Annotated in this window: 49 protein-coding genes, 1 tRNA gene and 1 pseudogene (2 of these 51 cut by a window edge); 25 read left to right on the top strand and 26 right to left on the bottom strand. The window is 70.4% G+C overall.

The window, feature by feature from the left end; genetic code table 11:
- The 3 genes and pseudogenes from AC07FA_RS07725 to AC07FA_RS07715 form a co-directional block, all read left to right on the top strand.
- Positions 1-68 (top strand): annotated as a pseudogene (locus AC07FA_RS07725) (SDR family NAD(P)-dependent oxidoreductase) (its annotated part extends 256 nt beyond the left edge of the window); the annotation flags it as partial.
- Between the two features lie 122 nt (positions 69-190).
- Entirely contained in the window at positions 191-283 is a 93-nt protein-coding gene (locus AC07FA_RS07720) for an SDR family oxidoreductase (protein ID WP_479073824.1), read from the top strand.
- A 30-nt stretch (positions 284-313) separates the two neighbouring features.
- Complete coding sequence (locus AC07FA_RS07715; protein ID WP_479073822.1) at positions 314-751, top strand: NUDIX hydrolase; 438 nt, start codon at positions 314-316, stop codon at positions 749-751.
- Between the two features lie 288 nt (positions 752-1,039).
- Here AC07FA_RS07715 and AC07FA_RS07710 read toward each other — a convergent pair whose 3' ends face one another.
- Together AC07FA_RS07710 and AC07FA_RS07705 are read right to left on the bottom strand one after the other, a co-directional pair.
- On the bottom strand, positions 1,040-1,525 hold the full coding sequence (locus tag AC07FA_RS07710; protein WP_479073820.1) for a hypothetical protein: 486 nt from the start codon (positions 1,523-1,525) through the stop codon (positions 1,040-1,042).
- Positions 1,438-1,923 carry a DUF309 domain-containing protein gene (locus tag AC07FA_RS07705; protein WP_479073819.1) on the bottom strand — a complete coding sequence of 162 codons (486 nt, stop codon included), beginning with the start codon at positions 1,921-1,923 and terminating at the stop codon, positions 1,438-1,440. The genes AC07FA_RS07710 and AC07FA_RS07705 overlap by 88 nt, the downstream gene beginning before the upstream one ends.
- A gap of 109 nt (positions 1,924-2,032) precedes the next feature.
- Between AC07FA_RS07705 and AC07FA_RS07700 the strand changes: the two genes are divergently transcribed.
- Positions 2,033-4,684, top strand: coding sequence for an ATP-binding protein (locus AC07FA_RS07700; RefSeq protein ID WP_479073818.1), 2,652 nt, complete (start codon positions 2,033-2,035; stop codon positions 4,682-4,684).
- A 50-nt stretch (positions 4,685-4,734) separates the two neighbouring features.
- Positions 4,735-4,808, top strand: a tRNA-Pro gene (locus AC07FA_RS07695).
- A gap of 574 nt (positions 4,809-5,382) precedes the next feature.
- Here AC07FA_RS07695 and AC07FA_RS07690 read toward each other — a convergent pair.
- A complete protein-coding gene (locus AC07FA_RS07690; protein ID WP_479073816.1) occupies positions 5,383-8,934 on the bottom strand; it encodes an NACHT domain-containing protein in 3,552 nt (1,183 codons plus the stop codon).
- Between the two features lie 293 nt (positions 8,935-9,227).
- On the opposite strand from AC07FA_RS07690, the gene AC07FA_RS07685 reads away from it, so the two are divergent.
- Positions 9,228-9,392, top strand: coding sequence for a hypothetical protein (locus tag AC07FA_RS07685; protein WP_479073814.1), 165 nt, complete (start codon positions 9,228-9,230; stop codon positions 9,390-9,392).
- A gap of 136 nt (positions 9,393-9,528) precedes the next feature.
- Here the strand turns inward: AC07FA_RS07685 and AC07FA_RS07680 are convergent, their stop codons facing one another.
- From AC07FA_RS07680 to AC07FA_RS07620, 13 genes are all read right to left on the bottom strand, one after another.
- Positions 9,529-9,930, bottom strand: coding sequence for an SHOCT domain-containing protein (locus AC07FA_RS07680; protein WP_479073813.1), 402 nt, complete (start codon positions 9,928-9,930; stop codon positions 9,529-9,531).
- An 89-nt stretch (positions 9,931-10,019) separates the two neighbouring features.
- On the bottom strand, positions 10,020-10,538 hold the full coding sequence (locus tag AC07FA_RS07675; protein ID WP_479073811.1) for a nucleotide triphosphate diphosphatase NUDT15: 519 nt from the start codon (positions 10,536-10,538) through the stop codon (positions 10,020-10,022).
- 71 nt (positions 10,539-10,609) lie between these two features.
- Positions 10,610-10,903, bottom strand: coding sequence for a Dabb family protein (locus AC07FA_RS07670; RefSeq protein WP_479073810.1), 294 nt, complete (start codon positions 10,901-10,903; stop codon positions 10,610-10,612).
- Positions 10,900-12,081, bottom strand: a complete 1,182-nt coding sequence (locus AC07FA_RS07665; protein ID WP_479073808.1) for an aminotransferase class I/II-fold pyridoxal phosphate-dependent enzyme — start codon at positions 12,079-12,081, stop codon at positions 10,900-10,902. Before AC07FA_RS07665 ends, AC07FA_RS07670 begins: the two co-directional genes overlap by 4 nt.
- The gene (locus AC07FA_RS07660; protein WP_479073806.1) at positions 12,071-13,363 is read right to left on the bottom strand and encodes an MFS transporter; all 1,293 of its coding nucleotides are present in this window, start codon (positions 13,361-13,363) and stop codon (positions 12,071-12,073) included. Before AC07FA_RS07660 ends, AC07FA_RS07665 begins: the two co-directional genes overlap by 11 nt.
- Positions 13,364-13,437: 74 nt before the next feature.
- Entirely contained in the window at positions 13,438-14,187 is a 750-nt protein-coding gene (locus AC07FA_RS07655) for an SDR family NAD(P)-dependent oxidoreductase (protein ID WP_479073804.1), read from the bottom strand.
- Between the two features lie 14 nt (positions 14,188-14,201).
- Complete coding sequence (locus tag AC07FA_RS07650) at positions 14,202-14,972, bottom strand: SDR family oxidoreductase (protein ID WP_479073803.1); 771 nt, start codon at positions 14,970-14,972, stop codon at positions 14,202-14,204.
- Entirely contained in the window at positions 14,969-15,670 is a 702-nt protein-coding gene (locus tag AC07FA_RS07645) for a cupin domain-containing protein (protein WP_479073801.1), read from the bottom strand. Before AC07FA_RS07645 ends, AC07FA_RS07650 begins: the two co-directional genes overlap by 4 nt.
- On the bottom strand, positions 15,651-16,241 hold the full coding sequence (locus AC07FA_RS07640; protein WP_479073799.1) for a prephenate dehydratase domain-containing protein: 591 nt from the start codon (positions 16,239-16,241) through the stop codon (positions 15,651-15,653). Before AC07FA_RS07640 ends, AC07FA_RS07645 begins: the two co-directional genes overlap by 20 nt.
- 417 nt (positions 16,242-16,658) lie before the next feature.
- On the bottom strand, positions 16,659-17,558 hold the full coding sequence (locus AC07FA_RS07635) for a hypothetical protein (protein WP_479073797.1): 900 nt from the start codon (positions 17,556-17,558) through the stop codon (positions 16,659-16,661).
- Positions 17,555-18,568: an SPFH domain-containing protein gene (locus AC07FA_RS07630; RefSeq protein ID WP_479073796.1), complete on the bottom strand. Its 1,014-nt coding sequence runs from the start codon at positions 18,566-18,568 to the stop codon at positions 17,555-17,557. Before AC07FA_RS07630 ends, AC07FA_RS07635 begins: the two co-directional genes overlap by 4 nt.
- Before the next feature lie 58 nt (positions 18,569-18,626).
- Positions 18,627-19,424 carry an SDR family oxidoreductase gene (locus AC07FA_RS07625; RefSeq protein ID WP_479073795.1) on the bottom strand — a complete coding sequence of 266 codons (798 nt, stop codon included), beginning with the start codon at positions 19,422-19,424 and terminating at the stop codon, positions 18,627-18,629.
- A gap of 261 nt (positions 19,425-19,685) precedes the next feature.
- Positions 19,686-20,324 (bottom strand): TetR/AcrR family transcriptional regulator, encoded by a 639-nt coding sequence (locus tag AC07FA_RS07620; RefSeq protein WP_479073794.1) that lies wholly within the window; start codon positions 20,322-20,324, stop codon positions 19,686-19,688.
- A 165-nt stretch (positions 20,325-20,489) separates the two neighbouring features.
- Here AC07FA_RS07620 and AC07FA_RS07615 point away from each other — a divergent pair, with 165 nt between their 5' ends.
- Entirely contained in the window at positions 20,490-21,371 is an 882-nt protein-coding gene (locus AC07FA_RS07615; RefSeq protein WP_479073793.1) for a phosphatase PAP2 family protein, read from the top strand.
- Positions 21,368-22,324, top strand: a complete 957-nt coding sequence (locus tag AC07FA_RS07610) for a DMT family protein (RefSeq protein ID WP_479073791.1) — start codon at positions 21,368-21,370, stop codon at positions 22,322-22,324. Before AC07FA_RS07615 ends, AC07FA_RS07610 begins: the two co-directional genes overlap by 4 nt.
- 91 nt (positions 22,325-22,415) lie before the next feature.
- On the opposite strand, the gene AC07FA_RS07605 is transcribed toward AC07FA_RS07610, so the two are convergent.
- A complete protein-coding gene (locus tag AC07FA_RS07605) occupies positions 22,416-22,958 on the bottom strand; it encodes a PadR family transcriptional regulator (RefSeq protein WP_479073790.1) in 543 nt (180 codons plus the stop codon).
- A 54-nt stretch (positions 22,959-23,012) separates the two neighbouring features.
- Entirely contained in the window at positions 23,013-25,028 is a 2,016-nt protein-coding gene (locus tag AC07FA_RS07600; RefSeq protein ID WP_479073789.1) for an oxidoreductase, read from the bottom strand.
- A 196-nt stretch (positions 25,029-25,224) separates the two neighbouring features.
- Between AC07FA_RS07600 and AC07FA_RS07595 the strand changes: the two genes are divergently transcribed.
- From AC07FA_RS07595 to pcaDC, 7 genes are all read left to right on the top strand, one after another.
- The gene (locus AC07FA_RS07595) at positions 25,225-25,749 is read left to right on the top strand and encodes a DoxX family protein (RefSeq protein ID WP_479073788.1); all 525 of its coding nucleotides are present in this window, start codon (positions 25,225-25,227) and stop codon (positions 25,747-25,749) included.
- Between the two features lie 223 nt (positions 25,750-25,972).
- A complete protein-coding gene (locus AC07FA_RS07590; RefSeq protein ID WP_479073787.1) occupies positions 25,973-26,725 on the top strand; it encodes a CoA transferase subunit A in 753 nt (250 codons plus the stop codon).
- Positions 26,722-27,351: a CoA transferase subunit B gene (locus AC07FA_RS07585; protein ID WP_479073786.1), complete on the top strand. Its 630-nt coding sequence runs from the start codon at positions 26,722-26,724 to the stop codon at positions 27,349-27,351. Before AC07FA_RS07590 ends, AC07FA_RS07585 begins: the two co-directional genes overlap by 4 nt.
- Before the next feature lie 71 nt (positions 27,352-27,422).
- Positions 27,423-28,196, top strand: coding sequence for a protocatechuate 3,4-dioxygenase subunit beta (pcaH, locus tag AC07FA_RS07580; protein WP_479073785.1), 774 nt, complete (start codon positions 27,423-27,425; stop codon positions 28,194-28,196).
- A 1-nt stretch (position 28,197) separates the two neighbouring features.
- Positions 28,198-28,788, top strand: a complete 591-nt coding sequence (gene pcaG, locus AC07FA_RS07575) for a protocatechuate 3,4-dioxygenase subunit alpha (RefSeq protein ID WP_479073784.1) — start codon at positions 28,198-28,200, stop codon at positions 28,786-28,788.
- Complete coding sequence (pcaB, locus tag AC07FA_RS07570; RefSeq protein ID WP_479073783.1) at positions 28,785-30,173, top strand: 3-carboxy-cis,cis-muconate cycloisomerase; 1,389 nt, start codon at positions 28,785-28,787, stop codon at positions 30,171-30,173. Before pcaG ends, pcaB begins: the two co-directional genes overlap by 4 nt.
- A gap of 24 nt (positions 30,174-30,197) precedes the next feature.
- Positions 30,198-31,328, top strand: a complete 1,131-nt coding sequence (pcaDC, locus tag AC07FA_RS07565; RefSeq protein ID WP_479073782.1) for a bifunctional 3-oxoadipate enol-lactonase/4-carboxymuconolactone decarboxylase PcaDC — start codon at positions 30,198-30,200, stop codon at positions 31,326-31,328.
- Positions 31,329-31,337: 9 nt separating this feature from the next.
- Here the strand turns inward: pcaDC and AC07FA_RS07560 are convergent, their stop codons facing one another.
- From AC07FA_RS07560 to AC07FA_RS07545, 4 genes are all read right to left on the bottom strand, one after another.
- Positions 31,338-32,174, bottom strand: coding sequence for a class II fructose-bisphosphate aldolase (locus AC07FA_RS07560; protein ID WP_479073781.1), 837 nt, complete (start codon positions 32,172-32,174; stop codon positions 31,338-31,340).
- Between the two features lie 134 nt (positions 32,175-32,308).
- Positions 32,309-33,085 (bottom strand): ABC transporter permease, encoded by a 777-nt coding sequence (locus tag AC07FA_RS07555; protein ID WP_479073780.1) that lies wholly within the window; start codon positions 33,083-33,085, stop codon positions 32,309-32,311.
- Positions 33,082-34,632: an ABC transporter permease subunit gene (locus tag AC07FA_RS07550; protein WP_479073779.1), complete on the bottom strand. Its 1,551-nt coding sequence runs from the start codon at positions 34,630-34,632 to the stop codon at positions 33,082-33,084. Before AC07FA_RS07550 ends, AC07FA_RS07555 begins: the two co-directional genes overlap by 4 nt.
- Positions 34,629-35,582, bottom strand: coding sequence for an ATP-binding cassette domain-containing protein (locus AC07FA_RS07545; protein WP_479073778.1), 954 nt, complete (start codon positions 35,580-35,582; stop codon positions 34,629-34,631). Before AC07FA_RS07545 ends, AC07FA_RS07550 begins: the two co-directional genes overlap by 4 nt.
- 234 nt (positions 35,583-35,816) lie before the next feature.
- Between AC07FA_RS07545 and AC07FA_RS07540 the strand changes: the two genes are divergently transcribed.
- Positions 35,817-36,461, top strand: a complete 645-nt coding sequence (locus AC07FA_RS07540) for a dihydrofolate reductase family protein (protein ID WP_479073777.1) — start codon at positions 35,817-35,819, stop codon at positions 36,459-36,461.
- 26 nt (positions 36,462-36,487) lie between these two features.
- Here AC07FA_RS07540 and AC07FA_RS07535 read toward each other — a convergent pair whose 3' ends face one another.
- Positions 36,488-37,189 carry a response regulator transcription factor gene (locus AC07FA_RS07535; RefSeq protein ID WP_479073776.1) on the bottom strand — a complete coding sequence of 234 codons (702 nt, stop codon included), beginning with the start codon at positions 37,187-37,189 and terminating at the stop codon, positions 36,488-36,490.
- Positions 37,186-38,421 (bottom strand): sensor histidine kinase, encoded by a 1,236-nt coding sequence (locus tag AC07FA_RS07530; RefSeq protein ID WP_479073775.1) that lies wholly within the window; start codon positions 38,419-38,421, stop codon positions 37,186-37,188. Before AC07FA_RS07530 ends, AC07FA_RS07535 begins: the two co-directional genes overlap by 4 nt.
- A gap of 398 nt (positions 38,422-38,819) precedes the next feature.
- On the opposite strand from AC07FA_RS07530, the gene AC07FA_RS07525 reads away from it, so the two are divergent.
- The 7 genes from AC07FA_RS07525 (at position 38,820) to AC07FA_RS07495 (ending at position 52,930) form a co-directional block, all read left to right on the top strand.
- A complete protein-coding gene (locus tag AC07FA_RS07525; RefSeq protein ID WP_479073774.1) occupies positions 38,820-43,109 on the top strand; it encodes a discoidin domain-containing protein in 4,290 nt (1,429 codons plus the stop codon).
- Between the two features lie 75 nt (positions 43,110-43,184).
- A complete protein-coding gene (locus tag AC07FA_RS07520; protein ID WP_479073773.1) occupies positions 43,185-44,192 on the top strand; it encodes a LacI family DNA-binding transcriptional regulator in 1,008 nt (335 codons plus the stop codon).
- A 213-nt stretch (positions 44,193-44,405) separates the two neighbouring features.
- Positions 44,406-45,821 (top strand): extracellular solute-binding protein, encoded by a 1,416-nt coding sequence (locus tag AC07FA_RS07515; protein ID WP_479073772.1) that lies wholly within the window; start codon positions 44,406-44,408, stop codon positions 45,819-45,821.
- A gap of 71 nt (positions 45,822-45,892) precedes the next feature.
- Positions 45,893-46,852 carry a carbohydrate ABC transporter permease gene (locus tag AC07FA_RS07510; protein ID WP_479073771.1) on the top strand — a complete coding sequence of 320 codons (960 nt, stop codon included), beginning with the start codon at positions 45,893-45,895 and terminating at the stop codon, positions 46,850-46,852.
- 18 nt (positions 46,853-46,870) lie between these two features.
- On the top strand, positions 46,871-47,746 hold the full coding sequence (locus AC07FA_RS07505) for a carbohydrate ABC transporter permease (RefSeq protein ID WP_479073770.1): 876 nt from the start codon (positions 46,871-46,873) through the stop codon (positions 47,744-47,746).
- A gap of 138 nt (positions 47,747-47,884) precedes the next feature.
- Positions 47,885-49,489, top strand: a complete 1,605-nt coding sequence (locus AC07FA_RS07500) for a glycoside hydrolase family 13 protein (protein WP_479073769.1) — start codon at positions 47,885-47,887, stop codon at positions 49,487-49,489.
- 51 nt (positions 49,490-49,540) lie between these two features.
- Complete coding sequence (locus AC07FA_RS07495) at positions 49,541-52,930, top strand: CARDB domain-containing protein (RefSeq protein WP_479073768.1); 3,390 nt, start codon at positions 49,541-49,543, stop codon at positions 52,928-52,930.
- Positions 52,931-52,985: 55 nt separating this feature from the next.
- On the opposite strand, the gene AC07FA_RS07490 is transcribed toward AC07FA_RS07495, so the two are convergent.
- Positions 52,986-53,927 carry an AraC family transcriptional regulator gene (locus AC07FA_RS07490; RefSeq protein ID WP_479073767.1) on the bottom strand — a complete coding sequence of 314 codons (942 nt, stop codon included), beginning with the start codon at positions 53,925-53,927 and terminating at the stop codon, positions 52,986-52,988.
- A 100-nt stretch (positions 53,928-54,027) separates the two neighbouring features.
- Between AC07FA_RS07490 and AC07FA_RS07485 the strand changes: the two genes are divergently transcribed.
- Both AC07FA_RS07485 and AC07FA_RS07480 read left to right on the top strand, forming a co-directional pair.
- Entirely contained in the window at positions 54,028-54,942 is a 915-nt protein-coding gene (locus AC07FA_RS07485) for an MBL fold metallo-hydrolase (RefSeq protein ID WP_479073766.1), read from the top strand.
- 157 nt (positions 54,943-55,099) lie between these two features.
- A complete protein-coding gene (locus AC07FA_RS07480) occupies positions 55,100-56,611 on the top strand; it encodes a glycoside hydrolase family 43 protein (protein WP_479074252.1) in 1,512 nt (503 codons plus the stop codon).
- 20 nt (positions 56,612-56,631) lie between these two features.
- Here AC07FA_RS07480 and AC07FA_RS07475 read toward each other — a convergent pair whose 3' ends face one another.
- A protein-coding gene (locus AC07FA_RS07475; RefSeq protein ID WP_479074251.1) for an AbfB domain-containing protein crosses the window boundary here: on the bottom strand, positions 56,632-57,428 show its 3' portion. The gene runs 1,480 nt beyond the window's last position; 797 of the gene's 2,277 nt are visible here — the last part of the coding sequence; its start codon lies beyond the right edge, outside the window; its stop codon occupies positions 56,632-56,634.

Raw genomic sequence — 57,428 nt, 5'->3', positions numbered from 1 at the left:
CCAAGGCCGGACTCCTAGGCCTCACTCGGTCCCTTGCTCGTGAACTGGGCCCGTACGGGGTCCGCGTCAACACGGTCCTGCCCGGCGCCATCCAGGTCGAGGCCGAGACCGCGATCCCCGCCGCCGTCGCGCCAGCCCGGAGGACCAGATCAAGAGCCAGTGTGTTTCCCGCCGGGGGCGGCCCGAAGATGTGGCGGCGCTCGTGGCGTTCCTCGTCGGGCCCTCCGCATCGTTCATCACTGGGCAATCAGTCCACGTCGATGGCGGCTGGCTGATGCACTGAGACCGTCAACAAGCAAGGAGACAGAGCCGAATGATCGAACGAGTCCGAGCCGTCCTCGTCACCGAGCACGACACGATGCTGGTCATCCGCCGTACCAAGCCTGGAGTTCCCGTGTACTGGGTGCTTCCCGGTGGAGGTGTCGAAGCCGAAGACGAATCCCGGGAGGCTGCCCTTCACCGGGAGATCCACGAGGAGATCGCAGGGAAGGCGGACATCGTCCGCCTCCTGCACACGATGGAGTCCGACGACGAGCGTCACCTGTTCTACCTCACCCGCATTGCGACCTGGTCCTTCGACGACCGAACCGGGCCCGAGTTCAATGCCGAGGGCCGGGGCGAATACGCACTGGAGGAGGTTCCACTGACCGTGGAGGGGATCGACGGCATCGAACTCAAGCCCGAGGAGATCGCCCACGTTCTCCGAGGTGCCCTCGGTGACGGAACTCTCTCCGGTGTTACTACGGCCTGAGAGACGAAACGTGAGCATGCCACCGGGGCTAGCGCTGCGCATGCGGGCCTCGGGCGCGTCACCGTGTCATGCCCGCGTGGTCAGGTAGGCGATGAGCGCGTGGGCGTGGGCGCTGAGTCCGTCGGGATTCTCCTGGGCATGCGGAGGCGTGTACGGCGCTGTTGAGTGGGGCGGACGGCTCGGCCGGGGACGGTGGTTCGGTCGCAACGGGTTGGGTGTGCTGCGGGCGGTTCAGGCGCCAGGGACCTCGCTGTGGGCCGCAGGGCACCCACTTCAGGAGAGCAGGTCTCAAGGAATCAGCAGCCAGTCCGCCCCCACCGCGGCGGCCAGGCCCGTGCCCAGGAGCCAGGTGGCCAGGCGGGTGCGGCCGTTCCGGCTGAGTTCGATCACGATTCCGCAGAGGATGAGCGCCAGGCCGTACACGCCGACGACCAGGACGGAGGACCGGCTCGCGATGCGTAGCACCAGGACCACGGCCATGGCCGCCATGCCCACCGATGAGAGGGCGATCCGGAGGTGGCGGGCCTGACGTGGGGTCAGGCGGCCGTTCGTCCTGTCCGGTTCGGGTATCGGCGCGTCCGCGTCCGTGCCGTCGTCCTGCTCTTTGTGCTGGTCCCCGTGAGAAGTGCTCATGACGACGGATCGTAATCGTTCACCGTTTCGCCCGGGTACGGCGCGTACCCGGCCTACGGTCGTAGCCGGGGTGCCTCCGTGGCCGCGTCCACCGCCTTCGGGCCCTGCGCCTCCACCCGGTCGGCCAGCTCCTCGGCCCACGTGATCAGGGGGCCGATGCCGAGGCCGTGCGGGGGCGCGTCACGGTACGGGGACACCGCGACCGCTCCGCGGCGCAGCAGCCTCGCTCCGCCCGCCGTGTTGCCCCGGGCGGAGTGCGTCAGGCCCACCGCGAGCTGCGCCAGTCCGCGCCACAACTCGCGCTCCGCGTCCGGGCCCGACTTCCAGGCGTCCTCGAACACTTCGTGTGCGTGGAACGGCATGCCCGCGTCCAGGAGCCGCTGGGCCTCGCGCACCGTTTCGCCGGGAGTGCGCACCACGCCCTCGGGCTGCCGCTCCACCCCCGCAGCGCCGTAGGGCAGGGGGCGCCCCAGGCCGTCCCGGGGGCGCGCACTGCGCGCCCGGCCTTCGGAATCACGGTCCCTGCGAGTCTCGTCCACCCGTTGATTGTGCCTCGCACCTGCGAGGAACTCTCGGAACCCTGTCCGCGAGGCACCGCGCGCGACTAGTCTCGGCAGTCGTCATTGCCAGACTTTGGGAAGGGTAGGCATGAAGCCGTCCCGGCCGTTGTACGAGCGCGAACCGGAACTCGCCGCTGCCGCACAAGCCGTGGACGCCCTGTGTGGCGCCCAGGCTTCCGGCGGGCTGCTGGTCTTCAGCGGCGAGGCGGGGATCGGGAAGACCGCGCTGCTCGCCGAGGTCCGCTCGATGGCCGTCGGCCGCTGCACCGTCTGGTCCGCACGCGGCGGCGAGACCGTCACCTCCGTACCGTTCCATGTCGTACGTCAGTTGCTCCAGCCCGCGCTGGACCAGTTTCCCGAGGACGAGAAGCGGGCCCTGTTCGGCGACTGGTACGAGATCACCGCTCCGGCGCTCGGCCTCGCCGAACCGACCGGCCCGCAGCCCGACCCGCAGGGTGTCCGGGACGGCCTCGACTTCGTCGTGGGCCGGCTCTCCTCGCGGCTCAGCCACCGGCCGCTGCTGCTCATGGTGGACGACGCCCACTGGGCGGACGGCGAATCCCTCGCCTGGCTCGCCTCGTTCACCGCGCGCCTGGGTGAACTGCCGGTCCTCGTCGTCCAGGCCCACCGCCCGCAGGAGCTGGCCGAGCGCAACGCGGAACTGACCGCCGCCCACGGTGAATCCGCGGGGCACAACGGACTCGTCCGGGTCGCGCTGCGCGCGCTCACCCCGGACGCGACGGCCGAACTCGTCCGCGCGGGCCTCGGCGAGCACGCGGACGACCCCTTCTGCCGCGAGGTGTGGGCCGTCACCGGTGGCAACCCGTACGAGGCCGTCGAACTCGTCGCCAAGGTGCAGGACCGTGAGCTGCCGCCGGTCGAGGAATCCGCCGGGATGCTGCGCGAGCTGGGCGCCTCGGCGCGCGGCAGCGGACTCGTCGCCCGGCTCGAACGGCTGGGCACCAACGCCAACCGGTTCGCCTGGGCCGCCGCCGTCCTCGGCACCGACATCTCCCAGGAGGTCGCCGCCACCCTCGCCGGAATGAGTTCGGCGGAGGCCGCGGACTGCACCGCACGGCTGCGCGACGCCCGTATCGTCAGCGGTTTCGACCCGCTGGAGTTCGTCCATCCGCTGATCGCCACCGCCGTGTACCGCTCGATCCCGCCGGCCACCCGCACCGCCTTCCACGGCAGGGCGGCCTGGGCCATCACCCGAGCGGGCCTCGGTGCCGCAGCGGCCTCCCGCCACCTGCTCGAGGTCCACCCGGACGACGACCAGGAACTGGTCGCACAGCTCCGCGAAGCCGCAGGCCAGCACCTCGCGGTCGGCGCCCCCGAAGCGGCCAGGCGCTGCCTCGAACGGGCCCTGGAGGAACCTCCGCGCCCGCAGGAGAAGGCGGCCCTGCTGTACGAACTGGGCTGCGCCACGCTGCTCAGCTCGCCGCCCACCACGGTGCGGCATCTGCGCGCGGCCCTCGACATGCCCGGGCTGGACGACGACCTGCGCATCGACGCCACGTTCCGGCTCGCGGCAGCGCTCGCCCACAACAACCAGCTGAAGGAGGCGGCGATCTCACTCGCCGCCGAGGCGTCCCGTACCGCCCCGGGCCCCGGTCTGATGCGACTGCAGGCCGCGCACTTCCTGTGGGAGGGCATGCAGGCCGTCGAGGACGACGGACCCGCCCGCTCGCGCAGGCTCGCCCGCAACGCGGACCACCTGACCGGCCGGGACAACGCGGAACGGGCCCTGCTGATCCTGCGCGCCTTCGACGCCATGCTCCGCGGCGAGAACGCCCAACTCGTCGTCGACCTCTGCGAACGCGCCCTCGTCGACGGACATCCGGCCCGCGGCCTGGACTGGACCGACACGGAGTGGGGCTTCGAACTCCCCACCCTGGTCGGCATCACCTACGCCTTCACCGACCAGCTCGACCGGGCCGAGGAACTGTTCGGCGAGGCCGTGCGCGCTTTCGAGATCTCCGGCTGGAGCGGCGCGCACCTCGCCTTCGCCCACACACTCCTCGGGCTCGTCCACCGTCGTCGTGGACGCCTCGCCGAGGCCGAGGGCTTCCTGCGCGAAGGGCTGCGCCTCGCCGACCGTGTCGGCAGCGGGCTGCCCGTCCACTGGGACGCGGCCTGTCTGCTCATCGACACCCTGCTGGCCCGTGGCCGGATATCAGAAGCCCGGCTGGTCGCCGACCGGTACGACTTCGCCGCCCCCTACCCCAGTGCCATGGTGCTGCCCGACGGCCCGTGCGTCCGGGGCCGGCTGCTGCTGGCCGAAGGCCGTACCAAGGACGCCATCGCCGAACTCGAAGCGGCCGGCGCGGCGATGGAGGCCCGCGAGCGCTTCAACGTCGTCTGGGCTCCGTGGGCCTGTGACCTCGCCCGCGCCCTGGTCGACGAGGACCCGGTCCGGGGCGCCCGGCTCGCCGCCGCAGCCCGCGTCCACGCCGAGCGGTTCGGAACGGACACGGCGATCGGCGAGACCCTGCGCTGTGTCGCCCTCTTCGCACCGCCGGAGGAGGCCGAGCACCTGCTGAGCGAGGCCGTCCGCCATCTGGAGAGGTCCCCGACGACATCGGTGTACGAGCACGCCCTGGCCCGGTTCGACTACGGGATCGCGATCCGTTCCCCGCGGGAACTGGCGAGAGCCCAGAAGATGGCCACGGCCTGCGGAGCCGAGGGCCTCGCGACCCGCGCCCAGCAGGCGCGGGCGTCATTGCGGTCCTCGGAGTGAGGTAATGTTTCCTTTGCGCGGCCACCCGGGGCAACCGGGAGGAAACGCATCGGGACGTGGCGCAGCTTGGTAGCGCACTTGACTGGGGGTCAAGGGGTCGCAGGTTCAAATCCTGTCGTCCCGACTTGCATTTATGCAGGTCAGAGGTCGTATCGGAAGCATCCGATACGACCTCAAGATCGTTTTGAGGAGCGGTTGGGGACCAGGCCCTCTTGGATACGCCTGTGGTGCACCTTGACCCGGTCAGTGCACCGCAGGCGTATCGGCGACACGGCTCGTTGACGGCGAGGAAACGTGATCGAGCGCGACAACGCCGACGGACGGACACTCGAACGCGTCCGACTCAAGGTCGCCCTGCCTCTCTGTGGATTGCCGTGGAGCAGCACCAGCGGCATTCGCTGTCGATCGTGACGCGGATGGCCTTTCTGGCAAGCAGTCCTCCGGTCTGTAGGCCACATCCCAAGGTGTCATCTCGCGATGCAGACATCGGTGCCCTCCGCCCAACAAGATTTGGGCAGGGACTAGTCGCTCGGTGTGACCTGGACACCTCGCGTGGAGCGGAGCAAGGTCCGTTAGCTCGCTTCTAGGCTGAGCTTGCGCTCGGCGATATGGGCGAGACTGACATCGAGACAAATCAGGAAATCCGCTATCCGCGGGGCTCCGGCCGTGAGCACAGTCAGCGCCTCGATGTAGTTCCCTCAGTCCAGGCCCGCCCTGCCGCCCGCAGCGGGACCACGCCAGACTTCCTGGATCGTCTCAAATGAGCCCAACAGCGTGGCGTCCTGCACCAAGGGCCGCAGAATGTCGGCGTCGCTCGCGCGCATTCGGAGCACGTCCGTCGGCCGCAGCGTCAGCAGGAGTGGCTCGGCATGCGTGGCAAGCCACTCCCGCTGCCCTAGTTCGTGAGCCAGGCGTAGCAGCCCGATGACCAGCCCCGGGTCCCGCTTGTCTGCGGGCAGCGCCTCGAACAGCGCGCGCCCCCGCTCCAGCGCCGCGCTTCCCGGCCCCCATCCCCCCTCTGCCCAGATCCGGGTGCTCCCGGCCTCCCTGAGGATCTGCTGCAGGCGTTCCCGTGGTCCGTGGAACAGCGCCGCGTAACGGCGGACGTGGCCGACCATTGCTTTGAACTCCACTTTGTTCTGCTCCGGATCCAACCTTGCCAACCCGCGGATCACGTACTCCTCGATCACGGGCCACAGCCCACCCAACAGTGGTCCGTCGTCGGCGGCAGCCGACCGGATCACCTCTACGAGGAGGGACTGAACGATCTCCGCGGGCAGCCGGTCGGTGTCATGGATTAGGTGGCGGACGAGGAAGCGCGCGACGGGCGGGCGCTCAGGCTCGGGCAGGTGTCGCAGCACATCCAGGACGTCGGCATAATGCTCGGCGAGTGGCTGCCCCGCGTCCCCGCATAGCAGACCCATGAGTGCATGCGCCCCCGATACGGCCCGTTGCTCCTCGTCGACGCGGTATGTGGCCAGAGTGTTCGGCAAACTTCGCAAGAGGGGAGCCAGAGCGTGGAGCACGTGCTGCACGTCCGTGTCGCACAGGAGGGACAGCCGCCTGGTCAGATCGGCGGCGTCCACCCCTCGCGCGTCGTGGTAGGCGGCCGGCCCGAGCACGGTGCTGCACAGGATCAAGGGCACGTCGTCCGCGAGTTCGGTGGTACCCCGAAGGGAGAGCCGCAGGTAGCCCGTGTGGTTTCCGGCGGCCGCGGTAGCGGCCGTCTCCACGGACACGGAACGGGCGAAGGATTCCCAGGATGCCTCGCTGAACTGGGAACGCCAGAACTGTGCGCATCGCCACCACCGATTCACAGGATCCGTAACTGCCAGGAAGTCTGAGGCCCGGACTCCGTTTTCGACGACGAGAGAGAGTACGAAAAGGTTCGCCTCGTAGATGGCGTCCCTTTCGGTGCGCCTGCGATCGGCCGGGCGGTAGAGGGGGTCGGCTGGACCGTCACCGGTCTGGTTGTCTGTGTGGAACAGGGTCCGCAGGAGCCCCGCTAGGCCGCTGTGCCAGCGTGGTCCTGCTGGCCCGGCCAGTTCCCTGAGGTTGTCGAGGACCTGGGCGCGGTCGCTGAGCGGAACGAACGACAGGAGGGATCGGAGCACCGCGTCGTCGCACCCCGCCGCCACGGCCAGCTCCGCTTCTGCGCGTGTCCGTTCCAGCTCGTCGCAGACCAGTCGGGCGACCAGGTATTCACCAAACGTCGCGTGCAGGAACTCGTACGAGCGCAGGCATTCCTCCGCGACCAGCGCCTGTGCCTCATGTACGAAGAAGAACCGACCGAACAGCAGGGCGGAGCCTGCTTCGCCGAGCAGACCACCGAGATCGCGATCCGCTTCGTCCGCTGTCAGGCTCTGTTTGCGGCGGTTGAACATCCCGATGGCGATCACCCCCAGTCGCCCGAGCTCATTCTCGACCGCTTCCATTTCGGCGGAAGGCGGCAGAGGGCCGTTGTGTTTGACAACTTGGCGCCGGACGAACTCCACCAGGAGCCGCTCGTACAGATCGACGCGGCGGATGTCCCGGCCGCCCAGGCGTTGCAGAGGATTCCCGGTCGCGTCGTACAGCGCGAGCATCAGCAGGAGCAGCGAATGGCGTGCAAGTTCCCGGTACGGGCGCACCACATCCCACGTGAGCGGCTCAATGCCGTGTTCGGCGAAGTAGCGCCGGTTCGTTGCCTGCCAGACCTCCAGCCAGCAAGCGATGCGTGCGTCGTCGAAAGGCTCGAGGCGGAGGACGGTGGCGGCTGTGGGGGTCAGTACCTGGTCGGCGACCACGGTTCGGCTCGTCACGATGAAGACGGCTGGCCGGCCCAGTTCGTATTCGCGTTGCTGGAGTTGCTCGATGCTCCGCAGATACCGCCATTGCCTGCTCATGTCGAGCCTGCCCGCGCCTGCTTGGATCAGCTCGTCCAGCCCGTCCAGCAGGACGACTCGGACGGCCGCGCCGGAGGGCAGCGCGTCCGGCCAGGGCGCCCGATGCCCGGTCGTCCTGAACAGGGCCCACTCGAGTTGTTCCTGGAGGTCGAGTTCGGCGGGAACGTGCCGGAGCTCGACGTGTAGGCAGGAGAACTCCGATGGCGGCAACCGGGCCGCTATGAGCTTCATGAGCAGTGACTTTCCCGAGCCCGGGTGGCCGAGCACCAGCAGAGGCGCCTGCGTGGCCTGGTGGCTGAGGAGGTGCGCGGCAAGGAATCCCGCAATGTCCTCCCTGAGGGGGCGGCCATCCCACCAGGTGTCGGCGGACAGCCGCCAGTCGGCCGGGCGTCCGCCCACGCGGTAGGCCGGGTTTACGTAGCCGGCTGCGAGGGAGGGAATCGCTGGCCCCGACCCGTCGGCAGCGGAGATCGGCGCCCGAAGTAGTTCCCGTTGCCGGGGGGTGGCCGGATCGGCATGCGTGAACTCCCTCAGGATCAAGCCTAGTTCGATGAGGCCGACCCGGTCCGCTGTTGCCTGCTGCCCCTCCCCTTCCTCGTCGGGGTCGTAAGTCTCGGAGGTGAGACGCAATTCCGGGCAGTCCCAGGTGACCGTGGCATGCAGGGCCTCATAGCGGCGGAGAGCTAAGTGTGCAAGTTCCTCATGTGACGACCCACTGAAACCGCCGAAGGCCATGAGGTCGGCGGATGCCGCGTAGGCTGCCGCGATCTCGGCACGGAGTTCCGACGAGGATCGGACGCGGGCGGATCCGAGCGCCACCCGGCCGAGCTCTTCGAGCACTTGGGCCTGGAGGTCTACCTGTGCCGTCGCCTCAGCGTCGCGTATCGCCCCGAGCCGCCCGACCGCGTCGCAGAAGGCGCTCACGAGGAGGACGATGTCCGCCGCGCACAGCAGCGCTGTCCTCGCAGTACTGCTGCAGGCGCGGACTCGGGCCCCGAAGCCCTCGAAGAGTCCGGACAACTTGCTGGGCAGCCCGACGCCGACCAGACTGAGCGGTTGCAGGATGTCCGCGTCCATGCCCTCGAAACCGTCACGGTGGCCCAACAAGACCTCGACGGCGGATTCGAAGTCGAATGGGACGGCCTCCGGCAGCTCGATGGGCAACCGCTCCTGTGCATGCCTCGGCCGTCGGCGTCGCTGGCCCTCTGCAGTGTCCTGCAGTTCGGCGAGGCGCGCGCGCCACCACGCCGGATCCAGGATGATGCCGGGCGGGGGGTGGACGCCGGTTCGGCTGCGGCAGTGGTTCACGATCGGCAGGATCTCGTCCAGTTGTGGGGCCCTCGCGCGCTGGCCGTTTAGGAGCATGGAGACAGCTGAGTCGCTCCGGTTCAGCACCCGGGCGAGCTCCGCCTGTGATACACCGCAGCCCCGCACAGTGCGGCGGAGCGTGGCGCAGAAGTCCGCCACGGCGCCCGTCGCATCCCCCATCCAGCATCCCCCGCTTCTGCCTCCTTCGGGAAAACCGTCGCCAGCCTATGCCGTGACCTGCGCCGATGTCAGCATCTTCGGTTTTCTTCAGCGATCGATCCCACGGGAGCGCTGTGGTCGCAGACTTGGACCGGCCGCACCTGGCGGCCGTCCGAGAGGAAGGATCCTGCGTGCGCTGGCTGACCTCACACGCGATTGTGTTGCTGGCCCTGATGTTCATGGCGCTGTTCACCGGCGTGGTCCTGCCGGCCGTGTGGTCCTCGCGCCCGGCGCGCCGCCGTGCTGCGGCGGCCGTGTTGAGTGAGATCCTGATGACGGTACGGCGGCGCCGTTGAGGTGACGGGCCAAGGGGTCGCAGGTTCAAATCCTGTCGTCCCGACTCGAAAGAGTCGTAGGCAAGAGGCCGTATCGGAGGAATCCGATACGGCCTCTTGGCGTGTCAGGAGCAGGTCGGCGGCGGGCCGGGGCGGGTCAGACGAGCAGCTTCGCCTTCGCCTTCTCGTACTCCTCCGGGCTCAGATCGCCCTTGTCCTTGAGCTGGGCGAGCCTCGCCAGGTCGCTCACATGGCTGCTGCCGCCGTCGCCCTCGTTGCCGGCGGCCTGCCGCACGTACTGCTTGAAGGCGGCTTCCTGGTCCTTGGCCTGCTTCACGTCCCGCTCGCCCATGCTCCGTCCCCTGGCGATGAGGTAGACCAGGACGCCGAGATAGGGCAGGAGGATGACGACGACCAGCCAGCCGGCCTTGCCCCAGCCGCTCAGCGAGTGGTCGCGGAAGATGTCCGTGACCACCTTGAAGAGCAGGAAGAACCACATCACCCAGAGGAACAGGTACAGCATGGTGAGGAAGACGTTCAACAGCGGGTAATCGTCCACGGGCGCACTCCGATCGCACGATTTGTTCCTTATTCATACATCCGTGCCTGATGTCCCGCATCCTGAGTGGCCAGGGTGGGTGTACGCGGTCAGTGGGCCCGGGGCGTCCTGCCGATGGGCAGACAGTGAGCCGCCGGGTGTTCGATGGCGAGGTCCGGTCGCCAGGCCGCCAGCACCTGTGCCGAGGGGTCGAACAGCGGCCTCGGGATCTCGTCGAGGCCGGTCCACCGCCAGGTGCTGATCAGCTGCGGCTCGGTCACCTCGGGCACCCCGGACCTCACGGTCACCACGGCTCCCATGGAGATGCGGTTGATGCCGCCGACCACGTCGTGCAGCATCGCGAACACCGTCACCTCCGCCTCGGGGACCTCCAGACCGGTTTCCTCGCGCAGTTCCCGTACGGCCGCGGCGGCGACGGACTCGTTCGTCGGGTCGACCTTGCCTCCCGGCAGCTCCCACGTGCCGCTCCGGTGGCGGCCCAGCAGAATCCGGCCCTGCTGGTCCTGCACGACGACGCCCACGCCGAGCGCCGCCTGTGCCACCGGCGGACGGGTGTTGCGGGTGTGATGGGCGTCGTTGGTGGGGCGGTCCGTGGAATCGGTGGTCATGCTGCTCTGCTCCTCGCGCGTACGGAACGGGTGGGGCCGATGATCCGGTCGGCCATCCTCACACGGGCCGGTCAGACCTCGACGTCGACGATGACCCAGTCGCTGATCTCACGCCATCGCCGAACCGATTCCTGGTGAAACGGATGCACCACGTACCGCTCGACCGCTTCCAGGTCGTCCAGGAGGCCTTCGGCGAGAAAGTCGTAGGCGATGGCCCTGGTGGAAACGTTGCGGCCGTAGCGCCAGTCACGGAGTTCGGGTACCTCGTCGCCCACCTCGGCGGTGGAGCGTTCCGCCTCCACCGCCCGCCGGTCGCTCCAGTTGATGCCGGGCTTGAACTTGAACAGCACGACGTGGCGTATCACGGCAGATCCCCAGTGGTGTTCAGGAAATCGGACAGCCTGTCAACGGCCTCGCGGAGCCGGACCTCCGGCGCCAGCAGACTCACCCGTACGTATCCTTCGCCGTGCGCTCCGAACCAGCGGCCGGGTGCCACCGCCACCTTGGCCCGGGTCAGTAGCTCGTCTGCGAACGCGACGGACCCGTGGCCCCGGGGGATCGGCAGCCAGGCGAAGACCGAACGGGGGGTGTCGATGCGCCATCCGGTGTCCCGCACACCGGCCACGAAGACGTCCCGGCGGCGTGCGTAGATCTCCGTCAGCTCCTGGACGCAGTCCTGCGGCCCGGTCAGGGCCGCGACCGCGGCTCGTTGGATGAACAGCGGCAGCGAGACGTAGTAGTGCTCCTGGATCAGGTTGATCGCGGCGACGACGTCCCGGTTGCCGACCACGGCGCCGATCCGCCATCCGGCCATGTTGAACATCTTCGACAGGGAGATGAACTCGACGCCCACGTCCTTGGCGCCGTCCGTCTCCAGGAACGAGACCGGGACCTGCCCGTCGAACCCCAGTGCCCCGTAGGCGAAGTCGGAGGCCACGATCACCTCGTGTTCGGCCGCGAACCGGACCGTGTCCTCGTAGAACTCCGGCGGTGCCGTCACCGAGGTGGGGTTGTTGGGGTAGTTGAGGAACATGAGCTTGGCGCGGTCGCGGGCGGCCGGGTCCAGCGCGGCGTAGTCGGGCAGAAAGCCGTTCTCCCGCAGGAGTGGGAGGGCATGCATCCGGGCTCCGGAGAGGGCCACGCCCGCCCAGTAGTCCGGGAAGGCGGGGTCCGGCATCAGGCACACGTCACCCGGATTCAGCAGGCACTGGCTGATCTCCACCAGGCCGGCCTTCGCTCCGAAGAGGATCGCGACCTCGGTCCCGGGATCGAGACGGACCCGGTGGTTCGCCTCGTACCACCGGGCGATGGCGACCTTGAGTTCGAGCAGTCCCGAGAAGGACGGATACCGGTGCGTGGCGGGGTCGAGCACCTCTGTGCGCAAGGCCTCGACGATATGGGCCGGCGTCGGCAGGTCAGGATTTCCCTGACACAGGTTGACGACGTCCTCGCCCGCCCCGACGAGCTGGTCGATCCTGCCGCCGGTCGTCGCGAACGAACTCCTGGGCAGGTCGAGGAGCCGGCGCGCGAACTCAGTCCTCATGTGCCACCACCTGCGCCTCGCGAGCGGCGTCCCGGCCGTCGTCGTCGGGCAGGAGCCCCTTGCCACGACGCCTGTACGCCCATCCCGTCAGGCCGAAGGCGACCAGTGTGAAACCGGCGCAGGACCAGCCCACGGCGGAGAATCCGTACTCCGTGAACAGGGGGCCGAGCAGGGCGGCACCCATGGCCACCGCGAGGTTGGTCGCGAGGCTGTAGAAGGCAAGGATGGCTCCGCGGTGCTGCGGCGAACACTCACTCAGCAGCGTACTGAGCAGGGTGACGACCAGGCTCTGCATGGCCCCCCACAGGAACAGGCACACCACCAGCGGCGCCGTCCAGCGGGTGACGAACGGGATGACCACCAGGGCCGGCACCAGCCCTGCCAGCAAGCCGACCAGCACTCTCTCCTTGCCCAGTTCGTCAGCCCACCTGCCGGTGACGAAACTCGTCGCGAATCCCAGCCCGTAGAGCAGGATCATGAGCCCGGTCATGGAGCTTCCCGAGCCGAACCGGTACTGCAGCGCGCTGCCGAGGAAGGTGTACATGCCGTAGAAGCCGAGCATGTTCAGGAAGGTCGCCAGCACGTACACCGGCACCCTCGGCGCCAGGAAGGCCCGGGCGGCGGATCGTGCCCATCCCCGCTCCGGCGAGGCCGCGGTCCCTCCAGGCGGAACTGAAGCGTCCTGAGTGCCGGGGGGCCTGCCGCCCTTGACCCGGAGCATCACGCAGACCACGAGAGCTCCGAGGATCGCGAGCAGGCCGAACGTCCAGCGCCAGCCCACCCATTCCCCGACGAAGGACCCCATCGGCACGCCCAGGACGAGCGAGAGTGCCCAGCTCGACACGAGGATTCCCATGGCCCTGGCGCGGTGCCGGTAGGGAATCTGGTCACCGACGAAGGCGTACGCCGTCGGCACGAAGGCACCTGTCGCCAGCCCGGCCAGCGCCCTGCCCGCGAAGAACACACCCGGTGCGTCCGCGAAGGCGCACAGAACGGTCCCCAGGACGAAGATCATCATCCCGGCCGCCAGGCCGAGACGGCGCGACACCCGGTCCCCGAGGGGGGCGAAGAGCAGGGCGCCGACCGCCGTTCCGATGCCGTACACACTGACCGACAGCGCCATCACGGCCACCGACGAGTCGAACGCCTCGGCCATGTTCACGAGCAGCGGTGAGACCACCAGCTCCTCCGAGCCGACCGCGAAGATCCCCGCCATCAGCGCGAGGACGGTCAGCAGCGGGAAGCCGCTCGGCCGCTCCTCGCCGCTCAATCGGTCCGACACTCCAGCCAACCTTTCTTTCGTGCACATGAGTTGAGAAGGCCAGGGCCTGTCCTGCCATGATCCCCGGGCTGGGCCTAGATCGCCGTGTATCCGCCGTCGACCGTGAGCGCGGCGCCCGTGATGAACGAGGACTTCTCCGACGCGAGGAACAGGATCGCGTTCGCGACGTCCTCCGGTGTGCCGAGGCGTCCCAGCGGGTTCAGCTTCGCCTTCTGTTCCTTGACATCCGCGTCGTGGCCGTTGGACACATCGGTCATGGGCGTGTCGATGATGCTCGGGCAGACGCAATTGGCCCTGATGCCGTACTGGGCGTAGTCGACGGCGAGCGACTTCGTCAGCATCATCACCCCGCCCTTGGTGGAGTTGTACGCGGCGATGCCGGGCCATGCCACCAGCCCGCTGACGGAGCACACGTTCACGATCGCACCGCTCGTCGCCGCGATCATCTCGCGCAGTGCGTACTTGGAGCACAGGAACATGCTCTTCAGATTGGTGTCGACCAACCGGTCCCACTCGTGGACCGGCATTTCGTGGAGGGGGGTGGTGATTTCGATGCCGGCGTTGTTGACCAGGACATCGAGACGGCCGAACGTCTCGGTGGCCGTGGCGACGAGGTCCCCGCAGTCGTCCTCCACCGTCAGGTCGGCCGCCACGAAGACGGCGTCGTGTCCGTCGCTCCTCAGCGCGGCGACGACGTCCGTGCCGCCTTTCTCGTCGATGTCCGCGACGACCACCTTGGCGCCCTGCCGCGCGAACTCGATCGCGGTCCGCCTGCCGATCCCGGATGCGGCACCGGTGACGATGACCACCTTCTCCTCGGACATGATCCGGTCTCCTCTCACACGCATGTCAATTGACCACCGTCGACCGATATCTGCTGCCCCGTGAGATAGGAGGCCTCGTCGGACACCAGAAAGCCGATGACGGCGGCGACCTCGGCGGCGTCCCCCGGCCTGTCCATGGGGATCGTGCGTCGCAGACGGTGTTCCGCCTCCTGCCGCGATATCGCGTGGGTGCGGCTCATGTGCTGCACGGCGCGGTCGTACCGGTCGGTCCGGATGACTCCGGGATGCACACAGTTCACGGTCACGTTGTGCTGGGCGTACAGGCCCGCCAGATTCTTACTGGTATTCGAGACGGCCGCGTTCACCATCCCGGACAGGAACATGCCCGGTGCGGGTTCCTTGCCGACATTTCCGGCGATATTGATGATCCGGCCGAATGCGTTGCGGATCATCACCGGGGCAATGGATCTGATCAGGTCCAGATACGGGACGATCTTCTGGTCCATCGCGGAACGTATGTCGTCGGTCTGTACGCTCTCGAAGGAGCCCGGAGCCGGGCCCGGCGCGTTATTGATCAGTACGTCGATCCTGCCGTACCGGCTTTCGACGTCGTCCACCAATTGCCTGCGGAACGACCGTGACGTGATGTCACCCGGGAGGACATACGCGGCCGGCCCGCCGGAATCCGATTCCTCTGCGACCTTCTCCAGTTCGTCCCGGCTGCGGGCGCACAGGACCGTCACATAACCTTTCGCGCGCAGATGCAGCGCGGTTGCGCGTCCGATTCCCCGGCCGGCGCCCAGGACGACGGCTACTCGGGTCATGGGGATTTGGCCGCGGTGTTCCGCTGGGGAACCCGGTGATATCGCGGCGGAATGAAGATGTTGAGGGAGCGCGCCAGGCCGGTGTTGGGGTTCGCGGCGCCGTGCCCCTCCTGGCGCTCGCAGAAGTAGGTGCCGCCGAACCGCAGCTCGTGGCTCGATCCCTCGACCGTCATGTCGTAGCGCCCCTCCAGGCACGTCCCGATCTGCTCATGGGAGTGCTTGTGGTACGGCATCTCGCCGCCGCCGGGTATATCGGCGATCATGAGCTCGATCCAGTCGGCCAGGAAGAACGTCACATCCATCTGGACGAACTTGCGCGACTCGATCGGCTCCAGGAAGTACCCGCTCGGCGCGGGATAGCTTTCCCCCGGCTTGCTGCGCGTGATGTCGAGCAGGACGGTCTCGCTCGACGACGGATTGACGGCTGTGCGCGCGATACCGGGCGGGACGACGTAGACGTCGTGCTCGGGTTTCATCAGCTTGGTCACGTCATCGACCGTCACGGAGAGGTCGCCGCGAAGGACCATTCCCACGAGCGCCTGCTGCGGGGAGTCGTCCCGCACGGTGACCCCGGGGGAGAGGTAGGAGAGCCGTACCTCCGTGTGTTCACGTCGGTAGGACTCGATCCGGACCCCGTTGTCGTGAAGCACGACGTCAGGGGCCGGGAAGTACGGTCGCTCATGTGCTTCGGTGGTCATTGCTTCCCTTCTTCCTCGAGAAGACCGTCCACGTCATGGGGATACGCGCCAACCTGTGGACGAACTTCAGGTGGTACTGCTCGGCTGCCTGCTCGTTCGTGAGAGCGATGTCGTAGCGCCCGTCGGCGACATCACCAGCGGCCTGACTCGTGGACGTCACGGTGGCCAGCTTCATGGGCCGGTCGAAATGGTGGCGCAGCATCGGAATGGGCGCCGGGTGAGTGACGACGGTTTCCGTGTAGAGCAGCTCCTCGTGAAACGGGAAGTCGGCTCGCACGGCGAGTCCGTATTCTGGTGTGCTTCCTCGGAACACGCTCACCGGTTCCAGGTCCGGGTGCATGTAAAAGGCGTTGATGTTGGAATAGGCGTGAGGGACGAGCGTCAGATCCAGGAGATCGCTGGTGAGGGCGTCCATGCACTGCTCGAATGTGTCCTTCAGGACGATGCGGCAGGACTTGGGGCTGCCGACGCAACGCAGCATCAACCGCGCAATGTGCTCACTGCTCGTCCCGGTCGGCCCCAGGGTGCCTATCCTGACGGACTGCGCGGTATCGGTGGGAATGAGTGCCATGAGCGCTCGTCTCTCAATCCCGGGAATGCGGACTATCTCCACGCCAGGCCCTTCTCTGCGGTGACCAGTCACCCTAGGGCCCGTCTCATGCCTGAACAAGCACGGTTGTGCGAGGTCGGCAGGGCGTGGCTGATTTCATGCAAAGTGCGAGATTCTTTTCGCTCTTGTTTCGGTTTCATTGCACGAGTCGGGGGTGTGAAATTGCTCGACTTCCGTGTCGTAAAGATCCGGCTCGGTAATCGTTGCGAAACACGCCGCATGGCCGTCGCATACGGAGAGTCCGGACGATCGGGCGTCGGGGGGCCTTCCCCGGCCGTCAGGCCCCGGCCTGGCCGGGGCCGAGCCGTCATGGTTGGCGAAAACGCGTCCCTCCGTGACCTCGGCCCGCGGTGGACGGGCGGGGGCCCGACCCGCAGGTCAGACGGCGAGCCGCAACGAGGTGGCGCAGATGCCGAGCCGGACGGTCTGGCCCCAGGTCAGTTCCAGGGAGTCCGCCTCCATCCCGTCGCCGAAGACCACCAGCCGGTCCGACTCGACGGTGAGCTCCAGACCCTGGCCGCGCCCCAGTTCACCCGCCACCAGCGAGGTGCCGGTCGCGGGCGAGGGCCAGGCCTCGCGTACGAACCAGAGCAGCCGGGGATCGGAAGGGGCCGGCAGGCTCAGCCCGCTGCCGCGTTCCAGCCAGAGCGAGCGGAGCCATCCTGTCGCGCCCGTGCCGGTGCCGACCAGGACGCCCGACGAGGCCTGGGCCTCTCCGGACGGTCGGCTGCCGTCGGCGGACAGGTGGTAACGGGCGGTCTGGTGACCGGGCGGGCCGAGGTAGATCTCGTTCAGCGCGATCAGCCGCTGGGTGTCGTCCGCCACCGCCTCGACCATGGTGAGGGTGTCCGCCTGGGCGCCCGGCGCCGCCGCCGAGCGGAGCAGGGCTGCGGCGTCCCGCGCGCGGTGGCGTACGAGGACACCCGGATTGCGCCCGGGATCGGTGTCGATCCCGACCACGGGCTGACCCGACAGGTACTTGGCGGCATTGGCGACCAGCCCGTCCTGACCGACCACGACCACGACGTCCTCGGGGCCGAAGAGGAAGCGGTCGAGATCCTGGCGCTCCACCCGGGACCGGCGCCACTGGAGCGGGACGGCCGCCGCCACGTCCGTCAGCGCCTGCTGGGTGCGGTGATGGCGCAGGGCCACCTCCTCGATGGACCGGCCGCGGCCGGCGAGGAAGAAGGCCGCCTGGCCGTGCGTGCCGTGCCGGGCCAGCAACTCCTCGTACTCGGTGGTGCGGTGGACGAGCACGGCCCGCGGCGCGAGGCTCACGCCCGGGTCCCGGTCTCCGGGCGGCCGAGCTTGGCGAGCAGGCCGGTGAGGACGTCGGGGGAGAGGGTCAGGCTGTCGATGCGGGGCAGATTCTCGGCCAGCCGTGTGGCAGCCAGGGCGTGCAGGGTCCCGGGGTCGACGTCCGCGTGGACGCGCAGCCAGGCGGCCTGGGCCTCGGCGCGGGCCGCCCCGATGTCACGGGCCGCCTCCGCCTCCGCGCGGGTGAGGCGCACCTTGCGGGCGGCCTCGGCTTCCGTGCGCACCCCGTCCGCCGCCGCCTTCTCCTCGGCCTCCCGCCGTGCGTTGGTACCGCGCTGATCCACCAGCCGCTCTTCTCTGCGGGCCAGTTCGATCTGGCTGGCGAGCTCGTTCTCGGCGATGGTCCGTTCGCGCTCGACCGCGACGGCCCGGCGTTCGTAGGTGGCCCGGTCGGCCTCCTGCTGGATCTGTTCCCGGGCCGGGGTCCGCAGCGCCCGCTCGACCTCCGCCTCGGGCCGGATGGCGACGACGCGTACGGCCACGACGTCGATGCCGGTGTCGGGCAGACGTGGTTCGGCGGCGAGCCCCGCGGCGACCCGTTCCCGTACCGCGGCGACGCCGTCCACGAGCGCGGCGGCGAGCGGCGTGCGGGCCAGGGCGTCGAGCGTGTGCTGCTGGGCGGTCTCCGTGAGGAGAGTGCCGATCTGCTCCAGGGGCGCGCTGCGCCAGGCGCCGGTGTCCGGGTCGACGGAGAAGTCGAGCCGGGCCGCCGCGCCTGCCGGGTCGCTGATCCGGTACGTCACGGTCGCCTGCACGGTGACGTCCTGGAAGTCGGCTGTGCGGGCGTGGAAGGCCATGGCCAGTTCGCGGTCGTCGACGGGCACCTCGGAGAGAGCCGCGGTCAGCGAGCGGTACCAGAAGCTGAGCCCCGTGCCGTCGTGGCTGAGCTTGCCGCGCTTGTGGTGGCGGATGTGCGCGGTGGGCGCGGAGCGCAGGTGGCGCCAGCCGAAGCGCCGGGTGATGTCGGCCATGTCTGTCCCGTCCCCTCATTGTCGTCACCTAGACGATAACGAGGGGAGGGTTATATCGTCAAGAGGACGAAAAGGGGGGTCTGCCCACCCGTGCCGCCAGATACCGGGCCGGTACCTCCCCGCCGCCGTGCACCGCCAGATCGGCGCCGTTGACGTAGGCCGCCAGGGGGCTCGCCAGGTACAGGCAGGCGTGCGCGACATCGTCCGGGGCCGCCATCCGTCGCATCGGGACGACGTCCGCCACCGCCGCCCCGCCGTCCTCGCCGTACACGTCTGCCGCGCTCTCGGTGCGGATCGGGCCGGTGGTGAGGTGATTGACGCGCACCCGCGGGGCCCATTCCAGGGCCAGCGCCCGGGTCAGTCCCAGCAGCCCCGCCTTGGCGGCCGTGTAGGCGGCGGTGCCGGGCTGCGGCGTGCGGGCTGCGACGCTGCCGATGTTGATCACGCAGCCGCCTTCCGCCTGGTCCCGCATGACCCGGTTCGCGGCCTGCGCCACGTAGAACGGCGCGAGCAGGTTGAGGGCGACGATCTTCTCGACGAAGCGCGGGGATGCCGTGGCCGCGTCCGCGGCGGGTGATCCGCCCGCGTTGTTGACCAGCACGTCGAGCCGCCCGAACCGTTCGACGGCCGCGTCCACGAGCGCCGCCGCCGCCTCGGGGTCGCGGACGTCGGTCGCCCGGAACGCGCACCGTCGTCCGCCGGTGCCCGGCAGCCGGGCCGGGGTGTTCCGGCCGCACACGAGGACGTCGGCGCCCGAGGCGAGGAACGCCTCGGCGATGGCGGCGCCGATGCCCTTGGTCCCGCCGGTGACGATCACCGCTCGCCCGGTGAAGTCGATCGGGTTGCCGAAATCCATGATCCGCCTCTGCCGCTGTCGGGAAGCTGCCGGGGGCCTCGGGAAAGCTGTCGGGATGCGGGGCTGTCCGGTCGGGGTCGAATCTACCAACTGTTTGTTTGGTGCGGGAGGGGGAGCAGGGGCCGAGAGGGGTGGGGCCGGGAACGCGGTCGGCCGGTGACCCTCAAGAGGGTCACCGGCCGACCGGACGGTGCGCCGCCCCCGTCCCCACGGTGCGGCGCGGGCGGGCCGTCGCCCTCCGCTGGAGACGACGGCCCACGTTCATCGGGCCCCGGGCGGGGGCGTCTCGGCCCCGATCCCGAGTGCCGGAAGGATCGAGCTCTCCACGAAGCGGGTGAGATACGCCTCATCCGCGTACCGCCCCTCCAGCAGGGGCCGGGCCCGCATGACGCCCAGGAGCTGCGTCGCCACGAACTCGGCCGCGGGGGCGTCCGAGGCGATTTCGCCGCGCTCGCCGCCCCGCCGGACCATGTCCTCGATCGCGGCGATCTGCGGCAGGATCAATGCCTCGCGCAGGGCGCACAGCAGCTCGGGGCTCTGGAGGGCGGCGTGGCTCAGCGCGTGCGACAGCGGGGTGTCGTGCCCGGAGGCCGCCCCGATGGCCCGCGCCGCCTCGCGCAGGTCACCGGCGAGCGAGCCGGTGTCGATGGGCGGAAGCAGCATGCGCCTGGTGCCGTGCAGGGCCGCCACGACCAGCTCCGGTTTGGAGCCCCACTGCCGGTAGAGCGTCGACTTCCCGCAGCGGGTGCGGGAGGCGACTCCCTCCATGGTCAGCGCCTCGTAACCGCTCTCGCGGATCAGATCCAGCACCGCCGCGTAGAGCTCCTGTGCCCGCTCCGGTGTGATCTTCGACCGGCGGGACGTGGCTGCTGACTCCTGTGCGGGGTCGTGCGACGACATGTGCTCTCCCTCTCAGCGACGGTGCGACGAGGTCCTTCGATACGCCAGTGTACCGATACGCCGGTGTACCGATACGCGAACGTATCGGTACACTGGCGTATCGATACGGCATGGACTGGACCATGCCGCCGTAACAGCGCTTCGTCAGCAAAGGGGCACCGGGTGATGTACGCCCGCACACAGCCTGCAGAACGGGAGCCGGACACTTCTGCCCGACCGCCCCTCGTCCGCGAGCTTCTTCTCGTCGCGGGACTCTTCCTCGTCTACAAGTTCGGCCGGCAGGCCGCGAACGGCCATGTCGAGGAGGCGTTCCGCAACGCGGGTCACGTCTGGGACTTCGAGCGCGCCGTGCGGCTCCCGGGCGAAGGCGCGGTGCAGAGCCTGCTGCTGCACAGCGACACGCTGATCCACGTGGCGAACACCTATTACGCGACCGTCCACTTCCCCGCCACCCTGCTCTTCCTGGTGTGGCTGTACTGGCGTCGCCCGCGTCACTACGTCTGGTCGCGCCGCATCCTCGCCGTACTCACCGGCGCCGCGCTCGCGCTCCATCTGCTGTTCCCGCTCGCCCCGCCCCGGATGCTCCCCGCCGCCGCCCTCGTCGACACCGGCCAGGTGTACGGCCCGACGGTGTACGGGGACACGCCCGCGACCGACTCCATGGCCAACCAGTTCGCCGCGATGCCCTCGCTGCACTTCGGCTGGGCCGTGATGGTCGCCGTCGGCCTGATCGTCGCGACCCGCTCGCGGTGGCGCTGGCTGTGGCTGCTGCATCCCGCGGCCACGCTGCTCGTCATCGTGGGCACCGCGAACCACTACTGGCTGGACGCGATCGTCGTATCGGCGCTGCTCGCCGTCGCCTTCGCCGCACTCCGGCTGCCTCGTCCCGCCCCGGCCCGGATCCACCTCCCGTGGCCCTCAGCCGCCGGAGCGCCGTCCGGCGTGACCCGGCCCGCCGTGGCGGGCATGGCCGCACCCCGGGTCCCGGCGCCCGTCGCGGTGTCCAGTGGGGCGACGGAGCTCGTCCGGTCCGGAGGCGGTCGATGAACGCCACGCTCACAGCGGTCGCACTGTCCCTCGTCTCCGCCGCCGCCTACGCGCTGGCCGCCGTCGCGCAGGCCCGCCTCGCAGGGCGCACCGAATCCTCCGACGGGATGCTGCGCATGCTGGGCCGGGGTGCCTGGTGGTCGGCGGTCGGTCTGAACGCGGGGGGCGCGCTGCTGCACGTGGTCGCGCTGAAGTACGGTCCGCTGACGCTGGTCCAGCCCCTGGGGGCGCTCACGCTCGTCGCCGCGGTCCCGCTCGGCGCCCGTTCCGCGGGGCGCCGTGTCACCCGGACCGAGTGGCGCGGCACGGTCCTCACCCTGCTCGGCCTCGGCGCGCTGCTGCTCGCCGCGGGCGGCGGCGCCGCGCACCAGACGCTGACCCTGCCGGAGGCGCTCGGTGTGGGAGCGGCGACGATGGCGGTCGTCGCCGTACTGGGCCGGCCCGGCACCCGGCCGGGCCTGCGTCACGCCACGGCCGCCGGTATCACCTCGGGTGTCGCCTCGGCGCTCACCCAGACCCTCACCGTCGCCGTCACCGACCACACCACGGGGCCGCTGATCAGCTGGCGGCTGGTGACGGTCGCGCTGTTCGTCTCCGTCTTCGCGATGGGCGGTCTGCTGCTGGCGCAGATCGCGTTCCGGGGCGGCCTCGGCGCTCCGCTGGCGGTCGTCACGCTGGCCAACCCGGTGGCAGCCGCCGCCGTCGGCATGGCCCTGCTCGGGGAACGGCTCCAGGGGGGAGCGATCAGTCTGGTTCCGGCACTGCTCGGCAGCGCGGCTGCCGTACGTGGCGTGATCCTGCTCAGCCGGGCCACCGCGGAGGCGTCCGGGCCGGCCCCGGCCGCCTCACCCGCGCCCCCCACGCCGTCAAGGGTGATCATCGGCAGCCCCCGCGCACGGGACCGGCAGCCGCTCGCCGCGGAAGCGATGACGTCTTCGGTGGGCGGCGCGTAGGGCCGTGGCCGCGTAGGCGTACCGGTGCGTCCGCATGCGGGCGCGCCTACGCCGCCGGGCGGGCTCGAAAGCGAAGCCTGTCCGGCGGGCGTCAGCCCTCGGAGAGCGTCGGCTCGTCGGCGAGGGCCCTGGTCAGCCAGCCGATCCAGAACGTCTCCATGTCGATTCCGCCGCGCAGCACCAGATGCCGCAGCCGGTCCTCGTCGGCGGTCCGCTCCGGCGGGAAGTCCCGCTCCTCGATCCGCAGATACTCCTCCAGCTGGCGCCGGTGCAGCGCGAGATGGCGGCGCAGTTCGTCCCCCAGCCCCTCCGCCCCGACGACCGCCGCCGCCCGCATCCTCAGCAACAGCGGATCGCGGACCGGCCGCGGGTCCTCGGGGAGGGCGACCCAGGCCGCCAGCTCCTCGCGGCCCGCGGGCAGGACCTCGTACTCCTTCTTCTGCCCACGGGCGGGCTGAGCCGGCGACAGGGCCCGGATCTGCCCGGACTGCTCCAGTTTTCCCAGCTCGCGATAGATCTGCTGATGCGTGGACGACCAGAAGTAGCCGATCGACCGGTCGAACCTGCGCGTCAGCTCCAGCCCCGATGACGGCTTTTCGAGCAGGGCGGTGAGGATCGCGTGCGGGAGTGACATGGAGTGCATCCTAGGTTTGCGGACCCGCCCCCGGGGAGGGGCGGGCCAGGCCGGTCACAAGGCCGCGGCACGCTCCGCGCCCTGGCGGATCGCCCGCTTGGCGTCCAGCTCGGCCGCCACGTCGGCGCCGCCGATCAGGTGCACCGAGCGGCCCGCCGCGACCAGCTCCTCGTACAGTCCACGACGCGGTTCCTGCCCCGCGCACAGGACCACGGTGTCGACGGCCAGCACGTGCTGCTCGCCGTCCACGGTCAGGTGGAGGCCCTCGTCGTCGATGAGGTCGTAGGACGCGCCCGCGATCATCGTGACGCCGCGGTGGCGCAGTTCGGTGCGGTGGATCCATCCCGTGGTCTTGCCGAGACCGGCCCCGACCTTGCTCGTCTTGCGCTGGACGAGGTGCACGGTGCGCGGCGGCTTCGGCCGCTCGGGGACCCGGAGCCCGCCCCGGTCCGCGTACGAGGTGTCGACGCCCCACTGGCGGAAGAACACCTCGGCGTCCAGCGAGGCGGCGTCGCCGCCGTCGGTGAGGAACTCCGCGACGTCGAAACCGATACCGCCAGCCCCGACGACCGCGACCCGGTCGCCGACCGGCGCGCCGTCCCGCAGCACGTCCAGGTAGCTGACCACGCTGGGGTGGTCCACGCCCGGGATCGCGGGGGTGCGGGGCTCCACCCCGGTCGCGATGACGACCTCGTCGAAGTCTTCGAGCAGCTCTGCCGTGGCCCGGGTGCCGAGCCGGACCTCGATGCCCTGCTCCCTCAGACGCGTACGGAAATAGCGCAGGGTCTCGTTGAACTCCTCCTTGCCGGGGACCCGGCGCGCCACGTTGAGCTGGCCGCCGATCTCGTCGGCCATGTCGAACAGCGTCACCGCGTGCCCGCGCTCCGACGCCGTGACCGCACAGGACAGACCGGCGGGACCGGCGCCGACGACGGCGACGTTCTTACGGGTCCGGGTCGGCAGGAGCACCAGCTCGGTCTCGTGGCAGGCGCGCGGGTTGACCAGGCAGGAGGTGATCTGGAGGCTGAAGATGTGGTCCAGGCACGCCTGGTTGCAGCCGATGCAGGTGTTGATCGCGTCGGCGCGGTCCGCAGCCGCCTTGGCGACGAAGTCGGGGTCGGCGAGGAACGGCCGGGCCATCGACACCATGTCCGCCCGGCCCGAGGCCAGGATCTCCTCGGCGACCTCGGGGGTGTTGATGCGGTTGCTGGTCACCAGGGGTACGGAGACGGCGCCGCGCACCTTCTCGGTCACCCAGGTGAAGGCGCCGCGCGGAACCGACGTGGCGATGGTGGGGATGCGGGCCTCGTGCCAGCCGATCCCGGTGTTGATGATCGTGGCACCGGCCGCCTCGACCTCGCGGGCCAGCTGGACGACCTCTTCGAGCGTGGAGCCGCCGGGTACCAGGTCCAGCATCGACAGCCGGTAGATGAGAATGAAGTCGGTGCCGACGCGCTCGCGGACGCGGCGCACGATCTCCAGGGGCAGCCGAATGCGGTTCTCGTAGCTGCCGCCCCAGCGGTCGGTGCGGTGGTTGGTGGCGGCGACGATGAACTCGTTGATCAGATAGCCCTCGGAGCCCATGATCTCGACACCGTCGTACCCCGCGCGCTGCGCCAGTTCGGCGGCCCGGACGAAGTCCTCGATGGTCTCCTCGACCTCGTCGTCGGTCAGCGCGTGCGGGGTGAAGCCGCTGATCGGAGCCTTGAGCGCGCTGGGCGCCACCAGGTCCGCGTGGTGGGCGTACCGCCCGAAGTGCAGGATCTGCATCGCGATCCGGCCACCGGCCTCGTGCACGGCGTCGGTCACCTGCCGGTGCTGATCGGCTTCCGCCTCGGTCGTCATCTTCGCGCCGCCGGGGAAGGAGCACGCGCGGGCGCTCGGCGCGATGCCGCCGGTGACCATGAGGCCGACCCCGCCCCGGGCACGGGCCGCGTAGAAGGCGGCCATCCGCTCGAAGCCGCGCTCGACCTCCTCCAGACCGATGTGCATCGATCCCATGAGGACCCGGTTGGGGAGGGTGGTGAACCCGAGGTCCAGCGGGCTCAGCAGAGTGGGGTACGGGCTCATCCGGCGTCTCCTCGCGCAGTGTCGTCCAGCCAGTTGTAGACCACACGGACGGCATTGTGCAACAAGTTGCATAATGACGTACGTCGCAGTGGTGGCGGCCCCGGTGCCCGTACGGCGTATCAGGACAGCGCCCGGGCGTCCGGGCCGGACGACAGTGGATGCGTACTGGTTCGCACCCCACCTCTGGGAGACACCCATGGTTTGCCTCAGCCGGCGTGACCTCGGCCTGCTCGTCCTGCGCGTCGGCACGGGCGCGGTCCTCGCCGCCCATGGCACGCAGAAGCTGGCCGGCTGGTTCGGTGGGGGTGGTATCCAGGGCACCACGGCCGCCATGGAGGCCATGGGCTTCAAGCCGCCCCGGCACAGCGCGGTCGCCGCCGGGCTCGGCGAGACGGGCGGCGGCGTGCTGCTCGCCCTCGGCCTGGCCACTCCCGCGGCGGGCGCCGCCGCGGCCGGGGCGATGGCGGGAGCCGTCGCCGTGCACGCGCCGGCGGGCTTCTTCGCCCAGGGCGGCGGGTACGAGTACCCGGCGTTCCTCGGCTTCACGGCCGCCGCGATCGGGCTGACCGGCCCAGGCCGCTACTCCCTCGACGAGCTGACCTGGCACGTCCTCGACCGGCCGTGGGTGGTGGCCCTGGCCTTCGCGAGCAGTGCGGCGGCCGCGGCGTTCGTCGTCGGCAAGCGCGCCAAGGGGCAGGTGGCCCAGGCCGGGGAGGAGTAGGGCTCCCGGGCCTGCGGGCCCGCGAGCGGCGTCGTCGCGCGGACACGGAACCACGGCATCGTGGCCCGGCCGCGCGCCCGCCATTTCTCCGCCCGGCCGTCCCGCCCTTCGCTCTTTGCACTGATGGTATTGACCTCGGACCCTCCTGGTGCCAGGCTCTGCCCTGTCGAAAAATAGTCAGTGCACTGAGTATCTGGCGGCACGGCAAGGGAGGGGCGGACGCATGGACAAAGTGGTGTCCACGGCCGGCGAGGCAGTCGCCGATGTCCGCGACGGTGCGACGCTCGCGGTGGGTGGTTTCGGCCTCAGTGGCGTGCCGGACACGCTGATCCAGGCGGTGTACGCGAGCGGCGCCACGGGCCTGGGCATCGTGTCGAACAACTGCGGCGCGATGGACTCGGGCCTCGCGGTGCTCCTGGCCGCGGGCCGGATCGGGCGGGTGACGGGCTCGTACATCGGGGCGAACAAGGAGTTCGCCCGGCAGTATCTGGCCGGTGAGCTGGAGGTGGAGCTGATCCCGCAGGGCACGCTGGCCGAGCGGCTGCGGGCGGGCGGCGTGGGCATTCCCGCCTTCTACACGCCGGCCGGCGTCGGCACCCAGGTCGCGGACGGCGGACTGCCGTGGCGCTACGACGGCGAGGGCGGCGTCGCGCTGGCCTCCCCGCCCAAGGAGGTGCGCGAGTTCGACGGCGTCCGGCACATCCTGGAGCGCGGCATCCGCACCGACTTCGCGCTCGTACGGGCCGCCAGGGGCGACCGCCACGGCAACCTCGTCTTCAACAGGTCGGCCCGTAACTTCAACCCGCTCGCCGCCATGGCCGGCACGGTGACGATCGCCGAGGTCGAGGAACTGGTCGAACCCGGCGAACTCGACCCCGACCACATCCATCTGCCGGGCATCTTCGTGCAGCGGGTCGTCGCCCTCACCGCCGCGCAGGCCGCCGCGAAGCAGATCGAGAAGAGGACGACCCGATGAGCTGGACCCGGGAGCAGATGGCCGCCCGCGCGGCCCGCGAACTGCGCGACGGCGAGTACGTCAACCTCGGCATAGGACTGCCCACCCTGATCCCGAACCACCTGCCCGCCGACGTCGAAGTCGTCCTCGAATCGGAGAACGGCATCCTCGGCACGGGGCCCTTCCCCCACGAGGACGAGGTCGACCCCGACCTGATCAACGCCGGCAAGGAGACCGTCACCGTCCTGCCGGGCGCCTCCTTCTTCGACTCGGCGCTCTCCTTCGGGATGATCCGCGGCGGCCACATCGACGTCGCCGTGCTGGGCGCGATGCAGGTCTCGGCCCGCGGCGACCTCGCCAACTGGGCCGTCCCCGGCAAGCTCGTCACCGGGATCGGTGGCGCCATGGACCTGGTGCACGGCGCCCGCCGGGTCGTCGTCACCATGACGCACAACGCCAAGGACGGCACACCGAAGATCGTCGAGGAGTGCGACCTGCCCCTCACCGGCCGCGCCTGCGTCGACCGCATCATCACCGACCTCGGTGTCCTCGACGTCACAAAGGACGGGCTGCTCCTCGTGGAGACCGCTCCCGGGGTCAGCGCCGCCGAGATCGTGGAGCGGACGGCCGCCGAGGTCCGCCGCTGAGCCCGGGGCGTGACCGCACCGCCCGTACCGCCCTGCCCGGGCCGACCCGCAGACAAGGAGTTCACAGCCTCATGGCACTCACCCAGGCCGCCATCGACCAGGAGATGGCGCAGCGGCGCCAGGCGTACGAGACGTCCCTGACCGACGGCGCCGCCCCCGCTCACCACCCGGCCCGCGACTACGCCCCGTACCGGTCGAGCCTCCTGCGCCACCCGCGGCAGCCGCTGGTCCCGATAGAGGTCCGGCAGGACCCCGAGACCGTCGAACTGGCTTCGCCCGCGTTCGGCGAGAGCGACATCACCGAACTCGACAGCGACCTCACCCGTCAGCACCAGGGCGAGCCGCTCGGCGAACGGATCACGGTCAGCGGCCGGCTGCTCGACCGTGCCGGCAGGCCCGTGCGCGGCCAGCTGATCGAGCTCTGGCAGGCCAACTCCTCGGGGCGGTACGCCCATCAGCGCGACCAGCACCCCGCGCCCCTCGACCCGAACTTCACCGGAGTCGGCCGGACGCTGAGCGGTGACGACGGCAGCTACACCTTCACCACGATCAAGCCGGGCGCCTACCCGTGGCGCAACCACACGAACGCCTGGCGGCCCGCGCACATCCACTTCTCGCTCTTCGGATCGGCGTTCACCCAACGGCTGATCACCCAGATGTACTTCCCGAACGACCCGCTCTTCGCCTACGACCCCATCCTCCAGTCCGTCACCGACGCCGCCGCCCGCGACCGGCTCGTCGCCACCTACGACCACGAGCTGTCCCGGCCGGAGTGGTCCCTCGGGTACCGCTGGGACATCGTGCTCGACGGCCCCGCCGCCACCTGGACCGAGGAAGGACGCTGACATGACGACCTCGCCTCCCGCTCTTCCCACCCCTTCCCACACCGTGGGGCCGTTCTACGGATACGCGCTGCCCTTCCCCGGCGGCGGGGACATCGCTCCGGCCGGCCACCCCGGCACCATCACCCTCCACGGGGACGTCCGCGACGGCGCCGGACATCCCGTGCCCGACGCGCTCCTGGAGTTCTGGGGACCGGGTCCGGACGGTGAACTGCCGCGGAACGGCGGCTCGTTGCGCCGGAACCCGGTCACCGGAGGCTTCCTCGGCCGGGACGGAGTGACCTTCACCGGCTTCGGGCGGGTGCCGACCGACGCGGACGGCCGCTGGGCGGTCCGCACGCTCCGGCCGGGCGCCCGCGGCGGCAACGCCCCGTACCTGGGAGTCTGTGTCTTCGCCCGCGGCCTCACCCACCACCTCTTCACCCGCGTCTATCTGCCCGGACCGGCCGACGTGCTGTCCGCCGACCCGCTGCTCGCCGGCCTTCCGCCCGAGCGGCGTGCCACGCTGGTGTCGACCGCCGAACCGCACGGCAGGTACCGGTTCGACATCCGGCTCCAGGGGGAGTCCGAGACCGTCTTCCTGGAGTTCCGATGACGAGCGACGACGACGCGGGCGGCGGCCCGGAAGGCCACGCGGACGACGGCCGGGACGTGGGGCTGCTCGCGCCCGGCCGCGCGGGCTCGCCCGCCGAGGCCGCCACCTCCGACACCGCGTTCCTCCGCGCCATGCTGCACACCGAGGCCGCCCTCACGCGCGCGCAGGCGGCTCTGGGCCTGGCGCCCGGGGAAGCGGCCGAGGCCGTCACCGAGGCCGCCCGCGACGGCCGGTTCGACGTACGGGACCTCGCGCTGCGGGCACGCGACGGCGGCAACCCCGTCATCCCGCTCGTGGCCGACCTGACGGCCGCGGTGCCCGAGAGGCACGCGGCGTACGTCCATCGCGGGGCGACCAGTCAGGACGTCCTGGACACCGCGGCGATGCTCGTGGCCTCGCGGACACTGGCCCTGGTCCTCGACGACCTGGACCGCACGGCGGTGGCGCTGGCACGGCTGGCGGCCGAGCACCGCGACACCGCGATGCCGGGACGCACCCTGTCTCAGCACGCCGTTCCCACGACCTTCGGGCTGAAGGCGGCCGGCTGGCGGAGCCTGGTGCTGGACGCCCGCGACCGGCTGACCGTCGTGCGCGGCTCGCTGCCCGCCCAACTGGCCGGTGCGGCCGGGACACTGGCGGCCTTCGACGCCTACGCACAGGCGGAGGGCGCCGGTCTGCGACTGGTCGCCGCGTTCGCCGCCGAACTCGGTCTTGCCGAGCCCGCACTGCCCTGGCACACCCTGCGTACCCCGGTCGCCGACCTGGCGGGCGCGCTCGCCTTCACCACCGGAGCGCTCGGCAAGATCGCCGCCGATGTGCTGCTCCTCGCCCGCACCGAGACGGGTGAGGTGAGCGAGGGGGCGGGTGGCGGTTCGTCCGCCATGCCGCACAAGGCGAATCCGGTCCGCTCCACGCTCATCGCGGCCGCAGCACGCCGGGCACCGGCGCTGGCCGCCGTGCTGTACGGCTCCGTCGTCGCCGAGGACGAACGGCCCGCCGGAGCCTGGCACGCGGAATGGGAGACCCTGCGCGATCTCCTGCGACTGGCCGGGGGAGCGGCCCGGGACGCCGCCGAGCTGGCCACCGGTCTGCGGGTGCACCCCGGGCGGATGCGGGAGCATCTGGATCTGACCGGCGGGCTGGTCGTCTCGGAGCGGCTGACCGCCGTCCTCGCACCGCTGCTGGGCCGCTCCCGTGCCAGGCGGCTGCTCGACGAGGCGGCCCACACCTCACGTACGACAGGGGCGAGCCTCGCCGACGTGCTCACGGACGCCCTGGCCGACGAGCCGGACGTGAAGGACCTCGACCCCCACGCCCTCACCGACCCCACCCACTACACCGGCGCGGCCGCGGTACTCACCGACCGCGCCCTCGAACGCCGCTGACCCACGAACGTACAGGCAGAGGTCATGACCGAAACACTGCACCACCGCGCCGAGGGGCCGGCCGCCGGACCGGCACTGCTCCTGGGCCCGTCCCTGGGTACGTCGACAGCCGTGTGGGACGCGGTCGCACCCGAACTCGGCTCCGTGTTCCGGACGGTGAGCTGGGACCTGCCGGGGCACGGCGCATCCCCGGCCACTCTGCTGGAACCCGGTGCGACCGTCGGGCGGCTCGGCCTGCTCGTCCTGGAGCTGGCCGACTCGCTCGGGCTGGAACGCTTCCACTACGCGGGCGTGTCACTCGGCGGAGCGGTCGGGCTGTGGCTGGCCGCGCACCACCCCGAACGCATCGACAGACTGGCCGTCCTCTGCTCCTCCGCGCACTTCGGCCCGCCCGGCCCCTGGCGCGAACGGGCGGCGCTCGTACGGGAGTCGGGGACGCGGCAGGTCGCCGCGACCGCGCCGAGCCGGTGGTTCACCCCCGGCTTCACGGCGCCCGCCCTCGTCGAGGATCTGCTGCGGGCCGACCCGGAGGCGTACGCCGCCTGCTGCGACGCGCTCGCCGTCTTCGACCTGCGCGAGGAACTCCCCTCAATCACCGCACCGACCCTGGTCCTCGCGGGCCGCCAGGATCCGGCCACCCCGCCGGAACACGCCCGCGAGATCGCCGACGCCGTACCCGGAGCCACCCTCACCGAACTGTCCGACGCCTCCCATCTGGCGCCCGTCGAACGGCCCGCGGCGGTGCTCGCCGCGCTGCGCGCCCACTTCGGCGCGCCGGGACCGGGGGCGGGCGTCGCGGTACGCCGGGCGGTGCTCGGGGACGCGCACGTCGACCGTGCCCAAGCCCGTACGACCGCCTTCACCGCCCCGTTCCAGGACTTCATCAGCCGCTACGCGTGGGGCGAGATCTGGACCGACACCACGCTCAGCCGACGCGAGCGCAGCCTCATCACGCTCACCGCCCTGGTCGCCCACGGGCACCTCGACGAACTGGCGATGCACGTACGGGCAGCCCGCCGCAACGGGCTGAGCGTCGAGGAGATCGGCGCCGCCCTGCTCCAGACCGGCGTCTACTGCGGAGTCCCGGCGGCCAACTCGGCGCTCGCCGTGGCCCAGTCGGTGTTCATCGAGGACGGTGAGGTGCCGGCGGGCTGACCTGAGCCGTCACGGCGCCGCGAGGACGCCCAGCAGCCTGGCCACCTCGGACGCCACGGCCTGACGGGCCGGGCCGAGGTACTTGCGTGGGTCCGCCACCTCCGGCGCCGCGTCGAGCTGCTCGCGCACGGTCCGGGTGAAGAGCTTGTTCAGGTGCGTGGATATGTTCACCTTCGTCATCCCCGCCGCCACCGCCTTCGCCAGGTCCGTGTCGCCCACGCCCGACGATCCGTGCAGGACCAACGGGACGCCGACAGCTGCCCGAAGCCGCTCGATGAGCGCGAAGTCGAGCGTGGCGTCCCGGGTGAGCATGGCGTGCGAGCTGCCCACCGCGACGGCCAGCGCGTCGACGGCCGTCGCGTCCACGAACGCGCGGGCCTCGTCGGGGTCGGTGCGCACCCCGGGGGCGTGGGCGCCGTCCTTGCCCCCGACCTCGCCGAGCTCGGCCTCGACCCAGACGCCCGCGCGATGGCAGTGGTCCGTGATCTCCCGGGTGGCGGCGAGGTTCTGTGCGTACGGGAGCCTTGAGGCGTCGAACATCACCGAGGTGAAGCCGAGTTCGACCGCCTCGTGGACCAGCTCGGGCGACTCCGCGTGATCGAGGTGAACCGCCACCGGGACGTTCGCGGCCCTGGCGAGCGCGAGGGACGCGAGCCCGATCGGGGCGAGGGAGCCGTGGTAGCGGGCGGTGTTCTCACTGATCTGGAGCACGACCGGCAGGCCGGCGCGTTCCGCCCCGGCGACGATGGCCTCGGCGTGCTCGATCTGGACGACGTTGAAGGCACCGACACCCGACCGCCGGGCGTGTGCGGAACCGGTGATGGCGTCGGTCGGGCTGAGAGGCACGGTCTTCTCCACGGCAGCGCTGGGACGGAACTCCCCGTACGGTGTCGCACTGCTCGCGTGATGTCAATAACTGCTCGATTCTGGCTGCTTACAAACAAGTGCGTGCATGGCGGGTGTGCGGGCCGGCCGGTGCGTCAGGCGTCCCGGGAGCGCAGCAGCGCGCCGCCCGCGGTGAGCGCGCCGACGGCCCAGAGGGCCAGCACGCCGAGGCCCTCCCAGGGGCCGATGGGGAGCTCGTCCACGCGGACGGTCGTCTGCACGGAGAGACCGGCCGGCATGGGGGCGAACTGCTGGAGGTGCCGCTGCCAGTCCGGGTCGCTGATCACCTGGGTGAGGACCGGGAGGAAGAAGAGCAGCCCCAGGACGATCCCGATGGCCGCCGTCGAGCTCCGCACCATCAGGGCGATGCCGAGGCTGAGCAGCCCGACCAGGACCAGGTACAGGACGGAACCGGCAGCGGCGCGCAGGGTCGGGGCGTCGGCCAGTGACATCGCGTCGTACCCGTGCGCCTCGGTGAAGCCGCGGCCCGGCTGCACCGTCCCGCCGGCCAGCAGGGACCCGAGGACGCCGATGGTGCCCGTCACCAGCACGACGGCGCTGAGCACCGCCGCCTTCGAGAAGAGGACCGTCAGCCGGCGCGGCACCGCCGCGATCGTGGTCCGCATCATCCCGGTGCCGTATTCGTTGCCGGCCATCAGCACGGCGACGATCGCGACGACCACCTGGCCGAGCACGACGCCGGTGAGGCTGAGCTTCGTGGGGTCCTGCCCGCAGCCCACCGCGTCACAGCGGGAGGTCATCGCCACCGCGGCGCCGACCGCCAGGGTCAGGGCCACGAAGCCGAGCAGCAACCAGCCGTTGCCGGAGTCCGTCCGCAGCTTGGTCCACTCCGCGCGTCCCGCGTACCTCATACGTCCCTCCGGCGGATCAGGGCCCAGGCAGCGGCGTACGCCAGAGCGGCGTACGCGCACAGGACGGCCAGGCCCGCCCACGGCGTCAGCGGGAAATAGCCGTGCGCGGGCGAATAGACGGTGACGACCTGGTCGTACCGCTCGACACTCTGCTGGATGGCGAACCCGGCGGCCGGTGTGACCTTCAGGAGCCAGTCCGACGCCGACGGGGGCAGGACGGACGCGGTGGCGAGCAGATAGGGCAGCACCATGCCGACGACCACCAGGGTGATGGCCACGGCGCTGCGACGCAGAACGGCTCCGAGGGCCAGCGCGAACACGCCGGCCGCCGCGAGCAGAAGGCCTGTTCCCGCGATGACCCGCAGCTCGGTCGCCGACGGCACGGTCAGGACGGGGAAGCCGTTCGCGAGGGACCGCGCTCCTGCGAAGGGCACCATGACAGCGGCCGCGACCGAGCCGACGAGGAAGGCCGCGCAGCCCACCACGAGGGCCTTCGCCGCCAGCACGCGCCCTCTGCGCGGACTGGCCGCGAAGCTGGCGCCGATCAGTCCTCGCCGGTACTCGACGGTCATGTACCCCGCGGCCACGACCACCATCATGATCAGCCCCGCGAACGCGCCGACGAGGAAGTCCGAGACGAGGCGCACGCCGCTCGCGGCCGGTCCGCCGACCACCGGCGCGATGTCCCCGGCCCCGGTGATGCGGTAGCCCGTGCCGGAGGGAACCACCTCGCCCTTCGTCGACCGGCTGTAGCTTCCGCTCGTGCCCGCGCCACCGCCGACCTGCCGTTCCTGCCAGGCGTCGCCGCTCCACCGGCCGGTCAGGGCGGGGGCTCCGAACGTGCCCGTGGCGACGGCGGGGTTGAACCCCGTTCCCGTACCGGTCTCCTCCGTCACCGACGGCGAGGCCACGAACAGTCCGACCTGCGGCGACCGCGAGAGTCCGGTGAGATGCGCGGTGCCCACCTCGGTCCACGTACTGCCGTCCGCCGACTGGTAGCCGGTGACGGTGTCGCCGGACCGCTGCAGCCGGAGCCAGCGCGGCGCGTTCGCGGGCACCGGGCCGGGCAGCCCTGCCGTGTCGTGCGTAAAGTCGTGCTGCATCCGCACGCCGTGGTCACCGGTGACCATCACCGACGCGTATGAGGACCCCGGTTCGAGGGAGTCCTTCAGGATGATTCCGGCCTTCGCCCAGGGCGCGAGACCGGGCCTGTTCTCCGTGGGCGTCGACGCGACGCGACCCGTCAGCGAGGACACGGAGACCGTGAGGGCGCCGTCTCCCCTCAGTGGCTGGTGCATGAAGTAGAAGGCGTCGTTGACCGCCTCGCCACCGGGGCCGACAGGCAGCTTCGAGGCGTTCGTGCCCCCCTCGTTGCCCGCTGCCGTGGCGAGCAGTCCGACCAGGCAGATGACCAGAAGCGAACCGACCGTGCCGAGCACCCAGCCGCGCACCGTCCGGAACTTCGTCCACTCCGCGTGCAGTACGCGTCCGAAGCCGCCCCGTCGCGGCCGGCCGGCGGCCGGTGGCGGCGAGAGTGTGGTGGTCATCGTCCGGCCTCCTCGGCGACGGCCCCGCGGTACTGCACGGCGTCCCGGGTGAGTTCCATGTACGCCTCTTCCAAGGAGGCGCGGTGCGAGGACACTTCCGAGAACGGCACCGTGTTCGCGCCGAGCACGGAGACGATGTCCTCGGCCGGCAGGCCGGTGACGCCGATCGTGTCGCTTCCCGTGGACGTCACCGTGGCACCGGCCCGTGCGAGCACCGCCATCGCCCGTGTACGAGCCGACGTGCGCAGCGTGACGCGTCCCTCGGAGACGGAGGCGAGCAGCTCGCGCACACTCGTGTCGGCGACGACCTTGCCGCGCCCGACGACGATCACGTGGTCGGCGGAGTCCTCCAGTTCGCTCATCAGATGACTGGACACCAGCACGGCGCGGCCCTGCTCGGCGAGCGAGGCCAGGAAACCCCGCATCCACATGAAGCCCTCGGGGTCCAGACCGTTGAACGGCTCGTCCAGCATCAGCATCGGCGGGTCACCGAGGAGTGCCGCCGCGATGCCCAGCCGCTGCCGCATCCCCAGGGAGAAGCCGCCCGCCCTGCGCCGTGCCACGTCCTGGAGACCCACCCTTCGGATCACCTCGTCGACGGCTGCGGAACCGAGGCCCTGCGAGTGGGCCAGCCACAGCAGATGATGGCGGGCCGCCCTGCCCGGCTGCACGGCAGCCGCGTCGAGCAGCGCGCCGACGTGCTTGAGGGGGGTACGCAGCGTCCGGTACGGGCGCCCGCCGACCAGCGTCGTCCCCTGGTCCGGGGCGTCCAGGCCGAGGATGACGCGCATCGTCGTGGACTTCCCCGCCCCGTTCGGGCCGACGAAACCGGTGATCTGCCCCGGTCTGACGACGAACGACATGCCGTCCAGTGCCTGAGTGCCGCCGAAGCGCTTGTAGACGTCCCTGACCTCGATCGTCGCCCGCGATCCATCGATCGTCTTCTCCATGGAAGAAGGCTAGGGAGAAGGAGGGGCACCGGTCGTCACGGTGAGGAGCGCAACTCCAGGGTGCTCGCGGGAGGGAGGGAGCGGGCAGCCCCTCCCCCGGAGGAGGGATCGGCCTGCCACGTGAGGATGACGTGCGGACCGCGTACGCACGCCGCCCCCCGGGGCTGGACATGGCGATGAGTTTCCGCCGCTCGGAGAGTCTTACCCCGTTGTCGACAACATCAGGAGAATCACGTGCCTCAACTGCTGAGAGTTCAGAACTTCAACGTCTCCAGTGACGGGATCGGTGCCGGTGAGGACCAGAGTTTCGAGCACCCCTTCGGCCACGTCGATCCCGGGGAGCTGTTCGCCTGGGCCGGCGCCACGGCGAGCTGGCCCATGCGTACCGACCCCGGGGGGAGCCGGGGCCTCGACGACCACTTCACACGGGACTACGCACGCAACATCGGCGCCGAGATCATGGGCCGCAACAAATTCGGGCCCCAGCGTGGGCCCTGGAACGACTACGAGTGGCGCGGCTGGTGGGGTGACGAGCCCCCGTTCCGCACCCCCGTATTCGTCATGACGCACCACAAGCGTCCTTCGTTCACGCTCTCCGACACCACGTTCCACTTCGTCGACGGATCTCCGGCCGTGGTTCTCGAGCAGGCGCGGGAGGCGGCGCAGGGCAAGGACGTCCGGCTCGGCGGCGGGGTGACCACCATCCGGCAGTTCCTGGACGCGGACCTCGTCGACACCCTGCATGTGGCGGTCTCGCCGGTGCGGCTCGCATCCGGACTGCGACTCTGGGAGTCCTCGGACGAGCTGCTCGACCGGTTCGAACGCGAAGTCGTGCCCAGCCCGAGCGGCGTGACGCACCACCTGTTCTGGCGAAAGTGACAGGCTGTGCCGCCCGGGGAGACGGCTTAGGTGGTTCTGCGGGTGCCCGGGACGACAAGTCCCGTTTCGTACGCGGCGATCACGGCCTGGGTGCGGTCCCGCAGGCCCAACTTGGTCAGGGTGCGGCTGACGTGTGACTTCACCGTCTCCTCGGTGACGACGAGCCGGGCGGCGATCTCCCCGTTGGACAGCCCGTCGGCGACGAGCAGCAGCACCTCGGTCTCGCGTGCTGTCAGCGTCCTCAGGCCCGGTGGCGGCTGGACCTCCGCCTTGGCGGGCAGTCGCGCGAACTCACCGATCAGCCGACGGGTGATCCCGGGGTCGAGCAGGGCGTCGCCGGCGGCGATGACGCGCACGGCGTCGAAGAGCCGCTCGGCGGTGGCGTCCTTGAGCAGGAAGCCGCTGGCTCCGGCGCGCAGTGCGTCGTAGACGTACTCGTCCAGGTCGAACGTCGTGAGGATGAGGACGCGTGGGGCCCCCACCCCGCCGGGCGCGTCGCCGACGAGCTGCCGGGTGGCCTCGATGCCGTCCATCTCGGGCATGCGGATGTCCATGAGGACGACGTCCGGGGCCGCCTCACGGCAGACGCGGACCGCTTCGACGCCGGTGGTGGCGGTCTGGACGATGGTGAATTCCGGCTGGGAATCGAGGAGCGCGGCGAATCCGGTACGGACGACCAGGTGGTCGTCCGCGATGACGACGCGGATCGGTGGGGGCGGGAAGCTCATGGGGCCCGTTCTGTCGTGGCGGGGAAACAGGCTTCGACGACGAATCCCCCGAAGTCCGCCGGACCTGTGCGCAGGAGTCCACCGACCGCTGCGACCCGTTCCCGCATGCCGAGCAGGCCGTGTCCCCCGTCCGCGGTCACGGCCGGCGGCCCGGGACCGCTGTCGCGGACGCTGAGGTGCAGGGCGTCGTTGGCGTAGTGGAGTTCCACGTCGACCGGGGCGCCTCTGGCGTGCTTGCGGGCGTTGGTGAGGGACTCCTGGACGATGCGGTAGGCGGCGAGCTCGACTCCTGGTCCCAGGGGGCGGGGGTCTCCGCTGAGGATGAGGCGGATGGTGGCCGTGGAGGCCTCGCGGGCCTCGTCGAGCAGGTCGTCCAACTGCGTCAGGCCGGGCTGCGGTCGTCGCTCGCCCGTGGTGTCGGCCCCGGTGTCGTCCCGCAGTACGCCGAGCAGACGGCGCATCTCGGTGAGGGCGGCACGGGCGGTGTCGCCGATGCCGAGCAGCCGCTCGCGGCCCTGGGCGGGCATGCCGGTCGTGGCCACGCGAGCGGTCTCGGCCTGGACAGCGATCATGGAGATGTGGTGACCCACCACGTCGTGCAACTCGCGGACGATGCGGGCGCGTTCCGCCTTGGCGGCGTTCTCCCACTGGGTGCCGGCCATGACCTCGCGTACGGCGTCGTGTTCCCGCTCCCTGCTGCCGGAGCGCCGGGCAAGGCCGGCGAAGGCGGCCATGGGCGCCAACGAGGCGAGGAGCACCACGCGCACCCGGTAGCCGGCGTCCGGCGAACCGGCGAGGAGGGCGAGCGCGAGGAGCGGTGCGGTGAAGAGCGTCGCCGCCAGGACATGCCCCTGGCGGCCGAGCCGGTACTGGGCCACGAGCTGGGCGGCGCAGCCCGCCAGCGTCAGCGTATGGAAGACCGTGAGCGAGCCGAAGCTCGCGGCGGTCACCGTGAACCCGGCGAGGACGGGCCGAAGGAGCGCCAGCGGCGGCGCGGTGCACAGGCACAACAGTCCGACCACCATGGCGAGTTGGATGCTTGTGCCGCTGCCGCTCTGGGTGGTGTCCGCGAACATGCGGGGGATGGAGCCGCGGCGGGCGACGAACTCGGCGAGCGACTCGGCGACGGCGAGAACGCACAGCGACGAGACGAACACGGCGTCGCGCGGGAGTTCCGCGGCCCGCCGCGCAGGCCCGGCCCAACTGTCGCGCCAGGCAGTCGCACGGTTCACGCGGATCATTATGGCAGCGGGCCCTCGGCGCGGTCGTCCCCCGGAACAGGGATCAGTACTCGCTCGTACGAGGGACAGGCGCGTCGCTCGTACGAGGGAGCGATCAGCGGATCGGCCATCGGCGGCTCGGTGCGGCGCTGCACGCGCGCCGCAAAAAATTACGTGATTGCGCAAGCCGCTCGAAAGCCGCAGTTCGGGGGGAGTGGCTGCTGCACCGCCCCGCTTGGCGGGGGTCGGGCCGATGCGCGGAACGTAGACGATGTAGCAGTTCTCTGCAACTCTCTGATCGCTCAACGCAAAAGATGAAGATCTTTGCTGGAGAGCCCGGTTTCATCCACCGCACCGACAGAGCCGCGCCTCGTCACCGTCAGGGTGGGGAGGCCGAAGATCGGAGACAGATGAGAACGCAACGCCGACGATCGCGCGGCCTGTGCGCCGCGATCGTGACAAGTCTTCTGACGCTCGGCTGGCCCGCGCTGTCCGCCTCGGCGGCCGACGGTCCCAACATCGCCGTCGGACGAACGGCCGCCGCCCACAGTTCGCACAGCGGCAACGGCGCGGCCAACATCACCGACGGCAACCAGGGCACGTACTGGCAGAGCGGGGGCACGACCCTGCCGCAGTGGGTCCAGACCGATCTCGGCGCGTCGAAGCGTGTGGACGAGGTCGTGCTCAAGCTGCCCGCGGGCTGGGAGAGCCGCAGCCAGACCCTCTCCGTCCAGGGCAGCGCCGACGGGACCAGTTTCGCGACCCTCAAGAACTCCGCCTCCTACACCTTCAGCCCGGGCGAGGCCAACACGGTCACGGTGGCCTTCCCGGCCGCCCAGGCGCGGTTCGTACGCATCGACATCACCGCCAACAGCCGCATGCGGTCCGCCCAGCTCTCCGAACTCGAGGTGCGCGCCGCCGGCGCGTCCTCGGTCAACCTCGCGGCCGGACGCACGCTGACCGCCCGCAGCCACACCGAGGTCTACACGGCGGGCAACGCCAACGACGGCAACCGGGCCACCTACTGGGAGAGCGCCAACAACGCGTTCCCCCAGTGGATACAGGCCGACCTCGGCGCATCAGTACGCGTCGACCGGGTCGTCCTGCGGCTGCCCGACGGCTGGGGCCCCCGCAGCCAGACCCTGAAGATCCAGGGCAGCACGAACGGCACCGACTTCACCGACCTGACCGCCTCCAAGGCGTACACCTTCGACGCGGCCGGCCAGCAGTCCGCGACGATCACCTTCGACGCCGCCACCACCCGGTACGTCCGCGTCCTGGTCACGGCCAACAGCGTCCAACCCGGGGCCCAGGTGTCCGAGTTGGAGATCTACGGTCCGCAGACGGGGGACACCCAGGCCCCGACCGCGCCGGCGAACCTCGCGTTCACCGAGCCGTCGAGCGGTCAGATCAAGCTGACGTGGAACGCGTCATCGGACGACACCGGGGTCACCGGTTACGACGTCTACGCCGACAACACGCTGCTGACCACGGTCGGCGGAAGCGTCACGACGTACACGGACAACCGGTCCGCCGACCAGACCGTGACGTACTACGTCCGGGCCAGGGACGCCGCGGGCAACCAGTCGGCCAACAGCAACTCCGTCACCCGCCGCGCCGACACGGGGGACACCCAGGCCCCGACCGCGCCGGCGAACCTCGCGTTCACCGAGCCGTCGAGCGGTCAGGTCAGGCTGACGTGGAACGCGTCATCGGACGACACCGGGGTCACCGGTTACGACGTCTACGCCGACAACACGCTGCTGACCACGGTCGGCGGAAGCGTCACGACGTACACGGACAACCGGTCCGCCGACCAGACCGTGACGTACTACGTCCGGGCCAGGGACGCCGCGGGCAACCAGTCGGCCAACAGCAACTCCGTCACCCGTAACGGCAGCGGCGGCGCGGGCTCCAACCTCGCGGTGGGCAAGCCGATCAGCGCCTCCTCCGTGATCCACACCTACGTCGCGGCGAACGCCAACGACAACAGCGTGAACACCTACTGGGAGGGCGCGGCGGGCAGCTATCCGAACACGCTCACCGTAAAACTGGGCGCCAACGCCGACCTCACGCGCGTCATCCTCAAGCTCAGCCCGGACACCGCCTGGGCCACCCGCACCCAGACCGTCGAGGTCCTCGGCCGGGAGCAGAACGCGTCCGGCTTCAGCGGCGTCGTCGCCGCCAAGAGCTACACCTTCGACCCGGCCGGCGGGAACACGGTCATCGTCCCCATGACCGCACGCGTCGCCGACGTACAGCTGAGGTTCACCGCCAACTCCGGCTCGTCGGCCGGACAACTCGCCGAGTTCCAGGTCATCGGCGTGCCCGCGGCCAACCCGGACCTCGAAGTCAGCGCCCTGACCACCTCGCCCGCGGCGCCCGTCGAGTCCGACGCGATCACGGTGAACGCCACCGTCCGCAACAGTGGCCCGACCGCCGCGCCGGCCAGCGCCGTCGCGCTGCGCCTCGGCGGCACCAAGGTCGTCACCGCACAGGTCGGCGCACTCGCCGCCGGCGCGCAGACCACGGTGAGCGCGTCCATAGGAGTCAGGGACGCCGGGTCCTACCAACTGAGCGCGGTCGCCGACGAGGCGGGCGCCGTCATCGAGCAGAACGAGTCGAACAACACCTTCACCCGCCCCGACCCGCTCGTCGTGAAGCCCGTCTCCAGCTCCGACCTCGTCGCGTCGGCGGTGACGACCACCCCGTCGAGCCCGGCCGCCGGTGACAGCGTGACCTTCCGCGTCGCCCTCAGGAACCAGGGCACCCTGGCCTCGGCGGGCGGCGGCCACGGCATCACCCTGACCGTCATCGACGAGCAGCGGAACGTCGTCAGGACGCTGACGGGTACGTACACCGGCACGATCGCGGAGGGCGCGACCACCGCCCCGGTGAACCTCGGAACCTGGACCGCCGTCAACGGTTCGTACACCGTCAAGGTCGTGATCGCGGACGACGCGGCCGAGCTGCCGGTCAAGCGCGGGAACAACACCTCCACCCAGCCCCTCTTCGTCGGCAGGGGCGCCCACATGCCGTACGACATGTACGAGGCGGAGGACGGCACCGCCGGTGGCGGCGCCCAGGTCGTCGGTCCCAACAGGACCGTCGGAGACATCGCGGGCGAGGCGTCCGGCCGCAAGGCGGTCAACCTCGACGCGACGGGGGAGTACGTGGAGTTCACCACCAGGGCCTCCACCAACACCCTGGTCACCCGCTTCTCCCTCCCCGACGCCCCGGCCGGCGGAGGCATCGACTCCACGATCAACGTCTACGTGGACGGAGTGATGAAGAAGGCGCTGCCGCTGACGTCGAAGTACGCCTGGCTGTACGGCGCCGAAGCCTCGCCCGGCAACTCCCCGGCAGCGGGTGCCCCGCGCCACATCTATGACGAGGCACACCTCATGCTCGGCGAGACGGTTCCGGCGGGGAGCAGGATCCGGCTCCAGAAGGACGCCGCGAACACCTCCACGTACGCGATCGACTTCGTCAGCCTGGAGCAGGTCGCACCCGTCGCCAGCCCGGACCCCGCGCGCTACACCGTGCCCGCCGGCTTCACCCACCAGGACGTCCAGAACGCCCTGGACAAGGTACGGATGGACACCACGGGCACGCTCGTGGGCGTCTATCTGCCGCCGGGCGACTACCAGACGGCGAGCAAGTTCCAGGTGTACGGGAAGGCCGTCCAGGTCGTCGGCGCCGGTCCCTGGTACACGAAGTTCCGCGCACCCTCCACCCAGGACAACACCGACATCGGCTTCCGGGCCGACGGGACCGCGAAGGGGTCCTCCTTCCGCGACTTCGCCTACTTCGGCAACTACACCTCAAGGATCGACGGTCCGGGGAAGGTCTTCGACTTCGCGAACGTCAGCGACATCGAGATCGACAACATCTGGAACGAACACATGGTGTGCCTCTACTGGGGCGCCAACACCGACCGGATCACGATCAAGGACTCGCGCATCCGCAACATGTTCGCCGACGGCGTCAACATGACCAACGGGTCGACGGACAACCTCGTGACGAACAACGAGGCGCGGGCCACCGGCGACGACAGTTTCGCGCTCTTCTCGGCGATCGACGCGGGCGGCGCGGACATGACGGACAACGTCTACGAGAACCTGACCACCATCCTGACCTGGCGGGCCGCGGGCGTGGCCGTGTACGGCGGCTACGGCAACACCTTCCGCAACATCCACATCGCGGACACGCTCGTCTACTCCGGGATCACGATCTCCTCGCTCGACTTCGGCTACCCGATGAACGGCTTCGGAACCGAGCCGACGCTCTTCGAGAACGTCTCGATCGTGCGCGCGGGCGGTCACTTCTGGGGGTCCCAGACCTTCCCGGGGATCTGGGTGTTCTCGGCCTCGAAGGTCTTCCAGGGGATACGGGTGAACCACGTGGACATCGTCGATCCGACGTACAGCGGGATCATGTTCCAGACGAACTACAGCGGTGGGCAGCCCCAGTTCCCGATCAAGGACACGGTGTTCACCGACATCTCCGTCTCGGGCGCCCGCAAGAGCGGGGACGCGTACAACGAGAAGTCGGGATTCGGCTTGTGGGCGAACGAGATGCCCGAGTCCGGGCAGGGGCCGGCCGTGGGTGAGGTGACGTTCAACGGGCTCGATCTGAGCGGCAACGCGGTGGACATCCGCAACACCACGTCCACCTTCAAGATCAACATCAACCCGTAGGGCCCGCCGCCGGGACCGGGCCGGAAACGCGGACTAGCGCAAGCCGCTTGCGTGGCTTGCGCTAGTCTTGCGTGTATGACGCGACGACTTGCTCAAGTAGCCAAGAAGGTGGGGGTCAGCGAGGCCACGGTCAGCCGGGTCCTCAATGGCAAGCCCGGGGTCTCCGAGGGCACGCGGCGGTCCGTGCTCACGGCGCTGGACGTGCTCGGCTACGAGCGGCCGACCCAGCTCCGGGGTGAGCGCGCGCGGCTCGTGGGGCTGGTCCTGCCCGAGCTGCAGAACCCGATCTTCCCCGCCTTCGCCGAGGTGATCGGCGGCTCGCTGGCGCAGCAGGGTCTGACGCCGGTCCTGTGCACCCAGACCAAGGGCGGGGTCTCCGAGGCCGACTACGTCGAGCTGCTGCTGCAGCAGCAGGTGTCGGGCGTCGTCTTCGCCGGCGGCCTCTTCGCCCAGGCCGACGCCCCGCACGACCACTACCGCCTGCTCGCCGAGCGGAAGATCCCGGTGGTGCTCGTCAACGCCCCCATAGAGGGCCTGGACTTCCCCTGCATCTCCTGCGACGACGCCGTCGCCGTCGAGCAGGCGTGGCGGCACCTGGAGTCCCTCGGGCACCGTCACATCGGCCTGGTCCTCGGCCCCGGGGACCACATCCCCTCCCGCCGCAAGCTCGTGGCCGCCCGGCAGGCGGCCGAGGCGTCGGGCGGGGAGCTGCCCGACGCGTTCGTCGAGCGCACGATGTTCTCCCTGGAGGGCGGCCACGCGGCGGCCTCGCGGCTCCTCGACCGGGGGGTCACGGGCATCATCTGCGCCAGCGACCCACTCGCCCTGGGGGCCGTCAGGGCGGCCCGCCGGCGCGGGCTGGCCGTACCCGGCGAGGTCTCCGTCGTGGGCTACGACGACTCCGCTTTCATGAACTGCACCGAGCCCCCGCTCACCACGGTCCGTCAGCCCATCGAGGCGATGGGGCGTGCCGCTGTCGAGCTGCTGTGCGCCCAGATCCAGGGCGGTGAAGTGCACCCCGGAGAGCTGCTGTTCGAGCCGGAGCTCGTGGTGCGCGGCTCGACGGCGCAAGCACCCCGGTAGTTCAGGGACAGCATCCTGTCCCTGTCGTTTCGAGGGCCCCGTCCGCCGGACGGGGCCCTCGGTGCGTCCGGCCCTGTGCAGGGTACTGTCAATCTTTTACGAAATCAGCGCGAGATATTGCGTTCATCTAGGGGTGATGGTTGAGTGTGCCGCGCCCCCAAGACGCATCGGCGGTGGGGCGACCTCCACGTTCATGCCCGAAGGGGACCACCCATGAGAACTGCCCGGTTCCGTCGTACGCGCCGCGCCGGCGCGGTCACCCTCGTCTCCGCGCTCACGCTCACCGCGCTCGCCGCCTGCGGCACGAGCAGCAGTGGCAACGGCAGCGGGGGTTCCGAAGGCGGCGGGTCGTCCGACCCCGCCGCCCCGCTGGACCCCAAGACCAAGGTGACCATCACGATCGACTGCATGCCGTCCACGGCGAAGGCGGCCGAGCTCAAGGAGTGGAAGGAGGACGTCGCCGCGTTCAACAAGACGTATCCGAACGTCACCATCGAGGGCCGCTCCACGGCGGGCCAGTGCCTGGAGCCGCCGCGCTTCACCGCGATGCTCAAGGCCAAGTCGCAGCCGGACGTGTTCTACACCTACTTCACCGACCTGCCGCAGGTGCTCGACAACGACGGCGCCGCGGACATCACCGCGTACGTCAACGACAAGAGCGTGCCCCTGCTGAAGGACATCGATCCGGGCGTCCTCGGCTCGCTGAAGCAGGACGGCAAGCTCTACGGCCTGCCCACCAGCAACTACACGATGGGCCTGCTGATCAACCGCAAGCTGTTCAGGGACGCGGGTCTCGACCCCGACGCCCCGCCGCGCACCTGGGAGGAGGTCCGCGCCGCGGCGAAGAAGATCGCGGGCCTGGGCAAGGGCATCGCGGGCTTCGGCGAGTACAGCGCGGGCAACACCGGCGGCTGGCACTTCACCGCCCAGATGTACAGCGTCGGCGGAGAGGTCGTCGACGCGAGCGGTACGAAGGCGGCGTTCAACAACGAGACCGGCAAGCAGGTCGCCGAGAACCTCCACGCCATGCGCTGGCAGGACGAGAGCATGGGCAAGACGCAGCTGCTCAAGTGGGGCGACCTGCAGAAGCAGATCGCCACCGACAAGCTCGGCATGTTCCTCGCCGCACCCGACGACATCGCGTACATGGTCCAGCAACTCGGCGCGAAGTACGAGAACTTCGGGATGGGGCCGATCCCCGGCGAGAAGAACACCCTGGCCGGCGGCAACAACTACATGATCAAGAAGGGGATCTCCGGAGACCGGATCAAGGCCGCGATCGCCTGGCTGAACTTCAAGAACCTCACCGTCGCCAAGGGCCAGTTCGACTGGGCGCGTACCAAGGCGGACGGCCTGCCGGTCGGTATCCCGCAGCCCAACTTCTGGCTGAACGAGTCCAAGACCAAGGACGACGCCGCACGCGTGGAGCACGCCACCATGCCGGTCGCCAACTTCAAGCCCTTCATGGACAACCCCGTCGCCGGCAAGGCCGAGCCGCCGAAGGCCCAGGAGGTCTACAAGGTCCTCGACAACGTCATGTCCGGCATCCTCACCAACAAGAACGCCGACATCGGCAAACTGCTCGCCACCGCCGAGGCACAGGTCAACCAGGTCCTGGCCGGCCAGTGACCCCACGGGGGCCGGGTCCGACCGGCCCCCGTGACCGTCTTCCCTCCAGCGCACCGCACCAAGGAGCGACGATGTCGGCCCCCACCCTCTCCACGGCCCCCACGAAGCAACCCCGCCGGACCCCCGGACAGGACACCGGCGGGAAGCCGGCCCGCGGCTCGCTCGCCCAGGCGCTGCGCCGCAACCTGACCGCGCACGCCTTCCTGATCGGCGCGGTCGTCTGCTTCGCGTTCTTCTCGTGGTACCCGATGGTCAGGGAGTTCCTCCTGGCCTTCCAGAAGACCGAGGACGGACGGACCAGCTGGGCCGGCTGGTCCAACTTCACCACCGTCTTCAACGACCCCGCCATCTGGCAGGCATGGCGCAACACCCTGCTCTTCACGCTCCTCGCGCTGCTCCTCGGCTTCGTCGTCCCGTTCGTCGTCGCGATCGTCATCAACGAGCTCCGGCAGGGCAAGGGATATCTGCGGCTCCTGGTCTATCTGCCCGTCATGCTGCCCCCGGTCGCCTCCGTCCTCCTCTTCAAGTACCTCTACGACCCCGGATACGGCCTGCTCAACGAAGTGTTCCGGCTGCTCCACCTGCCCGAGCAGCAGTGGCTCCAGGACCCGGACCTCTCCATGCTCTCCGTCGTCGTCGCCTCGACCTGGATGAACATGGGCGGCGCGGCGCTCATCTACCTCGCGGCACTCCAGGGCATACCCGGCGAGCTGTACGAGGCGGCGGAGCTGGACGGAGCCGGACTGCTGCGCAAGATCTGGCACGTCACCATTCCGCAGACCCGGCTCATCCTCCTGCTCATGCTGCTCATGCAGATCATCGCCACGATGCAGGTGTTCGTCGAACCCTTCCTGCTGACCGGCGGCGCGGGCCCGGAAGGCTCGACGACCACGGTCGTCTACCTCATCTACCAGTACGCCTTCAACTTCAACAACTACGGCGCCGCGGCGGCGCTCGGCCTGGTCCTGCTCGTACTGCTGGCCGGATTCTCGGCCGCGTACGCGAAGTTCAGCCGCACCGACGAGGAATAGGACCGGGGGAGACCACCAATGTCCACACGCACGCTCATCTCACCCGCCCAACTCGCCAGACCGCGCGGAAAGCTGCTCTACCGGGTGACCTTCACCCTGGTTGTCGGAGTCTTCACGCTGGTCTTTCTCGGGCCCCTCTACTGGATGTTCTCCGGCGGCCTGAAGAGCACCCAGGAGGCCGTCCAGACCCCGCCGACGCTGGTGCCGCACAGCTTCGAACCGCAGAACTACGCGCAGGCCTGGGAGGTCATGGACCTCTCCGGGCTGCTGTTCAACACGATGTACTACGCGTTCGGCGCCCTCGCCTTCCAGCTCGTGCTCGACGTCGCGGCGGCCTACTCGCTCTCCAGACTCCGGCCCGTCCTGGGCAAGGCCGTCCTCGGCATGATGCTGGCGACCCTGATGATCCCGGCGACCGTCCTGGTCGTGCCGCAGTACCTGACGGTGCTCGACATGCCGATCGTGCAGCGCAACCTGCTGAACTCGCCCTGGGCGATCTGGCTGCCCTCCGTCGCGAACGCCTTCAACATCTTCCTGCTGAAGCGCTTCTTCGACTCCATCCCCAAAGAACTCCTCGACGCCGCCTCCCTCGACGGCGCCTCCCCGATGCGCACCCTGTGGTCGGTCGTGGTGCCCATCTCCCGGCCGATTCTCGGCGTCGTGTCCATCTTCGCCGTCGTGGGGGTCTGGAAGGACTTCCTCTGGCCGATGCTCACGCTCCCCGACCCGGCGGCGCAGACACTCAACGTCGGCATCTACTCGCTGTCCAACGGAGTGCCCGAGAACGTCCTGATCGCCGCTCTGGCCATCGCCTCCCTCCCCACCCTCCTGCTGTTCGTCCTCTTCCAGCGCAACATCATGAGCGGTCTCACCGCGGGGAGCCTGAAGGGCTGACACAGCCCGCGCGGGCCCGCCTCCCGGCCCCCTCCCCTCCACCGTCCGCCCCACCCAGCCTCCGCCGCCGGTCCCGCCTCGACGCCTCGCTGTCGGGGGCCGGCGGCGTGGCCCGGCACTGCCCGAAAGGACCGTCACGTGGCAGCCCCTCACTCGCATCGCACCGACGACTGGTGGCGCGGCGCCGTCATCTACCAGGTCTACCCACGCAGCTTCGCCGACGGCGACGGAGACGGCACGGGGGACCTCGCGGGCGTCCGGGCGAGACTGCCCTACCTCGCCGAACTCGGCGTCGACGCGCTCTGGTTCACCCCCTGGTACCTCTCGCCCCTCGTCGACGGCGGCTACGACGTGGCCGACTACCGCACCATCGACCCCGCCTTCGGTACGCTCGCCGAGGCCGAGAAGCTCATCGCCGAAGCCCGCGGGCACGGCATCCGGGTGATCGTCGACATCGTCCCCAACCACGTGTCCGACCAGCACCCCTGGTTCCAGGCCGCCCTGGCCGCCGGACCCGGCAGCCCCGAGCGCGAGCTGTTCCACTTCCGCCCGGGCCGGGGCGAGCACGGCGAACTCCCGCCCAACAACTGGCCCTCCCAGTTCTCCGGGCAGACCTGGACCCGGGCCGAGGACGGCGAGTGGTATCTCCACCTCTTCGCCCCCGAGCAGCCCGACCTCAACTGGGCCCACCCGGCGGTCCGCCAGGAGCACGAGGACGTGCTCCGCTTCTGGTTCGAGCGCGGAGTCGCCGGCGTACGGATCGACTCGGCCGCACTGCTCGCCAAGGACCCGGAGCTCGCCGACTTCGAGGAGGGCGTCGACCCCCACCCGTACATCGACCAGGACGAACTGCACGACATCTACCGCTCCTGGCGCACCGTCGCCGACGCGTACGGGGCCGTCTTCGTCGGCGAGGTCTGGCTGCCGGACTCCGAGCGCTTCGCCCGCTACCTCCGCCCCGACGAACTGCACACCGCCTTCAACTTCACTTTCCTCGCCTGCCCCTGGGACCCGGACCGGCTGCGCCGCGCCATCGACGACACACTGGCCGAACACGCCCCGGTCGGCGCCCCCGCGACGTGGGTGCTGTGCAACCACGACGTCACCAGGACCGTCACCCGCTACGGCCGGCGGGACACCGGCTTCGACTTCGCCACGAAGGCCTTCGGGACCCCCACGGACCTCGGGCTCGGCACGCGGCGCGCCCGCGCCGCCGCCCTGCTCACCCTCGCCCTGCCCGGCTCCGTCTACGTGTACCAGGGAGAGGAACTGGGCCTGCCCGAGGCCGACATCCCCCTCGACCGCATCCAGGACCCGATGCACTTCCGCTCCGGCGGAACCGACCCGGGGCGCGACGGCTGCCGCGTACCGCTGCCATGGACCGCGAACGCCCCGCACGCCGGGTTCGGCGCCGGGGCCGAGCCGTGGCTGCCGCAGCCCGGGGGCTGGGCCCGCTACGCGGCCGACCGGCAGCTCCTCGACCCCTCCTCGATGCTCGCGCTCTACCGGGAGGCCCTGCTGCTGCGCCGTACCGAAGCCGGGTTCGGTGACGGTCCGCTCCACTGGCTGCCCGCCGCGGAAGGCGTGCTGGCGTTCAGCCGGGCCGAAGGCCTGATCTGCGTGGTCAACCTCTCCCCGCTGCCTGCCGAGCTCCCCGGGCATCGCACGTTCCTGCTCGGGAGCGGTCCGCTCGGTACGGACGGGCGGCTGCCCCCGGACACGGCGGTCTGGCTCCGCTCCTGACCGTCCCCCGTGCCGCACCCCCCACCTGCCCCCCATGGAAATGAGGACACCATGAGATGGAAGCCAACAGGCCGACGGCTGATCACCGGTCTGGTCATGGCCGGCCTGATCGCCGTCGGACTCGTTCCGGCCACGGCCCACGCCGCCGCCGAACCGGGTCCCGATCTCGCGCTCGGCAGACCGGCGACCGCGAGCGCGTCCCACGGCAGCTACCCCGCGGGCAACGTCACCGACGGCAGCCAGCAGTCGTACTGGGAAGGCCCGGTGAACGCCTTCCCGCAGTGGGTGCAGGTCGACCTCGGCAGCCGCACCGCCATCAACCGGGTGACCCTGAAGTTACCCACCACCTGGGAGGCCCGCGGCCAGACGCTCAGCGTCCAGGGCAGCACCGACGGAAGCGCGTTCACCGCACTGTCCGCCTCCGCCGCCCGGACCTTCACGCCCGCCGCCGCCAACACCGTCACCCTCGACTTCCCGAGCACGCAAGCCCGGTACGTACGCGTCCAGGTGAGCGCCAACACCGGGTGGAACGCCGCGCAGCTCTCCGCGCTGGAGATCTACGGAGAGGGCGGTGATCCGGGGACTCCGCCGGCCGACGGGACCAATCTGGCGCGCAACAAGCCGATCGAGGCGTCCTCGACGACCCAGACGTACGTCGCCGCCCACGCCAACGACGACAGCGTCACCACCTACTGGGAGTCGGCCGGTACCCCCGCGACCCTCACGGTGCACCTCGGGTCCGACGCGGACGTCGAGGCCGTCGTCGTCAAACTGAACCCCGATGCGGCGTGGGGGCCCAGGACCCAGGCGATCCAGGTCCTCGGACGTGCCCAGTCGGGCTCCGCCTTCACCTCCCTGCGGGACCGGGCCGACTACGCGTTCAGCCCCTCCGGCAACCGGAACACCGTCACGATCCCCGTCACGGGCCGCGTCGCCGACCTCCGGCTCGCCTTCTCCTCCAACACCGGCGCACCGGGCGCCCAGGTCGCCGAACTCCAGGTCGTCGGCACCGCGGCACCCAACCCCGATCTGACCCTGACCGACCTGACATGGACTCCCGCCGACCCGTCCGCGAACGACGACGTCACGGTCCGGGCCACCGTCCGCAACTCCGGCACGGCGGCCTCCGCCGCCTCCACGGTGGCCGTGAGCGTCGAAGGTGCCGTGGCCGGCAGCGCCGCCGTGGGCGCACTGTCCGCGGGCGCCTCCGCGACGGTCCCGGTCGGCATCGGCCGGCGTCCCATGGGTACGTACACCGTGTCGGCCGTCGTCGACCCGGACAACACCGTCGTCGAGCAGGACGACACCAACAACAGCAGGACCGCCGCCACCCGACTGACCGTCGGCCGGAGCCCCGGACCCGACCTGGAGGCCCGCTCGGTCACCACCCACCCGGCCAACCCCACCGTCGGCGCCGCCGTCACCTTCACCGTGGCGGTGCGCAACAGCGGAACCACGGGCGTCCCCGCCGGCACGGTCACCCGGCTCACCGCCGGAACCACCACGCTGAACGGCGCCACGGGCGCGATCGCCGCCGGACAGACGGTCGACGTGCCCATCTCCGGCAGCTGGACGGCGACCAGCGGCGGCGCCACGCTCACCGCCACCGCCGACGCGACCAAGATCGTCACCGAGACCGACGAGAACAACAACGTGTTCGCACGCTCGGTCGTCGTCGGACGCGGCGCGGCCGTGCCCTACACCGAGTACGAGGCGGAGGACGCCCGGTATCAGGGCACCCTGCTGACCGCCGACCGGAAGCGCACCTTCGGCCACACCAACTTCGCCACCGAGTCCTCCGGCCGCAAGTCGGTCCGGCTCGACGCGGCCGGCCAGTTCGTGGAGTTCACCTCCACCACCGCGGCCAACTCCCTCGTCGTCCGCAACTCCATCCCCGACGCCCCGGCCGGTGGCGGCACCGAGGCCACGATCAGTCTGTACGTGGACGGCTCCTTCAGCCGGAAGCTGACGCTTTCCTCCAAGCACAGCTGGCTGTACGGCAACACCGACAGCCCCGAGGGACTGACGAACCAGCCCCAGACCGACGCCCGCCGGCTCTTCGACGAGTCCCACGCCCTGCTGTCCCAGTCCTATCCGCCGGGTACGAAGTTCCGGCTCCAGCGCGACGCGGGCGACACCGCGGCGTTCTACATCCTCGACCTGATCGACCTGGAGCAGGTGGCCCCGCCGGCCGCCCAGCCCGCCGGGTGCACCTCGATCACCGCCTACGGCGCCGTGCCCAACGACGGCATCGACGACACGGACGCCCTCCAGCGTGCGGTGACGGCGGACCAGAAGGGCGAGATCGGCTGCGTGTGGATTCCGGCCGGCCAGTGGCGGCAGGAGCAGAAGATCCTCACCGACGACCCGCTCAACCGGGGCGAGTTCAACCAGGTGGGCATCCGTGACGTGACGATCCGGGGCGCGGGCATGTGGCACTCCCAGCTCTACACGCTCACCCCGCCGCACCAGGCCGGAGGCATCAACCATCCGCACGAGGGCAACTTCGGCTTCGACATCGACCACAACACGCAGATCTCCGACATCGCCATCTTCGGCTCGGGCACCATCCGCGGCGGAGACGGCAACGCCGAGGGCGGTGTCGGCCTCAACGGCAGGTTCGGCAAGGACACCCGGATCAGCAACGTCTGGATCGAGCACGCCAACGTCGGCGTCTGGGCCGGGCGTGACTACTCCAACATCCCCGAGTTGTGGGGCCCCGGCGACGGACTCCGGTTCAGCGGCATGCGCATCCGCAACACCTACGCCGACGGCATCAACTTCGCCAACGGCACCCGGAACTCGACCGTCTTCGACTCGTCCTTCCGCAACACGGGCGACGACGCGCTGGCCGTCTGGGCCAGCCGGTACGTCAAGGATCCGTCCGTGGACATCGGCCACGACAACCACTTCCTGAACAACACCATCCAACTGCCCTGGCGGGCCAACGGCATAGCGGTGTACGGAGGTTACGGCAACACGATCGAGAACAACATCATCTCCGACACGATGAACTACCCGGGCATCATGCTGGCGACCGACCACGATCCGCTGCCCTTCTCCGGGCAGACCCTGATCGCCAACAACGCGCTCCACCGGACCGGCGGCGCCTTCTGGGGAGAGGACCAGGAATTCGGCGCCGTCACGCTCTTCGCCGCGGCCCAGGACATCCCCGGCGTCACGATCCGCGACACCGACATCCACGACTCGACCTACGACGGCATCCAGTTCAAGGGAGGCGGCGGCGCGATGCCCGGAGTCCGGGTCGAGAACGTCCGTATCGACTCATCCGTCAACGGCTCCGGCATCCTCGCCCAGGGCGGGGCACGCGGCAGCGCCACCCTGACGAACGTGACCATCACCGGCTCGGCGGAGGGCAACGTCCTCGTCGAACCGGGCTCCCAGTTCACCGTCAGCGGCTCACCCAACTCCGCACGCTGACACACCCCCTCGGCCCGAGGCGTCCCTGACCGGCACCACGCCGGTCAGGGACGCCTCACTGCGCACCGGTGGAGACCGCTCGCCCCGCCGCCCCCGCCCGGTACTGGCCCGGAGTGGTCCCGAACTCCCGGCTGAAGGCATGGGAGAAGGCGTACGGCGTGCCGTAGCCGACGCGGCGGGCGACGGCGGCCAGAGGGTCCCGGGTGTCGCGGAGCAGGGTGGCGGCGAACGTCAGACGCCACCAGGTGAGGTACGCCATCGGCGGCCGCCCGACCAGAGGGGTGAAGCGCCGTGCCAGGGTGGCGCGGGACACGCCTGCCTCGGCGGCCAGGCGGTCGTTGGTCCAGGGGGCGGCCAGGTCCGAGTGCAGCGCCCGCAGCGCGGCAGCCGCCACCGGGTCGCCCAGTACGGCCGGCCAGACACCGCTCGTGCCCTGGGCCGCCCAGGAACGGATCATGTAGACGAGGAGGAGGTCGAGCAAACTGGGCACCGCGATGCACGCACCTGGCCCCTGTGTGCTGAGCTCATGGCCCAGGAGGCCGACGGCGGCGCGCAGTTCGGGATGGGCGCCCACGCGGTTCGGCAGATGGACGACCTCCGGCAGTTCGGCCATGAGCGGGTGCACGTGAGAGCGGTCGAGCCGGTACTTGCCGCACAGCATCTGCACCTCGCCCGAGGCGGAGGGCGGCCGGCGCGGCGCCCTCTCGTCGAGCCACCGCTCGAAGGGCACCGCCCGCTCCACGGCCGCCGCGTCGACGGGGGCGTCGGCGATCACATGCCCCGTGCCGTGCGGCAGCAGCACCACATCACCCGCGCCGAGCACGACGGGAGGGCCGCCGCCGTCGGGCCGCAACCAGCAGCTGCCCTCCAGCACCACATGGAAGCCCGCACCGTCGTACGGAGGGAGCCGTGCGCACCAGTTCCCGCTCACCCGCACCCGGTTGGAGGAGGGACGCCCGATGCGTACCGCCGCGACCGCGTCGCTCACCACATCCATCGGGCCAGAATACGCAGGGCCTCAGCGATGAGACGGACACGTATCCGGATGAGCCGCACAGGCATTGGGCGGCTCATCTGTCGTGCCTAGAGTCGAGGACATGAAGAGCGAGAGCGGGCAGAGCATCGTGTTCGGTGACGTAGAGGTCATCCGAGTCGTCGAGTGGCAAGGGGCGTTCGCGCCCGCACGCGGCCTGGTACCGGGGTCCACCGCAGAGGTGTGGAAGGGCAACGAGGAGTGGCTGGCGCCGGATCACTGGGAACCGGACGGCGACAGGGCGGTGATGGCGCTGCAGTCGTGGGTGCTGCGCAGCAGCGGACGGACCGTCCTGGTCGATACGGGGGTGGGGAGCGGACGCGAGCGGCCCGGCTCGCCGCACTTCCACCACCGGGAGGGCGATCTCCTGGCTGCGCTGGCGCGGGCCGGAGTCCGGCCGCAGGACGTCGACGTCGTCGTCAACACGCACGTCCACGCCGATCACGTCGGTTGGAACACCGTGGGCGCGGAGGGCGGGTGGGAGCCTGCGTTCCCCAACGCCCAGTACCTCGTTCCGGCCGCGGGCGACCTCTACTTCGGCCCGGACAACGCATACGGGAACGGCCGGACCGAGGACGACAGGCTGGTCTACGAGGACAGCATCGCGCCCGTCCACCGGGCCGGGCAGACCCTCCTGTGGGACGGCACCCACCGCATCGACGAACACCTCACCCTGGAGTCCGCCCCCGGCCACACCCCCGGCTCCTCCGTGCTGCGGCTCGCCTCCGGGAGCGACCGGGCGGTCTTCGTCGGGGACGTCCTGCACAGTCCGGTGCAGATCCTCACCCCCTCCTGCAACAGTTGCTTCTGCCTGGACGCGGAACAGGCAGCGGCCAGCCGCCACCGCATCCTGGAACGAGCGGCTACGGAGAGGGAGTTGGTCATACCCGCACACTTCGGCGGGACCGGCGCCGTCGAAGTCCGCAAGGACGGCAGCGGGTTCACCCTCGGACAGTGGGCCGCCTACGGCACGGAGTAGACCACTGAGTGGGAGGTACGCGCCCGGCGCGGACGGGTCCGCTCCGTCACTCCGGCCAAGAGCCCTGTTCGTGTCCTGCTGAGATGGGGGATTCCCAGGACAGAGGACACGGCCGTCTGTGACGCTCGGAGAAGCCGGAGCGACGGAAGGACTCGAATTGTCGAGCGTGCCGCAGACGGGTGGCACCGCCACCAACCCCGTGGTCCCCGGGTTCCACCCCGATCCCAGTGTCTGCCGCGTCGGCGAGGACTACTACCTCGCCTGCTCCAGCTTCGAGTACTTCCCAGGCGTTCCCCTCTTCCACAGCCGTGACCTGGTGCACTGGACCCAGATCGGCAACGCCCTGGAACGGCCTTCGCAGTTGAGCCTCCCACGGGAGACGCCGTCCTCCGGCGGGATCTACGCCCCCACCCTGCGCCATCACGAGGGCCGGTTCTGGCTGATCACGACGAACGTGAGCGACGGCGGCAACCTGCTGTTCCATGCCACGGACCCGGCCGGACCCTGGTCCGACCCGGTCCGGCTGCCCGGCGTCCAGGGCATCGATCCGGATCTCGCCTGGGACGAGGACGGCACCTGCTGGTGCACCACCGCGGGAGTCGCGCAGATCCGGATCGATCCGTACACGGGGGAGTCCTTCGGCCCGCCGATCCGGCTCTGGTCCGGTGCTCCCGGCGCCAAGGCGCCGGAAGCGCCGCACCTGTACCGGATCGGCGACTACTGGTACCTGCTCATCGCCGAGGGCGGCACCGAGCGCTGCCACGGCGTCTCGATCGCCCGGGGCCGTACGCCCAACGGCCCGTTCGAGCCCTGCCCGGCCAACCCGGTCCTCACGCACCGCGGGACCGACCACCCCATCCAGAACACCGGTCACGCGGACCTGGTCCAGGGCCCCGACGGGTCGTGGTGGATGGTGCTGCTCGGGGTGCGACCGCTCGGCGGCAGCCCCGGCTGGCACGTGCTGGGCAGGGAAACGTTCCTGGCGCCGGTGCACTGGGCCGACGACTGGCCGGTCGTCGGCGACGTGTCACCCGGCATACCCGCACCCCCGTGGCCTCTCCGGCCGGCTGCCGCCGTACCGGCCCGGGACGACTTCGACCTCGGCGAGCTCGCCCCGTACTGGATCTCCCCCCGACACCGCTCAGCCGATGACTGCACCACGGAGGAACGCTCCGGCTGGCTGACCCTGCGTGCCCGCGGCACCTCGCTCGACGCCCCCGACGTGACGTTCGTCGGCCGGCGTCAGCAGCACCTGTCCTGCCGGGTACGCGCCCTGCTGGACCCGGCGGACGGCGCCGGCGGTCTCGCCGTACGTCTCGACGAGCGGCACCACTACGACATCGAGGTGGTGTCCGGCGAGGCGCGCGTGATCGCCCGCGTCGGCCCGCTGCGCACCGTCGTGGCGTCCCGGCCGCTCCCCGCCGGACCCCGGATCCTCCGGGTGGAGGCGATCGCCACCCGGGCCGTCACCGACTCACGCAGCGGTCCCGACACCCTTCTCCTCGGTGTCGAGGAACAGGACGGCACCTTTGCCGAGCTCGCCCGGCTGGAGGGCCGGTACCTGTCCACCGAGGTCGCGGGCGGCTTCACCGGCCGGGTCATCGGGATGTACGCCTCGACCGGCACGGTTCACTTCGACTGGTTCGACTACGAGCCGCAGGATTCCTGAGAGCGTGGGGCCGGCCGGGGTCAGCCCGCCCACGGAGCTTCGATCGCCCACGTGGTGTCGGGCGTGAAGTCGGCCGGGTTGTCCCAGGCATGCGTGCCGCCCGGTGTGGCCAGCCACACCTCCGAGTTGATGTGGCGGAGGTACTGGCCGGGGAAGTTCCAGGCGGAGAGCCGTACACCGCCGCTGCCCTGCACGGCACAGAACGTGGCGTCGGCCTTGAAGAGGGCCGACCCGTCACCGGCCTCCTTGTGGACCCGGAAGTCCCGGTGCCGCAGGTACTGGCCGGGGTAGTTGCGTGATTCGAACGAATAGCAGCCGGTGCCGGCCAGACCGGGGACGATCTTCCAGGTGGCGTCGCTCTTGAGCAGACCGGAGCTGTTCGCGTCGACGACTGCGGTGAAGGCCAGGCCGTCCTGGTGGCGCAGGTACTTGGTGGTGTGGCCCGGCGTGGTGACCCGCAGGGACGTGTGCTGGCCGACGGGGAGAGTGACCGGGGGCGGAGGGTTGCGCGAGGCGTTGACGAGGGCGAGGTTCGCGGCCCTGACCCGGGCGGCGTCGACCTTGACGACCTGCCGGTCGTAGGTCAGAAGCCCGTTGACCTCGTTCTCCACGTCGGTGATCTCGGTGTAGACGGACGCCGAGAGGCCGAAGGGCATCTGGTTCTCCCGCAGCGCGTCGAGAAGCCCGACGAACCGGTTGTTGAGCGCCGTGGCGCTGGGCTGGTCCTCGTAACTGAATCCGCCACCCGGGTACCACTCATGACCCGGCACCCGAAGGCCCAGGCCGCCGAACTCGCCGAGGACGGCAGCCCGGGTGG

This window comes from Streptomyces sp. NPDC045968 (assembly GCF_056430475.1).
This window is presented reverse-complemented; position numbering and strand designations above follow the sequence as displayed.

Coding starts and splice junctions, on each gene's coding strand:
- AC07FA_RS07645 (WP_479073801.1), bottom strand. CDS start 15,670: ATGACCACCGAAGCACATGAGCGACCGTACTTCCCGGCCCCTGACGTC.
- AC07FA_RS07655 (WP_479073804.1), bottom strand. CDS start 14,187: ATGTCCGAGGAGAAGGTGGTCATCGTCACCGGTGCCGCATCCGGGATC.
- AC07FA_RS07640 (WP_479073799.1), bottom strand. CDS start 16,241: ATGGCACTCATTCCCACCGATACCGCGCAGTCCGTCAGGATAGGCACC.
- AC07FA_RS07515 (WP_479073772.1), top strand. CDS start 44,406: ATGAGAACTGCCCGGTTCCGTCGTACGCGCCGCGCCGGCGCGGTCACC.
- AC07FA_RS07615 (WP_479073793.1), top strand. CDS start 20,490: ATGTACGCCCGCACACAGCCTGCAGAACGGGAGCCGGACACTTCTGCC.
- pcaB (WP_479073783.1), top strand. CDS start 28,785: ATGACGAGCGACGACGACGCGGGCGGCGGCCCGGAAGGCCACGCGGAC.
- AC07FA_RS07610 (WP_479073791.1), top strand. CDS start 21,368: ATGAACGCCACGCTCACAGCGGTCGCACTGTCCCTCGTCTCCGCCGCC.
- AC07FA_RS07550 (WP_479073779.1), bottom strand. CDS start 34,632: ATGACCACCACACTCTCGCCGCCACCGGCCGCCGGCCGGCCGCGACGG.
- AC07FA_RS07505 (WP_479073770.1), top strand. CDS start 46,871: ATGTCCACACGCACGCTCATCTCACCCGCCCAACTCGCCAGACCGCGC.
- AC07FA_RS07620 (WP_479073794.1), bottom strand. CDS start 20,324: ATGTCGTCGCACGACCCCGCACAGGAGTCAGCAGCCACGTCCCGCCGG.
- AC07FA_RS07690 (WP_479073816.1), bottom strand. CDS start 8,934: ATGCTCCTAAACGGCCAGCGCGCGAGGGCCCCACAACTGGACGAGATC.
- AC07FA_RS07545 (WP_479073778.1), bottom strand. CDS start 35,582: ATGGAGAAGACGATCGATGGATCGCGGGCGACGATCGAGGTCAGGGAC.
- AC07FA_RS07630 (WP_479073796.1), bottom strand. CDS start 18,568: ATGGCCGACATCACCCGGCGCTTCGGCTGGCGCCACCTGCGCTCCGCG.
- AC07FA_RS07595 (WP_479073788.1), top strand. CDS start 25,225: ATGGTTTGCCTCAGCCGGCGTGACCTCGGCCTGCTCGTCCTGCGCGTC.
- AC07FA_RS07585 (WP_479073786.1), top strand. CDS start 26,722: ATGAGCTGGACCCGGGAGCAGATGGCCGCCCGCGCGGCCCGCGAACTG.
- AC07FA_RS07675 (WP_479073811.1), bottom strand. CDS start 10,538: ATGACCACCGATTCCACGGACCGCCCCACCAACGACGCCCATCACACC.
- AC07FA_RS07490 (WP_479073767.1), bottom strand. CDS start 53,927: ATGGATGTGGTGAGCGACGCGGTCGCGGCGGTACGCATCGGGCGTCCC.
- AC07FA_RS07495 (WP_479073768.1), top strand. CDS start 49,541: ATGAGATGGAAGCCAACAGGCCGACGGCTGATCACCGGTCTGGTCATG.
- AC07FA_RS07555 (WP_479073780.1), bottom strand. CDS start 33,085: ATGAGGTACGCGGGACGCGCGGAGTGGACCAAGCTGCGGACGGACTCC.
- AC07FA_RS07700 (WP_479073818.1), top strand. CDS start 2,033: ATGAAGCCGTCCCGGCCGTTGTACGAGCGCGAACCGGAACTCGCCGCT.
- AC07FA_RS07625 (WP_479073795.1), bottom strand. CDS start 19,424: ATGGATTTCGGCAACCCGATCGACTTCACCGGGCGAGCGGTGATCGTC.
- AC07FA_RS07510 (WP_479073771.1), top strand. CDS start 45,893: ATGTCGGCCCCCACCCTCTCCACGGCCCCCACGAAGCAACCCCGCCGG.
- AC07FA_RS07485 (WP_479073766.1), top strand. CDS start 54,028: ATGAAGAGCGAGAGCGGGCAGAGCATCGTGTTCGGTGACGTAGAGGTC.
- AC07FA_RS07590 (WP_479073787.1), top strand. CDS start 25,973: ATGGACAAAGTGGTGTCCACGGCCGGCGAGGCAGTCGCCGATGTCCGC.
- AC07FA_RS07605 (WP_479073790.1), bottom strand. CDS start 22,958: ATGTCACTCCCGCACGCGATCCTCACCGCCCTGCTCGAAAAGCCGTCA.
- pcaH (WP_479073785.1), top strand. CDS start 27,423: ATGGCACTCACCCAGGCCGCCATCGACCAGGAGATGGCGCAGCGGCGC.
- AC07FA_RS07600 (WP_479073789.1), bottom strand. CDS start 25,028: ATGAGCCCGTACCCCACTCTGCTGAGCCCGCTGGACCTCGGGTTCACC.
- AC07FA_RS07665 (WP_479073808.1), bottom strand. CDS start 12,081: ATGAGGACTGAGTTCGCGCGCCGGCTCCTCGACCTGCCCAGGAGTTCG.
- AC07FA_RS07650 (WP_479073803.1), bottom strand. CDS start 14,972: ATGACCCGAGTAGCCGTCGTCCTGGGCGCCGGCCGGGGAATCGGACGC.
- AC07FA_RS07715 (WP_479073822.1), top strand. CDS start 314: ATGATCGAACGAGTCCGAGCCGTCCTCGTCACCGAGCACGACACGATG.
- AC07FA_RS07520 (WP_479073773.1), top strand. CDS start 43,185: ATGACGCGACGACTTGCTCAAGTAGCCAAGAAGGTGGGGGTCAGCGAG.
- AC07FA_RS07535 (WP_479073776.1), bottom strand. CDS start 37,189: ATGAGCTTCCCGCCCCCACCGATCCGCGTCGTCATCGCGGACGACCAC.
- pcaG (WP_479073784.1), top strand. CDS start 28,198: ATGACGACCTCGCCTCCCGCTCTTCCCACCCCTTCCCACACCGTGGGG.
- pcaDC (WP_479073782.1), top strand. CDS start 30,198: ATGACCGAAACACTGCACCACCGCGCCGAGGGGCCGGCCGCCGGACCG.
- AC07FA_RS07525 (WP_479073774.1), top strand. CDS start 38,820: ATGAGAACGCAACGCCGACGATCGCGCGGCCTGTGCGCCGCGATCGTG.